This window comes from Anabaena sp. UHCC 0187 (assembly GCF_009712035.1).
Taxonomy (GTDB): Bacteria; Cyanobacteriota; Cyanobacteriia; order Cyanobacteriales; family Nostocaceae; genus Dolichospermum.
In genome coordinates this window covers 240,160-293,734 of sequence record NZ_VILB01000011.1, presented here as the reverse complement: position 1 = coordinate 293,734, position 53,575 = coordinate 240,160, and the positions used below count along the sequence as shown (strand labels likewise).

Here is a 53,575-nt window from a genome sequence, read left to right as displayed (position 1 = left end):
GAAGAAGGAAGAAAGGAGAAAGAATTTCTTCCCTGCCCCCTGCCCTCTACCTTCCTTCCTGGGGAATAATTTCCGTCACTACTCTGCGTCCAGAATTGCCACCTTTGACAACAATATTTTCTGTTTCTAGATTACCGACGGCTGTTTCCCCTTGAAAAGTTAATTTTGGTTCAATTTGGCGATAAACTACATTTCCCTGGGCTGCTAACAATTTTTTATCTAAATACCAAGTAAGTTGATTTGATTTTAAAGACTGACGACGTTGCCCAACTGCATTCACATTACCTGTGAGATACACCGTGTTTTCGGGTATTTTCATTTGTCCCTGATTAGCAGTGACCGTGACATTTTCAGCAGATTGGAATACCCGAATAGGAGAATTTGTTGTGATATTTTCTTTGTTAATATTCCAGGTTATTGAGTTACTAGTGATTTGCATCAGTGGATCTATTAACTCTAATTTTGCCTGGGGTTGGAGAATAGCAATTTGAGTTTTTAAGTTAATTTCCGCTCCATTACCGTAACCACGTCCAGTAATTTTATTATCTTTATATCTTTCTACTTGGATAGAGCGATCGCTAAATAATTTTTGCTCCTTAATATGCCAGATTAAATGTTCAGTTCGCATTTGCAACTGTGGATCTGTGGATTTTGCGACTACTCCTTGTGAGAATTCTACCCGTTGTTCACGAGTTTTCACCTTAGCTTCTTGGGCTACTGCAAGTAATTGCTTGTGGCTACCATTTAATTGATTGCGGATAATCAATAAATCTTCTTGAGGTCGCCATTCTAACTCATTACCTTTGAAAACAATCCCATTCCGGGGATCAGTAGCCACAATTTTACCTTGAAGAAATAGTTGCTTACCATCTTGCTTAATGTCAGCTTTTTCTGCTTTAATTTGGTAGACAACTTTGCCATCTTGGTAGAGTTCGCCTTCAGGACTGTCAGCCTCACCTATTTGTTTATCTGTAGTGTATTTTGCTTGTTTGGCTTTAACTTTCCAAATTGGCTTTCCTACCTCATCAAATTGTTCTAAAGCCACACCAAAAAAAGTTAACTTAGTATCATCTTCTTTTGGAGATGACGGCTCAGGTTTTGATTGGGTAGGTGATGGATTGCCGCAAGAAGACAAGGATAAACCCAAGCACAATATCAAAGGCAGGTAAAACAAATTAGTTGGTAATCGTAACCAAAACAATGAATAGAAGTGGGGAGAATGATTTTTAGTTCCCCTCTGATATTTTGCATCTTGTCTTCCATTCTCCCTACCTTGTGAATATTGCATTATTCTGGAACTTCTAGATGTCTATTATTATCTCGATGATCGTCTAAAAAGCCCATACTAGACAATGGCCGATATGGATAACTTTGACGGGGAGTTTTTTGGATATCTTCTTTGATAGCTTCTAAATCAATATAGCGATCGCTCACGTTAATTAAACTATCACTAGTCATAGAACGCAAACTCACCACCTCTACTCTAACACCACGATAACTAACAGAATTGACAGCATAAGCCAAATCGCCGTCACCGCTGACTAAAACTGCGGTATCATAGGAATCACACAATGCCATCATATCAACAGCTATTTCTACATCTAAGTTAGCTTTTTTAGAGCCATCTGGTAGTTGCACCAAATCCTTAGCAATCACTCGATAACCATTGCGACGCATCCACAACAAAAAGCCCTGTTGCTTCTCGTTTGTCCGATCTACCCCTGTGTAGAAAAAAGCCCGTAGCAGCCTTGATCCTCCAGTTAAACGGCACAATAACTTAGTGTAATCAATTTCGATTCCTAGTTGCAGTGCTGCATAAAATAAGTTCGAGCCATCAATAAAGATAGCCACCCGACCCCGATTTTCCAAAACTTGTTCTGGTGTAAATATTGAGTCGTTTTCAAAATTATTCAACATTGTTGTCATACCTTGTGTTGTTATCCCTGTGCTGATAGAAAACTCTAACTAGATAATTGTTAGAATTGCTTATGATAAGTCTTCGGGGACAATACATCAGAAGTTATAAAATCAGTAGTAAAACCACCTTAATTATTTACTCCCTTAACTAGCTATAAGCTGTAAGTAATAGCCCCGAATCGTTTTTGCAGGAATTCGCAGTTCCCAAAATTAATCTTTTATTTTGATGTTTCTATCCGTTTAAAAACTGGTTTAGGTGTTCCTAAATGTTGTTTATCGGATAATATTCCCCAGGTTGCGTGGGTACAAAAAGGGGCTAAAATTGCACTTTCTTTTTGTTTATTAAAGTTGATTCCCCAGCCTAATTGCTGATAAATATCACTACTGATATTAGGAATAATTGGAGATAGAAGATAAGCTGCTAGTCTGACAGATTCCAGAACCGCATATAGCACCACTTCCACTTCCTCCTGCTTACCTTGTTTATATAATGACCAAGGAGCTTGATCATCAATAAACTTATTACTGGCTTGCACCAGAGATAAAACATAGTGACAGGCTTCGTTAAAAGCTAGTGCTGTATATGCTTGTTTTACCTTTTCTCCCAACTCTAACCCTATCGCTTTCAAAGGATTTTCAGCCGGAATAGCTGATTGGTTAATGGAGGGTACTTGACTAGCGCAGTATTTCTTCACCATGTTTAAAGTGCGATTTAACAAATTACCTAAATCATTCGCTAAATCTGCATTCAAAACATTAATGAACCTTATTTCATTAAAATCGCCATCCTTCCCAAATTCGATTTCCTTAAGGAAGTAATAACGAACGGCATCACTACCATAATTTTCCACTAAAGCGATAGGATCTAAGGTATTACCTAAAGTCTTCCCCATTTTTTGACCATCTTTAGTTAAAAAGCCATGGCCAAATACCCTGTCTGGTAAAGGTAAACCCGCTGACATCAGCATTGCTGGCCAGTAAACAGCATGAAAGCGTAAAATATCTTTACCAATCAAGTGCAGATTAATCGGCCACCATGTTTGTAAGGCATTAGCTAAGGTTGGTTCTGCATCTGGTTCTAATAGTGCTGTAACATAACCTAATAAAGCATCAAACCATACATATAATGTATGTTGAGAATCCACAGGTACAGGAAAACCCCAATCAAGATTTACCCGCGAAATTGAAAAATCCTGTAAACCTTGAGCGACAAAATTAAAAACTTCATTTCGTCTGCTGATTGGTTGGATAAAATCTGGATGAGATTGGTAAAATTCCTCCAACTGAGTTTGATATTTAGACAAGCGGAAAAAATAGTTCTGCTCATCTCGCCATTCCACTTGTTTGTTAGTATGGATGGGACAGTGTTTGTCTGCGAGTAAATCCCGTTCTTCCTTAAACTCTTCACAGGAAACGCAGTACCAACCTTTTTGTTCTCCTTGGTAGATGTCACCATTTTCCCAAACACGCTGAAAGAACTCTTTGACTATGGCTTGATGACGGGGTGCAGTAGTCCGACTAAAGCGATCATATTGAATATCGAGTAAATCCCACAAGCGGATAAAACTGGGGACAATTTCATCACAAAAATCTTGTGGTAGTTTTCCTAAACTCTCCGCTGAACGCTGAATTTTTTGCCCGTGTTCATCTGTACCTGTAATTAGTAGCACTTGATGCCCCTGCAAGCGATTAAATCTGGCTACTACATCCGCTGCTATAGTTGTATAAGCACTGCCAATATGGGGGATATCATTGACATAATATAGTGGTGTTGTCAGTGCAAAAGTTTTTTCTGTTTTATTCACAAGATTCATGGACAATAAAAGCAAATTATTAATCAGTTTTCTCTATTGATAATCTAGATTATCTAGACAAAACTACGCAATTATATAACATTGCTACTTTTTTTTCAAACTCCTCCTGAATGATAACAAGTTTATGGGCTGAAGAATTGTTTAATTACTTCTATAAATCCACCTGGTTTCTTGGCAAATCAGAGAAAGTATTTACTAATAATCATGGTAAAACCTGTTTCTTTCATTGGTAGTTACAGAGAATACACTAACCCAAACTCTAGGGATATAACTAATTGTGTGGATATAGTTTTGCATATCAGATTCTCCAAGTAATAATTGACAAAACTGTGAAACATTCAGCCGTGAGCTAATGTCTAACAGCAAGCTACGCGTTAGGCATTAGCTACTCTAAAAAAGGCACAGCTTTCCATGAAATACAGGGAATTAAAACTCATTACCTGGCTGTAAGTTCAGGGAAATGAACCTTTCCTTTTCTGTGCTATTCCTGCTCTTAGCTGAATGCTGATAGCTGAATGCAATGCCAATGTGACACTATTGCCAGTTAGGAGAATTTAACGCTTTTGCATACTTATATATGATGAATACAAATCGCTATAAATTCTGTAATCATGGTTTCAGAGTTGGTTATTTTTTATCTGGAAAGGTTGATTTTAGACAAAGGAGAAAAGATAAAAATTTCGTCACAATCCCCATCTGGATAAGAGAAACGGTAAAGTTAAAGATAGAATAGACGAATAAAAATCAGCAAAATGCCAGCAGTTGCCCCTAAACCTTGTTTTTTAACGCCAAAACCAGTACAATCAGATTCTCCGTTATTTATCTATTTACCAGGAATGGATGGAACTGGTGAATTGTTGCAATCTCAAATCCCGGAATTAGCCTCTTGTTTGGATATTCGTTGCTTGGCTATACCCAAAGACTATCTTGCTAGTTGGGATGTTTTAGCGAAGAATGTTTTAGACTTGATTCATGCTGAATTGGAAAAAAGCTGTCAACGGACAATATACCTATGTGGTGAATCCTTTGGTGGTTGTTTAGCAATGCAAGTAGCAACCCAATCTCCTCAGTTATTTAAACGTATTATCTTAATTAATCCCGCTTCGGCTTTGCAGCAGCACCCTTGGTTTAATTGGATATCCCAGGTTACTCAGTTTGTGCCATCATCCCTATTTAATATTGGTGCATTGGGCTTGTTACCTTTTCTGGCATCATTAGAACGGATTTCTCAAAGCGATCGCTATACACTGCTTACAGCCATGCGTTCTCTGCCGTCAGAAACTGTAAACTGGCGCTTATCATTACTGCGAGATTTCCAAGTTGATAAAAAAGATTTACAACAGCTAACACAACCAGTTTTATTGATTGGGAGTGGCAGCGATCTTTTATTACCTTCTGTCAGGGAAATCGCCAGATTGACGGATATTTTACCAAATACCCAGACATTTATCCTACCAAATAGCGGTCATGCTTGTTTGTTAGAGCAAGATGTGAATCTCTATCAAATTCTCAAAGATAATGATTTTTTAGATGTTAATATCAATACACCAAAAATTACCACATCAACAGTAAGCCCTAATGGTACCAATTTTATGTAGGTAAGGCTGCGCTATATTTACCTAGGAGCAATACCCCTATGGGAAGCAAGCTAAATCAATGCTACTACAATATGTAATTTTACAAAGATATTATAGGCGCATCTTCATCTTATGACAGGTAGTAGCAAGCAGCCTGAAATTTAGGTGGAGTCTCAGGTTGCTATCGGTGGGTTTTCACATTTCCCCCACTATTCTGTAAAGTTCGTTTACCTTTTGGAGATGAATACTCAGTATTTTTAGAGGTTTGCATTGCTTCTTTGACAAGAGTAGCTAGTTCTTCTAGCTGGTTAATCGCTTCTGCACCTTCTAATTTCATTAATTCCCGATCATCACGCATTTCTGTCCAAGTGATCCCATAATCAGATACTAAAAAGCGAATTAAATGATTGTCTCCTAAGCTCACCATAAAAGATGCACTGTTCATCTGATCGCCGCAAGTATAGCAGGAAGCAGGATAACCATGCCGTTCTAGTACAACCGCTAAGGCTTGCAAATTCATTACCAAATCTTGAACAAATTGTCTATGCTCGTTTGCTAGTCTTAAAAACACTTGTCCCTCCAGACACCACAGTCATTTGAGTTTATTTTATATTTTCTTTAGATTTTCTCATGAACTGGCATTGTAAGATATTATTTACAATTTTTAGTGTTTCATGAGTTCGTTAATTAGTTAACTTGTTTAGGTTAGTGGATAACGATTGTTTAAGAAGTATCAAACTATTCAATTTTTCAGGTACTTATAGCAAACACAGGTATTAAAATTTACATTTTCCTTTCCCGATCTGTCAGAATTGTACTTGATGAAATTGAGACGTTTTTAGCCTAACTTAAATCCACTCATAGTCAAGTTCGTTAAATCTATGTATTGAACTATCACAGACGATATAAAGCTGAATTAAGATGATTCATTCACTCTAGCGCTTATTTTCGTTGCTTGTATTTTATCTCCATTTCAAATAAACCTCACATCATATAACATAGATCGAGATTAACGCAAGTGGTGAATATACTTAATTAATACATTATTTTTAACATATATATTTTTAATCCCCTCTATAACACTGATCTTAATATGAGAGAAGCGGGTTTTCACAAAGTATAATATTTTGTCTGATAGCGTAGCGTGGCGTAAGCCATATCAGGATTTTCAGGATTAGAGGATTGACAGGATTGTAATTTGATGAATTTGTCAGAATCAGGATAACCAGGATTAAAGGATTTACAGGATTGTAATTTGATGAATTTGTCAGAATCAGGATAACCAGGATTAGAGGATTAACAGGATTTTTATTTGATGAATTTGTCTGAATCAGGATATCCAGGATTATAGGATTTACAGGATTGTTATTTGATGATTTATAGATGAGACTCATATATTTGTTCTTACATCTCACTTCATAAATATTTACTTTTATCTATACTAATCATCAACAACCAACCAATAATCAAACAATTACATCCTGTACATCCTTAAATCCTGGACATCCTGATTCTGACAATAATATGCTATTTTATATACAGCATACATGAAACCAACCATTAATCAATCATGAATAATCCACAACAACCGCGAGAATACGATGCTGTGCTTGGTGGTAATAGTCCATCACTTGAAGGTGCAGCCGTTTTAGGTGGTATTGAAGGGGTAAAATTGCGGTTACAAAATCCAGATGCAAAAGTGAGAATTTCTGCACTTAAGCAAGCATTGAATTATGGAGAACAGGGTTTAGATTTAGTAATTGCAGGTTTAAAGGATGAATCTTGGGACATTCAAAATGCGGCTTATTCGTTGTTAAATTCTCGGATAGAAGCGAGTGCAAAAGAAGCTTTAATAATATTCGACCAAGTAACGTTAAAATCATCCGTAGGAATGGACTACAGAGAACTAAGGAACTTGCTTGGTGCTGGTAGCTGGAAAGAAGCTAATGACGAAACCAGACGGGTAATGTTAACTATTACGAAGCAAGAAAAATATATCGATTCAGAAGATATTTACAACTTTCCCTGTGAAGACCTCCGCACCATTGACCAGTTGTGGGTAAAATATAGTGATGGCCGTTTTGGGTTTTCAGTCCAGAAGCAGATTTATCAAAGTTTGGCTGGAATGATGATTGGAGACTTCCACTACTGGCTTAAGTTTGCTGATCAGATAGGATGGATGAAAGGAAACTCTAGCCACCCTGGAAATAAGGACTTTAAAAAAGAGAATGATATTACTTTTGATTTGACAGCATTAAGAGGACATCTACCGTATTCTGTAGAATACCTCCGTTATTTTCTGTTATTTCATGGTGAATCGACTGAAGCTTGGGAGAAAAAAGGGAAGGGTCTCGCGATCTTCTATCGTGTCAAGACTTGTGGACTGTAGTTATGTCTGTTATTTAGGCTTATAGATTGATAACTAATCATCTGCCATTTTACCTAACTAAATTTTCTAGTTTATCTTCTAAGAAAATGGCTAGATTAAAATTACCTAAACAAAGCTGTTTTTACGTAATATCTGAGGATGCATTTAAAATGAACCAAGATGAAATAGATGCTAAAATAGCTCAAGTAGTAGCTAATATAGATCGCAGGTTGGCAAGTGAAAATAAATCTGTTTTTGACAGAGTTGATATTGTAAAGAGGGAAATATGCCATGCTTTAAATATGAATATCAATATTGATCCTTTTAATTTCAATCAAAATACTATTTTATTGTTGTTAAACATTGATATTTGGTATGAAAGAAATTATAAAATTAGAACAAATGTCAGCAATTTTTTCCAAGAAAAACCATTTTTTATTCAAGGAGACATTTATTGGATTTGTGTGCAGAAAATAACAGGATATGAATATTATAATATTCGTAATGGTACAAATTTACCAGAGATTGTAATAAAAGATTTAACAGAACAAGAATATAAATTTTTACAAGAGGAATTTAAAAGAGCAAAAATACAATGGACAGCTATAGAAAATCTACAATCTGTTATTCGTTGGCGAGATAAAATAAGAAAAAGTGAAAATGATTTTATCGGTCTTCAAGAAAATATTTTTTACTTAGCGGCTGAAACAATAAAATTTCTTTCTCTTGCTATTGAGGATTTGAATCTTGCTATTCTTACTTTAAAAAATACCAGCACCAGTAATTATCAATTCATAATTTTTCCCCTTTCACAAGCAATTGAAAAGCTATTAAAAGCTTGTATTATTTCAGAAAATTTAATGCTGGATCAAGAAATTAAAGACTTACTAGAAATTTTAAGACGTAACAAATATGGACACAATTTATTAAAAATAGTTCAAGATTACAGGCAAATTATTCCTTTTCCTGAAAACATAGAATCAGAGATACAAAAATATTCTTTCTTCCATAACAATGCTAAGTCTAGATATGATATTATGCCCGTCTCCTCAGAGCAAGCAGTAGGTATGATAGACGCTGCATTAAATATCTTTCAATTAATAAGCGAAAAACTTTATATGCCTTTAGAGGAAGCTATGTATGGTCATGAATATTCCTCAGAAATATCAGAATATTATGATCAATTAGAGGATGATAATTGTGATTTTGATTAATACAGTTAAAATAATTATGTGCCATTTTCTGTCATGAATTACTTAACAAAGTACAATTATGATTTATCAATTAAAAACCCAATAAACTAACAACTAATCCCCCTATTTATACATAATGAATAACCCCCATCAACAACTACTCCAACAAATAGACCTCATGCTTCGCGCCCGCTATCCCCTACTATATATAGTCGGAGTCGAAGAAGAACCAATAGAACAAGTCCTCCAACAACTCACCCAAATATCCCAGACACCACGACAACTATTATTATGGGATATCGTCACCGGTTGGGATGACAACGGAACTGATAAAGGTTCAGTCATGGGTGCATTATCAAGAATTACCAAAACCCCAGAAAATACAACCACAATATTTGTATTGCGAGACATACATTTTATCCTCAAAAACCCCGAAACAGAAAAAAATGCTCCCGTAATTCGGGCTATCAAAAACCTCACCCGTCAACTCAAATGCACACGCCAAACCCTCATCCTCACCAGTCATACTTTAACCATTCCCCCAGAACTACAAGAAGAAATTACAGTTATTGATTTTCCCTTACCCAACATCCAAGAAATAGATTATTTAATTCAGCAATTAATAGTCCCCGAAAAACTTAACTTAAATGGACTAGGAAAAGAACAATTAATCAAAGCCTGTCAAGGATTAAGTCGCGCCAGAATTAGAAGAGTTTTAGCCGCAGCTTTAGCAGCAAAAGGACAAGTAAATGAAACAGATATTGATAGAGTATTAGAAGAGAAAAAACAAGCAGTTCGCCAAACCGGAATCTTAGAATTTTACACCGCCAATGAATCATTAAAAAACGTCGGTGGTTTGGAAAATCTCAAACAGTGGGTAAGAATGCGTCAAGATGCTTTTACCGAAGAAGCACGACGTTATGGAATACCCAACCCCAAAGGCGTTTTATTAGTAGGAATCCAAGGAACAGGAAAATCATTATCAGCCAAAACTATCGCCCATGAATGGCGTTTACCATTGTTACGTTTAGACGTGGGGAGATTATTTGGGGGAATAGTCGGAGAAAGTGAAAATCGCATTCGCCAAATGATTCAATTAGCAGAAGCAATATCACCCTGTGTATTATGGATGGATGAAATAGATAAAGCATTTGGTAATATTAATAGTGGTGTAGATGGTGACTCTGGAACATCGCGCCGGGTATTTGGTACACTCATTACCTGGATGCAAGAAAAAACCAGTCCGGTGTTTATGGTGGCTACTGCTAATAATGTGCAAATATTACCAGCCGAGTTATTAAGAAAAGGGCGATTTGATGAAATATTCTTTTTAAATTTACCCACAGAAAAAGAACGCCATGATATTTTTAAAGTTCACATTCAAAAAGTTCGCCCTTCCCGACTGCGAGATTTTGATTTACAAAGACTTGCCAAAAATAGCGAAAACTTTAGCGGTGCAGAAATTCAACAAGTAATTATTGATGGAATGCACCGCGCTTTTGGTAGTTTAATAGATGGTAATAGGCGGGATTTTAACACAGAAGATATTTTAGCTGCGGTATCGGAAACAGTTCCTTTAGCGGCTATTGCTAAGGAACAAATTACCAGTTTAAAACGCTGGGCTGCGGAAGCTGGCGCAAGAACGGCTTCTATTGATACACTGTTAATTGAGGAGTTAAAAGTTTATTCTCAGCAGCAAGGTTTAAGTCCTTTGGAGGTGGATTAATTTAAAACGAACCGCAGAGACGCAGAGGACGCAGAGGGAAGAGGTTTTGGAGTTTAGCTGAGTAAGATAACGTGAATTTCATAAGCCTCTCTCCTCTTAGGGGAGAGGTTTGGAGAGGGGTCAAAAATACATAAGGAGTTGATTTTTTATGTCTCATTTTACAACTATTAAGGTGCAAATTAAGCAGGGTGAAGTGCTGCTTCAAGTATTAAAGGAGTTGGGTTATCAGGTTGAACAAAATACTCAGGTTCGGGGTTATATGGGTGATAAAACTAATGCTGAATATGTGATTAAGCAATCTAATGGTTATGATTTAGGTTTTCGTAAAAATGGAGAAAGTTATGAGTTAGTGGCTGATTTTTGGGGTGCGAAAATTAATCAGCAGGAGTTTATTAATAATATTAGTCAAAAATACGCCCATAAAACTTTGATGGAAACTATTCAAACTGAGGGTTTTAATGTGGAGGAAGAGAAAGTTTTAGCAGATGGTACGGTGCGGGTTGTGGTTGGTAGATGGGTTTAATTTCTGATTTATTAACATTATTAAAAAGGAACAATCATTATGGCTGAATATCAAAAGGTTGAATATCGATCAAAATCAACAGGTTTGTGTAGCAAAACTTAACCCACTAGGTGAAGCGGGAATGGATAGAATATCGGTGTTGTTCGAGGTTGATTCTCGACGGATTTTATTAGCAACTGCGAAGGATTTATTAACAGGAAAAGTTTTAATTAATAGGGGAGAAATTTATAAGTTGACATAAATAAAAATAAAAAATTAAAGGCTTCTGTAATTTTAATCATATCTATCTTTTTTAGATTTAATTACTTCAATAACATTATCATGGTCTTGACCACCAATAATATCTTTTAAATGGATTCTACCTTCAATATACTGTAAATGAATCCGCCAACCAGATATTTTATCAATGTCAGCCCGATAAATAGCTTGTTTGATTCCTGTAACTTTATGCAATCTAGTTTTCGGGAAATTTCTGGTTCGGTGACATTCATTGTCTTCTAATTCTGCTAAAGCTTGGAGAAAATCAATTTTCAAATCTTCTGGAAGAATTTTCATGGCTTCATAAATCACACCATACTCATCTAATAGAGGTTTAATTTGTGCCATTTCCCAGAAGAACAGCTTCTAATTCTTGATTTTCTTCCACTGTAAAATCTTGATAAATTAACTCAGCTACTGCGTTATATGCTTTTTCGGCATCTGCTAATTTAACTAATCTAAATAATGTAATCACGGTACAATCAAAGATTGGATCATCGTCAATGGTTAAGATAACTCTTTGATTATCATTAATTTTTAAAGCATATATAGTAGAATCATAGGAATGATTGAGTTTGATATTTCTGAGTTGTTCGCTACTTTGATAAAACAACATCTTATCCTGAGATAAAGTTGCAAAATACCGATTCATCTCTTTAATAAGTTTAAACTTTTCTGTATCATTAAATTGTTCTAAATCTTTTTCAAAATCCTTGGTAGATTCAATGAGTATATCCACGGTTTTAACTCCTGAGTCTAAATTGTCAAGTTACTGCAAATTTAACTTTAGATATATAAACAATATGGCAGCTATGATACTATAATAATTTAATTATATTGCCACTTAACTTTTTTGACAAGATCAATTACTATTGATGGTTGCGTAGTCCAAAACAAATCAATTTTATAAGACTTGCATTTGTGAGACAATTTCTGTGTTGAATTAAAAATAATTGTTAAATCTATGAGCAATCAAGCTTCTATTCCGGTTATTGTCAACGGTGCTGCTGGTAAAATGGGACGTGAGGTAATTAAAGCAGTAGCCGCAGCATCTGATTTGACTTTAATGGGTGCAATTGACACAACTCCCGAACATCAAGGTAAAGACGCTGGGGAACTAGCGGGTTTAAGTGAACCCTTAGAAGTACCGATTACCAATCAACTAGAACCCATGTTGGGGTATGTGGCTGGGGAAAGACAGATGCAACCGGGGGTATTAGTTGATTTTACCCATCCTGATGCAGTGTATAACAATATTCGCAGTGCGATCGCCTATGGAATTCGTCCAGTTGTGGGAACTACAGGTTTAAGCCCCGCACAACTCGAAGAATTAGCTGATTTTGCCGAAAAAGCCAGTACCGGTTGTTTGGTTATTCCTAACTTTTCCATTGGTATGGTACTACTGCAAGAAGCCGCTGTCAGAGCTTCCCAGTATTTTGATCATGTAGAAATTATCGAACTTCATCATAACCAAAAAGCTGATGCTCCTAGCGGTACAGCCATTCAAACTGCTCAATTATTAGGTGAACTGGGTAAAACCTTTAACACTGCTATTGTGGAAGAAACGGAGAAAATAGCTGGAGCTAGAGGCAGTTTAGCAGATGAAGGGATTAGAATTCATAGTATCCGCTTACCAGGACTGATTGCCCACCAAGAAGTGATTTTTGGTGCAGCCGGGCAAATTTACACCTTACGTCATGATACCAGCGATCGCGCCTGTTATATGCCAGGAGTATTATTAGCCATCCGCAAAGTTAATCAGCTAAAGTCATTAGTATATGGATTAGAAAAAATACTTTAAAAGCAAGGAGTCAGGAGTCAGGAGTCAGGAGTCAGGAGTCAGAAGAATGCTGATGGAATTAGGAATAGAGAGAAGTGAGATTTTCTCAAAATCATTCTCAACCTCATCAAAGTTGACTCGAAAAGCGATTATTATCTTGACTTCCATATTCTCTATCCTGAATCCTTACCTTGAAAATTGCCATTTTTCCATCTCAAAGCCAAAAGCCAAAAATATGCTCGTTCCTCTAACTCGCCAAAAATTTGAACAAATCATCCCCCTGATTGCCTCTGGGCCACAATATAAATATTATTGGGGGAAGTTAAGCAGTTTTTTGCAGCGGATACTAATTTCCGTAGTTACCTTAGCTATACTACTGCTAATCCAATTCTTGTTTAGATTGGAATTTGGGTTCATCTTCTTTTTTGGAGTATTTGGTGCGTTTTTTTGGCTTTGGTATCCCATATTCCAAGCAAGTATCCGCAATGGAAAATGCCGCCGTTACAAATACAGTGGCTTTTTCCGGGGACGAGTGCTAGATTGGTGGATCACAGATAAGTTAATGGGCAAACAGGAAACCGTCAACAGTAAAGGTGAGTTAGTCATCATCGAAAACCGCGAAAAGCGGATTAACTTAGAAATAGGGGACGACACAGGATTTAGTGTGGAGTTTGAAGCCCCACTACGGACTGCCCACAAAGTCATTACTCGCGGTCAAATAGCCGAAATGGTAGTAATGTCAAACCGCCCTGATTTAAGCACCATTGAAGAATTCAGCGATATATACATTCCCAGTCGTGACTTGTGGGTAAGTGATTATCCCTATGTTCGCAAAGACTTCTTTAATGAAGTTAGTATGCGTTTACGTCCAGACCAGGAAAGAAGACCCCGTCGCCGTTCAGGAAGAGAGAGGGATAGGTAATTGGTGATTGGTGATTGGTGATTGGTAATTGGTAAAAATCTGCCCCTGCTCCCTGCCCCCTCCTGCACCCTGCCTCATCCCCCGCCATTTCTATCTTGTCCATAGGCTTGCCAAGCCAAGTCTACTAAGCCATCAACAATAGCGGCAGCTACGACTGCGTTACCCTTGCGACCTTCAATAGTGATATGAGGAACAAGGGATTCTTGTAATCGTTCTTTTGCAGTTTCTAAATTGATAAAACCTGCGGGGGTAGCAATTATTAAAGCGGGTCTAATTTCTTCAGCTTCAATTAAGTCAACCAGTGCAGTTAATGCTGTTTGTGCTTGACCAACTACAAATATTCCCTCTGGATAACGCCTAGCAAGGGTTTCAATACCCCAAGCAGCGCGAGTTTTTTCTTTTTGGGGTCGTGTTAGTGCTTCCATACTGCAATACACTGGATTGGCAAATGTATTTTGAATATCATAGGCTATACCTACTTGCACCATTGGCACATCTACGACAATGGTGGTGCGTGAGGCTAGGGCGGCGGCTCCAGCTTGTAAAGCCTGTTCTGAAAACCGGATTAAGGATTGATACTCAAAATCAGAGGTGGCATAAACTACACGCCGAACGATTTCATACTCTGCTGGTGAAAAAACATGATCACCAATTTCACTATCAATAATTGCCAAACTTTGAGCATCAGTCACGTGCCATTCCATTGCTATTTAACTTCTTAATATATTAGTTTTCAGCTTATCATCAGTTTCAGCCAGTGTTAAGAATGTCAGTATAGTTAAAGAGGTTGGAAGTCAAAAAGTCTTGTTAAAGGGAACGGGGAAAAGGTAATTATTTCTCAAATAACCAAACAATGTGGCTTTTTTGGGAAAGTTTGTCTGGCTTATGTCCTGGACAGAACCCTGCACCTATGACCCCTAAACCCTTTTTCTTGACTTAGCACCTAAGGCTCGGTACTGGAAGGACGACTAAAAGCGGGGGATAAATAAGCAACTAAAGCACCAATTGCAAAGGCGGAAATATTGCGAACTAGAGGCAACCAATCGCTTGTGCGGGTAATAACTGGAGCAATACCAAAAGCAATAAATAAGATTCCCCATAAAGGTGAGAAAATTAATGCCCATTGCCAAGCAACTATTTGTTTGTCGTTGCGGGGTTGAGCGGCAAAACCACAAATAATCCCACCGACAGCGGAGGTAACAAGGGTGAGTATCCATTGTTCTCTAGGGAGTCCAGGAACTACGTTACAACCACCTTTAAGTAAGCAACCTTTGACTGAATCTAGAGCCTGGAGAATGGCTTGATCTTCTCCTTCTTCGCGGACAAAGTATAAGTTACCAAAGCGGGTTTGTAGTTCAATCCAGAAGGTGCGAGGTAAGAATTCATAAACCGCATCACCGACGCTGAAGCTGAGGATGTTACCACCACGAGCATCTGCTACTAAGAGAATACTTTTATCGTCTAAACCCCAATATTTAATTACTGCTCTCCCTGGGGTGCGGTCGTACTGAGTTAGAACGCGCAATTTCCAACCAGTATCAGTTTCAAATTGTTCTAGTTCTTTAACTAGTTTTTCTTCCTGGGGGTCAGGGAGAGTTTTTGCTAAATCTACTACTGGTGTTATAAAGCTGGGTAGTAAATCGGGATTTTCATAAGCTAGGGCAGATGGGGAATTAATTGCCCAAATTGAGCCAATAAAGCAAAATACGGCAATTGATACTAAAATTCGTCGCCAAAAACACAGGTGCATGAACGTTTTTATACTATTATCAACGGGAGAATGTAACAAGTGCTTTGCAAAGCGTAACGTAAAAGTGATACTTCTTTACACTTCTTTACTTTATCAGAAAATCAGCTATCGTTTCCATTAGTCATGTCATTTCTTTGTAATTCTTGGGGATATTTTGCATATTCCTTTTTCAAGAATTTCCCAGAATTTTTATTTAGCTTGTACTTAGAGGTTGATCTATGTATATTTGAAGATCCCCGACCTGTTGGAAAAATCGGGGATCTAAGTATTAAATTTAAGAATATTTAATGCTGGTGTTCTTGTCCGTGATTTTTACAACTACCTTTACCATGATGGTGGTCGTGATTGTGTCCATGAGAGCAGCCTTGAAGGTCTTGCTGCATGAGACTTTCGCTCATTTGTTTTAAAGAGTCATCTACGGCTTTTAAGCCTATCCATGCGTCAATTTTCTCGACATCAAAGCCTACTTCTCTTTTATCCCCTACTTGGATTAAGGGACGACGGATTAATAAAGGATCTCTAAGCATCATTACCAAAGCATTTTCAGCGTTGATATTTTCAGGATTCACCTCTCCTGATTTTACTCTAGGTGCGGCTTTATTGAACCATTCAATGACCGGGCGATCGCCAAAAAATGACCGCAGTTTTTCCGCTGTCCAAGGTTCTGTTAATAGGTTATATACCACTACTTCATGACCTGCGGCTGTCAGCAAAACTTTTTGCTTTGTACCACCTTTACAACCTGGTTTTTCATAGAAAATTACTCTGGCCATTGCTGTTTCTCCTATAAGATTATGGTTGAATTTGTGGATAGGAAATAATTAACCGCAGATTGGCTTTTAATAATAGGTAAATATTCTCTATTTATTCTCTCAATCCCCTATTACTCAGATTAAACTGTTATTTCTTTTTTTGCCACTACATTTAAAACTTCTTAGCAATATGATTAATTACATCAAATTCAAATCTCTGTTTGGGGTTTGTTTCCCCATAAATGTTAAATGTTACTGTTGGTTCTTCACCAATGGCTTGAACTTGATGTATTGTTTCAGGTGTAAAACTCACAATATCACCGGGAGATAAATTTATTTCGCCTGTTTTTTCAATTCGATCAGGAAAATCTGGATGAAAACTGCGCCGCCAAAATGTGTTTTTTTCTTGACCTTTTAAAATTGCAACTATTCCCCATGTTCCATGATTATGAATATTAGAAGTTGTTCCTGGTGCAAATGTCACTGTTTGTACAGTTAAGGGAAATCCTAATTCATTATATAAAAGTAAAACTGAGATTCCTGTTTTTGAATCAGGTTGTGAAAATTGACTTTGTATCCAATAGGAATTAATAATTAACCGTCTTACCAACATTCTTAGTTCTGGAAGTCGAGTTGATTCATCTTCAACATTATGGAGGACATCTTCGACTTCAGTTAAAAAGCGATACAGACGATAATTATCACGCAACAAATCCCATGATCTTGCTGATTTACAAACTTCATGCTGTCCATTTTCAGTAACAAACCAATCCTTACCTTGCATAATTTATAGACTATGTAATTACTAATATTTTGGTAAGGGAACTATAGGAACATATACTTTAGGAAATAAATTTCCAGGATTCACGGGAGATACAGGAAGCTGAAGAGGATTATTAACAGTATTAGATGCAGCAAGTGCATTATGAGCAGTTAAGTTGAGAGATAACCAATTATTCATAATTTTTCAGTTGTTTGTTGTCAGTTTTTTCTGTATCCCCAGTCCACATTTAATCATCATCTTCTGGTGGACGGGTTAAAATATCAAGAAGAATACCAGCACCAAAATCATTTTTTTCATCAATACCTTTAATTCTGGTACTGATTTCCTTAGCTTGTTCTATTTTTCCTAGTTTAGCTAATACCAAACCTGAAGCAGCATAAGCAGTTAAGTACAATCTGATTTGGGGTTCTTCGTGACGGTTAACTAGGATAGGTTTAAGTTCTTCCCATTTATCAGGTAGATTTTCCGCTTTTTTTATTTTAGCGGTTATTTTCTCTGCTGTTGTCAGTGCGAGAACATAATTATTTTTGTAGTAAAAATATCTATAAGCTGCAACTAAAACATCTGTGTTATCTCCTGTTTTAGCTAAAGCTTGCTGCATATATTTTGTAGATTCTTCCGTATTTTCCCAAGTCTGTGCTGCTAATATTAATAATTCTTTGACATCATCTGCTACATCAAACCATGAAAATCTATTTGTATCAATTTGCATAATAGGCAATTAATCCCATTTGTTCTGGAATATTTGGGATTTTCCATATTTACTATTTAACAGTTAAAATTGTAGTTAGTTAGATAAATTTAATTATTTTATCACTTTGGTAAACTGAGAGAAAATGAAGTCTGTCAATATCAAAAATTTATCCTTTTCTTCCCCCCGTTGCGGGGGGAGTGAGGGGGTTAAGATGCACCTCATATCATTGGAAACTGCTGTATATTCAACATGAGTAAATTATAAATAATTAATCCTGTGAATCCTTTAATCTTCACAATCCTGATTAAGACAGTTAAGGATTATAGTCATAAGGTCTATGGGTAACAACAGGTAAAACTTCCCAGTTTTCAATAATAGGTGGAGAACTGGTTTTCCATTCTAAAGTTAAACTTTGCCAAGGATTATCACCTGCAAATTCGCCTTTTCTCCAACTGAAAATGGCGTTGAAGGTGAAGGGAATGACCGAAAGACCCAAGATGAATACACCAATGGTGGAAAGCTGATTTAAGCCGATAAATTGGGGCGACATTCCTTGTAAATCCAGTTCGTGCATGGATAAAAATGTTAAGTTAGTACCGATAAACGTCAGCAGAAAATGAATTCGTCCCCAGGGTTCGTTGATCATTCTACCGATCATTTTGGGAAACCAGTGATATATACCTGCGTAAATACCAAAGATTGAACTACTAAATAAAACGTAGTAAAAATGGGTGAATAAATAATATGTGTTGTGAACATTAAAGGGGGCTATTCCCATTATTATGCTGCTTAAACAGCCTATGGCGAATAAAATAGCACTGGTAAAGCGGATTTTTAGACTCCATAGGGTTGCTACCCAACTGAAAATTTTCATTCCTGTAAAAACGGCGATAATCAGGGTAGAAATAGTGAATAAAATTCGCATCCAATTGGGTGTTTCACTGGTGAATAAATGGTGTACCCAAACCCATAAACAGACAACACAAATAGCTACACTGACATAAGCGATAGCTTGATAACTAAAAATTGGTCTCTGTGTATGGGTAGAAATAACTTCGGACATAATCCCGAAAATTGGCAGAATCATTAAATAAACTGCGAGACGGGAATAAAGCCAGAATAAATGTTGGTAAATAATGACATTATCACCTCCATCTAAGTTAAAGAAAGATGTGCCAAAGTTAATATTAAATAACAGTATGGCTGAACCTGTTACTAATACTACTATGGATAAAATTGCCAGCATAGAAGTTACTAAAATTGCCCAACAAAATAGAGGTAGTTGATGCCATTTCATGTTAGTAACTTTCATTGTCAAAATGGTGATGACAAGGTTGATATAACTTAAAATTAAGGAAGTTCCTAATAACACAATTGCCAAAATCCAGAAGATTTGGGCGTTGTTTGCGGTAATTAGGTTTAATGGTAGGTAAGCCGTCCAACCAGATTGAGAACCATCAAAGATAAAACTTAATAATAGTAATAATCCTGCGGGTGGATTTAACCAAAAGGCAATTGTATTTAATTTGGGAAACGCCATATCTCTAGCACCTATCATCAAGGGAACTAGATAGTTACCAAATCCACCAATTGTACTGAGAACAATCCATATAAAAATCATGATTGTCCCATGATTGATCATGAAAGCATTGTAGAAATTAGGATTAAGGAAATTAGAATCTGGTGTTACTAATTTGGTGGGGAATGTTATCGCTATCAAGCCACCGATGAAATAGAATACAAAAGCTGTCACTAAGTATTGAATCCCAATGACTTTGTGATCAGTATTAAATGTAAAATAATCTTGAAATTTCCAACTCTGAGGATGTAAATTGTTAGTAACCAGCCGTGTTGGTGCTTGACTTTCATCTGGTGGTGGATTAACGGGAAAATCTACTTGTGCCATATTTTTGTTAGTTTTCAGTTATTAGCGCATAATTAGCAATGACTCAAGAGTTGCTGGAGTTACATTTGAATTTTAATGTGGATAAATGTTCAGAATTCACAGCAACTACATGATCCATGTCTTGTTTTTAGGAATCTAGTTTTCCCTGATCTAAGTATCAAAAGTCCGTGAAGATAGACTTTGTTTTTGTAACCCCGGATTCTCTTCTGAAGATAGGGCTACTTTTTTGATTTTTACTATTACTGTTCTAACTTGTAACTAATAAAAAATCGGTAAATTTCCATATTTTTTCATATTGATAACCACAAAATCCCCGACTTATTTGAAAAATCGAGGATCTGAGAGTTGGGATTTTCATGAATTAAATAGAAGTAGAAAAAATAGTAGCAAGTATGATTCTGTTAGTTGATCACAAGTAAAGATTTACGTTTCTGTTTACTGTGAACTTTTTAACAAGTTGCGGTAAATATTGAGATTCCCCTCTAGTTACCTTGCTTAGAAATTTGACAAAAATAACCAGTGTTTTGCAGTACATCACACCGTTGAAAATTACCAAGAATGTTATTTATCTAATGTGTTATGACTGTAACAATTCTTGGGACAAATCCGAGAACAAGCTTCACAGCCAATACAGTTTTCTGGTTGAGTCACAACCATTACTTTCCGTTCAACTTCTTCCTCATCTTCATCTACTACAAATTCACCTTCTTCGTTCAAAGCCATTAAGCCTAAAACTTTATGACCACAAACTTTCATACATCTGCCACAACCGATACATTTGTCTTTATCTATTTCTTGGGCAAATTTAGGAGTCCAAGCATTACCTCCAAACGTCAATCCTGTTAATGTAGACATGAATCAAACCTCAGCAATTTTAGCTAGATGTTAGTTAATCCTTTAATCTTCATCCTAGCCTGATATTTTATTTTTTTAAGAACCAAAATTAACTTTTTTATCAAATTTTGATGACTTGCTAAATAATACTATTTATTTTTGGTTACTCTCAAATACTAAATGATATTGCTTGTTAATAACTTTAGCTAGTATTTTTATTTCTAAGGCTTAATGATAAAGGCTTTTACAGCTTTTTTTAAAATTTATTTTCTCAATAAGTCTTAGTTAATAAATCTAAGCATACCTGATTAAATAAGAATAATAATCAATTGTCAAGGCTGATCATGAGCTTTATTGACCCCCTATTTGCAAATATTTTTGAATTAGCTAAAAATATTCTGGTGACAGTATTTATAAATACACAATTAAAAAATCATTTCCTCTATTTTTGAACCATTTTGCTGGCTATTCTCTATTTCTTGTTCTCTGCAATAATATGTTACTCAGAAACATCTGGCATAATTTATATAGCCAAAAATAAACATTATGACAGTAAATTATCTAGGTAAATATTAAGAAATCCTGCCAAGCTCATACTGAACAATCTTATTGAAATCTTTATGAAATGTATAGTTAATGAAGAAGTAATGAAGCCTAATTTTGCAAAATATCAATAGCTACAAAATCTGGCTTCATTAACCCTATGAGTAATTAATCAGGCGAGAAACATATCTTCTCGTTATAGAGGTAATTTGGTAGCGAGTTATGAATCAAAAGGACAAATTAAGGGGAGACTTGAGCCAAACATCTCAACGATTAAAGTAGGAATACTTCCTATGCCGCATATAATTCCTAACAACAGTTGCGTGGGATGTGACAACTGCCGACCCCTATGTCCTACGGGTGCAATTAAAATCGAAGATGATGAATATTGGGTTGATCCTGCCCTTTGTAATAATTGTGAGGGTTATTATTCACAACCACAATGTGTGATTGCTTGTCCAACAAATGCGCCTATACCTATACACGCAAAAAAGGGAAGATGCAAAGTTGAACCACGGGATGCTACCAGTCCTGATCTATTTTCTAATGGCAAGAATAACCCCTTCGCGTCAGCAATAGTTATCTGGGAAGCTTGCAATTTACTAGCACAACGGACATCTTTACAATGGGAAAAAGATCAGGATGGTAATTTACATTACAGTCGCTCAGTTAATCAAGGAAAAGGGACAATTTCTTTTCATATCCAAGACCTATTTCCAGTTAATAACCGGGCTGATAATTTACAAGCAATTGATTATTTAGACATCCGTGCTGCTTGTATTCATCTCATTTTTGCTGCTCAAATTACAGCCCTAGATCAACCTTGGGAGGAAGAATTTACCATTGATGAACGACAAATTGAACAGTATTTGGGCTTAGAAAAACGTAAAGACCTCAGCAAAAGTACCAAACTCGGTTTAATTAAAAACATCGTTTATCAAACTTGTTCGCTGATGGTTTCTATTGACTGGCCGCAACAAGGTAGAGTTCCCAGTTTTTCTATTAAAGATAGTTATCTATGGAATTTGACAGATACTCAACATCATTTTCAAGAAGATGATCAAGGTTGTAAATATTTAGTTGGACTGACATTTACAATCAAAGCGGGAATGTGGACTCAACATTTCTTCAACAGACAAGGATGTAAAGAACGCACCACATTTTATCAATATGGCAGTCTTCCCAAAACGCTATTAACCACAGTTATGAGTCTGTGGCAACAACATGAAGGTGCTGTTAGACTTATGCTTTGGTTATTATTTAAAACTAAAATGGGTAGGGAACAACGCATCACTGTTCCTACCTTGCTGCGCGTTGCTTATGGTGAGGAAAAAGTGACTCAAGCTTCTAGGCATAGGGAAGAACGCAAACGCCTACTTAAAGCCTATGAAAATGATTTAGAAGTTCTCAATCATTATGGAGTTAAGCCATTCTTTGATCCTGTTACCTATCCCCCAGAAATTCAACCTTTGTGGGCAAAATTAGTTGATATTCCTGAAGATCCAGAGGAAGCTTTGGAATTTTGGATTAATGATGGTAGTGGTGAAACTCGTCTCACAGACAGCGGACCCCGTGGTAAATGGAATTTGCTGATGAATGCCCGAATTTCATCTTTTGAACTTCCCCCAGACTGGGATAAACGTTCAGAATCAGATAAAAAACAACGTCGCACCACTAAAGCTAAAAGTAATCATCAACAAACGGGTAATTTGCTAGGGGAACAGGTTACAGAAGGACGCAAAAAAATGAACCTTTCCCAAAGGGAATTAGCAAAGCTGATGGAAAAAAGCCAAAGCTGGATTCGTGATGTGGAAAAGGGTCGTTTAAAGGCTAAACTAGATGACCAAATGCTTCTAAAACAATTGCTAGATATTAGTTAAAACTCATAAAAGATATCCCCGACCTCTTAAATAAGTCGGGGATTTTGGTATAGCTACAACAGCTATAAATTACGAATTAGATTAACTATAAGTTGCCACTTTCTTCGCTACAAGCCAAAGATTAGATACAGCATATTTTATAGATACTATTTCTTGGGAAGCCTGACAAGAACCTTTCAGGGTTTGTGTTTTCACATCATCTTTTATAAGTTTGGCTTGATAAGTGTAGAGAGTTCCTGAAGGTTGTTCAAAACTTAACTCACCTAGAATTGTATTATTATCTAGGCTTTTCTCTAAAATCTTACCTGTTACCTGATAATTAAACCAATCCCAACCTAAACGCAGCATGAGTTCTCTTTCCAAAATTTGCAACGCATTTGGTAAGATTCCCCAACCGCGATAAACTTTATTTAAACATTGTATATCCCCAGTGTGGGTAAGAATTGATTTAAAGGTATCTGAATCAAGAACTCCGTAATATCTTCCTTGGGGAAAATCTATGGCTGTGGGTGCAAATCTATGTCCCCCAAAGTGGCTTGATCTCCAAATTCTCACATGATTTAATTGTAAATCAGAGATAGTATTTTCAGCATGAAAGTAAAAAGGATTGCCATATTTCGCGCAACATTGATCATGGCTACCATGGGTACAGACTAATATATCTCTAGTGGGGCTGGATTCTATTTCATAATCAGCACTAACTCCAGCTAACCATTTACTGACAACTCCCGCTACTTGTTCAATATTTGGGAGTTTAAATTCTTGTTTGCGGTATCCGTTACTTAATCCCTCTTGCTGCTGATAAATTAATAAGGTTGTTTCTTCTCCCCTATGTGATTGATCATTAGCAATTAATAGAAAGTTAATTGGTAGTTTAGCACGTTTTACATCTTCAACTAAAATCCGTAAGTTATCTGGAACCCATTTGGAATTCAAGGCTTCAGAAACCCAAGGGGTAGGACATTCTACTAATATATAGGTTTGGTAGTTGGTAGCACTACCAATAACATCTTCTTGTATTTCTCGTGAATGATCTGCACAAAAAAAATTATTCATTGACACTTACTCAAATATATATTTTATGAACAATGGTTAAGAAAAATCTAGGTAGATACTTTATCAAATTCTGATTTTTTAAAGTCTTTCCGGTTAAATAAATACTCTTTCAAAAAATGTAAGAATTCAAAATAACAATTTTTTTACATTTAATAGGGAGAATTTCTAGAATATCTGGCTCTAATTTATCGTTTTTTTGATAAATATTCTCCATCCTTCGTCTTAACTGCTGAATTCTGAGATTTAAATTAATTTTTGATGTTTTCCCTAAATTATCTAAATAGAAAATCCCATCTTTTGTCTGTATACCCAATGGCATACATTCTCTAGTTCTTAAATTATAGCTGAATTTATCCATATTGCGAAAAATTCTCAATTGATTGTGAAAAAAATATAAGGGCTGAAAAATTTCTTTTGATCTGAACAGGTATTTTGACTCTAACCCAACTCAATTTATAAAGCAACTATTTTTAGTATTTAGCTAAATTCTACAAAAATATATCTTTATATTAATTTATTCTTCATAAAACTTAACAAGAAGCATAATTTAGCAAAAACTGATCATAAGTATCATTGGATTTATAAATGTAATAAATTAGATTGTATATATGTTACAAGAATAATTAATACAGAAATATTTTATATCTAGATAGTGAAGATGGTTTCATAATGAACTACAACAAAAGTGTGATTAAGTAATAATTGTGAATAGTTGATAGTTCGTTCCTAAATTACCTATTTTTAATTATATGACATTAATTTTAGCCCTGGATTTTGGTGGCACAAAATTGGCAGCAGCGACAGTTAAGGCTGGTGCAAAGGAGTGGTTAGATCATGAATCACGTTTTTCTCCTCCAAATGGCGATGCTTTGACTGATTTAGAAATTATGCGATCGCTCATTGATTCTGTGTTAAAAGGAAAAAGACCGGATGCCATTGGTGTCAGCTTTGGTGGTCCAGTAGATGCCACCACAGGTTTAGTCCGATTATCTCATCACGTTCCTGGCTGGGAAAATGTTCCCCTCAAACAAATACTCGAAGAAGATTATCACGCACCTGCTGGTATAGACAATGATGCTAATGTTGCTGCTGTTGGTGAACATCGCTTTGGGGCTGGACAGGGATACGATAGCTTATTTTATATTACCATTAGCACAGGCGTAGGTGGAGGGTGGATACTTGACGGCAAACCCTGGCGGGGTGCATTGGGAATGGCAGGAGAAATTGGTCACATGGTGGTAGACCCCAGAGGTCCGTTATGCTTATGTGGCAAACGAGGATGTGTAGAACGTTTGGCTTCTGGTCCCTACATGGCGCAAAATGCGCGAGAAATGCTGGAGAAAGAATCACCCAGTGCTGACGGTAAGTCTAGGGGAGATATACTCAGGTATTTGATAGGTAATGATCTCAATTTACTTACAGGCAAAGTCATCAGCGCCGCAGCCGCCAACGGAGATGAAATAGCACAAGAGGTATTATATCGGGGTGCTTGGGCTTTGGGAGTCGGTATTGGTAATGTAGCCAATTTGATGAATCCCCAACGGTTTGTTTTAGGTGGTGGTGTCACCAAAGCAGGGGATAATTTCTGGACTGTAGTGCGGAAAGTAGCTAGGGAAACCGCACTCCCAGAGGTGAATTTTGAGGTTGTGCGGGCATTATTAGGGGATGATGCACCTTTATGGGGGGCTGTGGCTTTGGGTTTGAATGTGTTGGATTAAGGAATTTGCCGGCAGACAAACAAATTTAAATAAAAGATTGGAATTTGATGTAGGGGTAGCGCCCCCGTGCCTACCCCGTTTTGAGGGCAACCACAGGGGGTTTGCCCCTACTATTAAATATTCGCTTGTTGTCTTTGATAAAGGGACCAGTACAAACCTTTTTGTTTTAAGAGTTCTAAATGCGTTCCTCTTTCGGCTATTACTCCTTTTTCCATGACTAATATTAAATCGGCTCGTTTGAGGGGGGCAAAACGGTGGGCAATTAAGAATACTGTGCGGTTAGAGGAAACATTTTTCAGGTTTTGTAATACTTGTTGTTCGGTTTCACTATCTAAGGCACTGGTGGCTTCATCTAATATGAGAATTGGTGCAGATGATAGAAATAATCTGGCTAAGGCAATGCGTTGTCTCTGTCCTCCAGATAATGCTGTTCCTCTTTCTCCTACGTTGTTTTCATAACCGTAAGGTAGTTGACTAATGAAGTCATGGGCTACTGCTAATCTGGCTGCTTCAACAACTTGTTCGGCACTAATATCTGGATTTCCTAAGGTGATGTTTTCTAAGATTGAACCATTAAATAAAAAGTCTTCTTGGAGAACTACACTGATTTGTTGTCGTAAAGATGCTAAGTCAGCACTTTTGATATCAAATCCATCAATCAAGATTCGTCCTGATTCAATTTGATAAAGCCGTTGGATAATTTTGGAAAGGGTACTTTTTCCTGAACCACTTCTGCCGACAATGCCTACAAATTGTCCAGGTTCAACATTAAAGGAAATTCCTTTTAATACTGGTTCGGTGTTGGCATTATAGCGAAAGAAAACTTGCTCAAAATTAACTTCACCTTTGAGGGGTGGTAATACTAATCCTGTTCCTGCTTCTGTTTCTGGTGCAGCGTTGAGAATATCACCAATTCTATCTACTGACAATAAAACTTGTTGGAGATTTTGCCATAACTGCACTAGCCGTAATAATGGGCTGGTAACTCTTCCTGATAACATTTGGAAGGCAATTAATTGACCAATGGTCAGTTGATGATCAATTACTAATTTTGCCCCAACCCAAAGGATGATTAATGTAGAAAAGTTAGTCAGAAAGTCACCAATATTACTACTAATATTGGATGTGGTGGAAGCTTTAAAACTGGTACGAATAAACCTGGCAAATAAACCTTCCCAGCGTTCTCTAGCTACTGGTTCGGCTGCATGGGCTTTAACTGAATGAATGCCGGTGATTGTCTCTACTAAAAATGATTGACTGTCCGCACTGCGGTTAAAGGTTTCATTTAGCCAATTTCGCAAAATTGGTGTAGTGACGATGGTTAAAGTCGCAAATAATGGTAATACCGCTAAGGCTACAAATGTTAGGGGAATGTTGTAATAAAACATCAATCCCAGATACACTACAGCAAAGATACTGTCAAGAATAACCGTTAAAGCTGTACCTGTGAGAAATTGGCGAATTTGTTCTAATTCTTGGACTCTAGCGACTGTATCACCCACTCTCCGCGACTCAAAATAAGCCAAGGGTAAACGCATTAAATGGCGAAAAAGTTGGGCGGATAAACTCAAATCTAAACGCCGGGCTGTGTGGGTAAATATGAATAGCCGCAGCATACCCAGGATAGATTCAAATGTCGCCACTAGCAAGAGAGCGATCGCCATCACATCTAAGGTGGCTAAACTCTCCTGTACCATCACTTTATCAATGATGACTTGGGTAATTAATGGTGACGCTAATCCCAATAATTGCAAGGTAAAGGAAGCTAATAAAACCTCACCTAATAATCCCCGATATTTCCAAACTGCGGGAGTAAACCAAGCTAAGTTAAATTTCTCTTGTTGGGAAATTAATTCAGCTTGCCATAATGTACCATTCCAACAATTTTCTACTACAGATTGAGGTAATTGTTCACAAATATAATCAGGATTTTGGGGATTAGCAATAATTAAAAAATTGCCTTTCATTCCATAGGCTACTACCCAATTAAATTGGGGATTTTTACTTTCCTGATTCCCTTGATTCCACAACAACAAAGCCGGAAAAGTTAATTGGCGTAATTCACTCCAACTAACCTGCAATTTCCGCAACACTAACCCTACTTTTTCCGCTGCTTCTATTAGGTTTTTGGGTTTTTGTCCCCGCAGTTGGCGTTGTACCCATTCCAATTGGACAGGATTTTGTAAATGTTGTGCCACCATTGTTAAACAAGCTGCACCTGTATTCCCACTTCCCACAAAAGGATAATTAGAACTTATCGGTTGCGGAGGTGCGGAAGGAGGTAGAGAAATGGGAGAATTAGGAACTGGTAAAACGGCTTCTATCTCCTTTACCTCTACCTCTACCTCTATTGAATTTGTCCAAAATTCATCAATTTGAGAATTGACAAACTTTTTCCATAAAGCCGAATTCCAACACACTACAACTACTTCCTTACTGGTAGCAACGGCTTTACAATCAGCAAATATTTGTTGACAGTTACCAAACCAATCTCCTGTTTGTAAGGTGGCTACAGTTTTATTTTCTTCTTCCTCTCGTAAGCGGACTTTACCAGTGACAATAAAAAATTGATCTCCACCTAATTTTTGTGACCAAATTTTTTCACCAAGTTTGTAATTACGAATTTCCGCTTGCTGTTTTAATTCGCTTTGTTCTTCAGCATTTAGCCAGGATAGTGGCGGTTCATTCCAGGGTAAATTATTTAACACATTTATTCGTTAAAATTGATTGTTTAGAAGTTTTAATTCACTTGGATTTTGACTGTCAGATTTTGAATTTTCTCCCCTAGCCATTTCTCAAATAACTCATTTTTTAGTGATTGTTGTAATTGAGGATCTTCTAAAGATGCGGGGAGAATTTGTTCTAATCTAAATAAGGCAAAACGTCCTTCTATTTCTATGGGATTGATCAATTTTCCAGGTGTGGTTGCGTCTACAGCCGCACGTAATACATCTGGTATAGTCCCCCGACTAATTGGTCCCATCATGCCATTAAATAATCGTTCATCTGCCAATGAATACTCTTTTGCTAGTTGTTCAAAACTACTTCCTTCTTCAATTTGAGTTTGTAGTTCTTCAGCTAGTTCTCGACTACCAACTAAAATACGCGAAAGTACGACTCTATCTAAATAAATTTTTCTGTCAATAAAGTATTCTGGCAATGTTGATTCTGTGATTAATACTTTAAGTTTTTCTAATTGAAAGCTAAAGGTAATAGATGTATGAAAAGTTGTATAATCTGTACCATTGCTTGTTAGCCATTCTTGAAACTTTTGGGCATCAGTTAGTTGATTTTTGAGGCGAAAATCAATAATTGTCTGTTCAATTAATGCCGAACTAATCTCAATATCTGTTCTGTTTTTAATTTCTTGTTCAATTACGTGCTGACGCAGGACATCACTAATAAAGTTTCCCAGTTTACCCGATATTTGTAGATATTTCACTACTTCAGTTAGGGCAATTTCTTGGTCATTTACAGTTAAAAAAGATGAAGATTCCATGAAGTGATTCTGAGCATAAAACTAAACATCTATAAGACTTTCCATCAAATAATATGTAAAACAGTAGGAAATGATATCTGGCAATAATAAAGATTCGATGAATTAAATATGTAATTAATACCGGGTAATCAAATATTTTTTTATTAAACGTAAACTAAATGATTTTAAATGACAACTATTTTTAAATCTGTAAGCAGGATGACAAAAATGATTATGTTGGGTTTCCTTGCGTCAACCCAACCTACGGAGATTTTGATTTTAGTCAAGAATTAAACAAAGATACTTTGGTAAGCTAAGGCTAATATTATCGCCGCGACTGCACCAATTAGGGTATTAAAAATATTAACAACTTCATTGGTAAGCCAAGTATATTTAGATTGCAAAGTTGCCCCAATAACACTTTCTAAATTGGTAGCGATAAATGCGGCTATTACACTCCAAATAATACCAAGGGGATTAATTAAATTTACTCCCCAACCAATGAGTGCGATCGCTATTGATGCTACCATACCAGCTAAAGTTCCTTCTAAACTGACTGCCCCTTCTGTACCTCTCGGAACTGGTTGCAGTGTCGTAATTAAAAAGGTGCTTTTACCATAAGCTTTACCAACTTCACTGGCAGTAGTATCAGAAAGTTTTGTGCTAAAACTGGCAACATAACCCAAACACAGTAAATATTTAAACTCAGGTAAAAACAATACTCCTAAAGCACACAAAGCCGCTATTAATGCTGAACCCCAAACATTTTCTGGTCCTCTGGCACCGGCACGTTTTTCCGCAATTCCTGCGGCTTCTTTTTCTGCCATACCAATGCGCGTTACCCCAGAACCGACAAGAAAATAAAATACTACCACTAGATATCCCTGCCAACCTAGTGTTCCCCAAATGACAATTCCTAATAATCCAGCATTAAGTATACCTGCGGGGGTGAGCAATTTTTTGGGAATAATTGCCACTATTCCTAGTAAAATCGCATTTAATCCTACTCCCATTAACCAAGGATTAACAGAATCTATTAAAGATAACATGAGCGATAAATCCTGAGTATTTTTGCCATAATATTATCAGATTGAATCACTCTATTTTCACTTTACCTATGAACCAAGCTATATTTCATCTCGCTTTTCCCGTGGCTGATATCTCCCAAACTAAAGCCTTTTATGTTGACGGCTTAGGCTGTATACCCGGAAGAGAAAGCCCCCATGCCTTAATTCTCAACCTCTATGGACATCAATTAGTAGCCCATATTACCAAGGATGATTTAACACCTCAAAAGGCGATTTATCCACGACATTTTGGAATAATTTTGACTAAAGAAGAAGATTGGCAAGAATTACTAGCCAGGGCAAAAAACAAAGATTTAAAGTTTCGAGAAGAACCAAAAAACCGCTTCACTGATTCCATCCTAGAACACTGCACTTTCTTTTTAGAAGACCCTTTTTATAACTTAATTGAATTTAAGTATTATCATCATCCAGAGGCAATTTTTGGCAATACTGAATATACTGGAGTTGGTGATAGAATTTAATATAACTGAGATGTCCGTAAATTAATTACACATATTAATAGTGAAAATATTGTGAATTAGGTATTCTAATTCACTTTTTTATGCAGGTTATGAAAAATTAAAACAAATTTATAGCTAACAAGTATCATGAGTATGATTTTTTTGATTATTAAAATAGATATCTTAATCTCAATTCCATTTATAGGTATTCATGATTTTGAAATTAATCTCAATCGCTGTAATAGGAATTAATGTCCAATAACATAAGCATAAGAATTTGTGGATAAAGTTTTGCTAAAAATTCGGAAAAAAATATTAAAGAAAATTTATCAATATCCATTCATAAAGTATCAAGCTGATTGCTTTTATCAAAAAGCTATAGAAAAAAATATTCACAATCTGCCTATTCTTGCACCAGAGGATATTGATTTAGTTAATCTTGTTAAAAAAGAAGGAGTTGTCATTACTACATTAGATAAATTGGGCATTATATCTACTCCTAATTTGCTTGAATCTGCCCAAATTTTGATGCCAAAAATATCACAAAATAAATTAGCTCACCCAACTCAAATTGTTGTTTATGCTAGTCCACAACAAATAATGGAGTATCCCCAAATCTTTTTGTGGGGACTTGAACAACGGTTACTGAATATCATTGAAAATTTCATTGGTTTACCAGTAGCTTATCAAGGTGTATATTTTCGTCGAGATATTGCCAATCAATTGGAAGTAGGTTCGAGATTATGGCACATAGATCAAGAAGATAGGAAGATTTTAAAAGTTATCATTTATTTAAATAATATTAGCCAAGATCATGGACCATTTCAATATATTCCTAAATCTTTAACACCAAAAATAGCTCAGTCTTTAAAATATACTTCTGGCTATATTCAAGATAAAATCATGCAAAATGTGATATCTTCAGAAATTTATAAATCATGTGCAGGAATCACTGGTACAGTAATCCTTGCTGATACTTCTAGTATTTTTCATAGAGGTAAGCCACCAATCATTTCAGATAGATTTACACTATTTTATGATTATACTTCTAGACGACATAAACAAGCATTTCATGGTACATCTATTCTGTCACGAAAGGATTTACTTCTATTGAGTAAAAATCTTTCAGGAACACAAAAAAACTGTATTTTTTGGTAAGTAGAAATTTATGGTATTACTGGTTCTGTTAATGCCTTTGCTACTATTGCTAAACTCCTAGAATCTGTTAACATTAAAGGATGTAATACCACTGGTAAAGTTATTTCTTTTCCTATGCCAATTTGCGAACTTTCCGCTGGGATAATCATTAAATCATAGGGTGTCCAAATAGATGTAAAATTCAATTGTTTTAGCATCTGCACATCTGAATTTAAATCTTCTATAAAAGGACTATGCGGACGCATTTGCATACATCCAGGCAACCACGAACCATAAGCAATAACTGTTCCTTTATGGGGTGAAGAAATGGTAATAAATCGCTGTACTCTTTCTATCCCCCCCAAACGCTGAATATAATAACGACTGATAAGACCACCCATGCTAAAACCAACTAAATCCAGTGGTTGTTCTGGTTCAAAGGTAGCAGCTATATAATTAGCTACCTGCTGCGCTAATTTATCCAAAACCTCAGCACCATTATTAGGGACTAAATCCACGGTATACACAGACAAACCTCGTTGTCTGAGATAAAGCGCCATTTTATTGAAAACTGCCCCAGTATCGTTAATACCATGCACTAATAAAACGGGGTTTTGCTGTTTTGTGGTCATGATCTTAATTTTGGATTATTGTCAATAATTTAACTCAGTATTATAATCGGAAATACAGAAAATGTGCCAGTTTGGGAATTGAATGGAGAGTATTAAGATTTATTAAATAAGTTCTCATAATCTTATAGTTATAATAAAATTTAATAATTAATTTGCGTTATCTACCAATTACCGTTGTTGACATAAAATACCTGAAAATACTTACCCATAGTAGTTATAGGTTTGTAAGTGGCAAATAATAGGTCTAATAATTGACAATAGGTAACGCAATCAAATGTAATATTACACCGTGATTTTTAACAATTTCGGTAAGATTCCAGATTATTTAAACCAGGAGAATTTTTCATGGGCTTTATCAAAAATCTAATTGCGGGTATTGTGAGTTTTATTACTGGATTGTTTAGTAAAAAAGGCAATGGCTACTACTTAGAACTCAAGGAAGAAGCTAATGCTACTCCAGCACCAGTAGCTACACCAAAAGCCGCACCAGTAGCGGTACAAACTGCACCAAAAGCCGCACCAGTTGCAGCAAAAGTCACTAAGACTGAACCTGTGAAAATAGCAGTTCCCACTGAAACCAATTTTGCCACCAAGTACCTCCTTCCTACAAATAATCCTCGTCGTCGTCCTGGGGTAAATATGAATGGCTTTTTAGATATGGCCCGGCAAGTTAAAACTCCTGGCTAAGTTTTTTTTAATTGGGATTATTTTTTGCAGATGTTTGCACAGCAGCATTTTTTGTAAAGATAATCCCACTGTATAAATGAAAAGCTGCATCCCAATGACTTTTTTCTCTCCGAAATATATTTATATGAGATGGGATTTGATTTAGGGTTTCTGTTTGGTCTATAACTGTTTGTGCAAAGGGCTTAAAATCTGACCAAATCTTAACTTCAGGCAACTGTTTATCAATCCAGTTCATCAAATTATTCCAATTAATTCTCATTGTATTTTGACTAGCTTGGGGTTTAATTTCTAAACCTTGCTGAAATTCATAGCCTTGATCATAAATTCGCAAAATACTCCGTCTTGTTGGTAGGTGTAAATCGCAAAATTGAGCATAATCTTGAGTTTTAGTTTTGCGTTCTAGTTTACCTCTAGCATTAATATCTACAACTTGTTCAAAAATTGGTAAAAGTCCCACTACTCTAGCAGTAACTTCTGATAAATCAAATGTCATAGAACCAGTTTGATTGGCTTCATTTTGACAAACTACTTTGATTTGAGATTTGTCTGCTGATAAATATTTAACTTGAAATACTTGAATTTGTTGAATTTGGGGAATTTTTACCCAAAAACAGGGAATACCTGCCTGTTGTAATTGTGCGCCATAAAATGCTAATTCTCCTATTTTACCAATGCGGTAAACTCGCCAATTTTGGCTGGGTAATGTGACTCTGGCTGTGTAAACATCTACCTGCATAATTTGGGCAAAATTGCTGGTTGCTTTGGTTTTGAGTTCGTTATTAATGGGTTCTAAAACTAATATTCCTAGTTCATTATTATCAGGTGCAGATATAGATTTAGCTATAGCTCTTTGTTTTTCTTCTTGCTTAATTTCTTCTAATCTTTGTAAACCTTGACGGGCTTGGGAGATAATTTTACTATGAGTTGTGAAGCGGAGTAATTGACGATATACTTTTTCGGCTTCCTGTGGTTGATGAGAAACTTCTTTTAACCTACCGTAATAGAGTTGTACCCAAGGATTTTCCGGTGATTCTATTAGCAGTTTTTGGAGTAATTTGGCTGCTGTCTGATAATCTTTGCATTCAAAAGCGGTAATAACTTGATCAAGCATATAGTGGTTTTAATAAGTAAAATCTAAATATTCAAATTAAAGCGGTTTCCGCTTTTATGAGGTACAAAGTTGAATCATGAAACTCTTGTGGTGTGGGCATCTTGCCCGCTAGATATGTACCTCATAACACCGGGAAGTGCTGTAAGTTAAGTTGCTGGTGGGTAATTAATAGCAATATTTACCATCATCAGGTTTAGGCTTTTCCTTAGCGGTTCGCATTGCACCTAAGATAGTGGAAATAAAAACGCAACGCTTTGCTTTACCACCAAATTTACTAGATAGGGTAATTCGTCCAAATGGAGGTTTCACACTACCAATATAATCAAATGGCACTCGTCTCACCCCATTAGACAATTGTAATGTTGATTCTTCATCTAGTTGCACAGTGGTATCTAATTGATTCCAATTAGCATTAGATGGGTGAATTGTCGCGGGATGAACTGCCCATTGGACAATATTATTTTGTTCCCGGAAACTAGCGTGGTAAGTCACTTTTTCTTTTTTAGCTTGACTTTGGGCTTCGCGCATAGCTTGATAAACTTGGTTTTGGGCAACATTTAAGCGGCGAGTATTGACAAAAGCTAACCAACTTGGTGCGGCTATTGCTGATAATATGCCGATCATAAATACGACTACTAACATTTCTAATATGGTAAAACCACCGCTAGAAATATCTAAGTTTTTTGTTAATTTAACTAAAGACAATAAATCAGTTTTGCTGTTCATTTTTATCTCTCAAGTTCTTATTCAATATTAAAGATGCAGCTATCTTAAGTATTTAAATTCAACGACTTATCTATTAATTTTTTTGATGATTCCGGTTTAGGAAAGGAGGATAAATAATTATTATCAAGGTTTTTAATGCCAATTTGGCAATGAAAATAGCCCGGTTTATAGTTAAAGATTCGTATAATGTATAATAATATAAGAATCTAACAGTTGCTAGTCCTTTTTTGCGGGTTAACGGCTTTTGCAATGCTTTACAAGTTAGATATTTATACAAGTTTGCAAGACTTAAATTGAAATTAAAATTTGGCTGTGGTGGTCTTGCCTTATATGCTTTATTCATAACCTGTAAGCAAGCTGTTTCCTGCCGATTAAGATTAGCAGAAACAGAATTACCACTAACTCTATATAGTATTTGTACAGACGGAATACAAACAAATTCAAACTTTGCAGCTAATCTTAGCCACATATCCCAATCCTGAGCCGCAGGTAGTGATTCATCAAAGCCAGATAAGGAGATTAAGGATTCTCTCTTAATTAGAGGATTAGAGCCATTTTCTAAAAAGTTAGTCACTAACAACTTTTCATAAACATCACCTTTAGCAACAACCCGTCCACCTGAAACTACAAATTCACCGGTTTCATCAATATAATCAGTCCAACTATAAGCAACTGCGGCTTGGGGATTTTCCTCTAAAGCTTTTAACTGACTTGCAAGTTTATCAGATGTCCAAATATCATCCGCATCTAAAAAGCTGACAAATTCTCCAACTGCATATTTTAAACCTCGATTACGACTAACATTACCTCCAGCATTGTCAAAAGAAAATACTTTAATGCGTGAGTCATGAATTTGGGAAATAATTTCTAAAGTTGAGTCTTTTGAGCCGTCGTTAATGATGATTAATTCCCAATTAGTGAAAGTTTGATTTAAAACAGATTCAATTGTTTTGGTAATAGTTTTTTCACAGTTATAAGCTGGGATAACTACAGAAATCCTAGGTTCGCTATTTTGACTATATTCAAGCATTATCTGAGCCTTTATTATCTATTAATCTTCGCATATAAAGCCGGCAAGAGTAAAAAGGACTGAGCATACTTGCCCAGTAAAATTCCATTTCAAACATAACAATCAAATCGCTATATATTTTCCCTCGATACTTGATGATATGCCCTAATAATCGGCGAAACCCACCTAAAATTGTGCGAGCAAATACTATAGGTATCTGCACTTTTTGGGTATTAATCAGGAGTAACTGGAAAGTAGGTAAACCGCAGCCACGAGCTATACTTAGTAAGTAATCTTTTTCTAATCTCCACTTGGGAATTTGATGATAGGAGTGCATAGCAGGGTTATACCAAATTTGCCAACCCGCTTTATGTATGTAAATTAGTGGTTCATAATCATCACCTTGGACTAAGATACCAGGTAATTTGCCACTGAGAATAGGTTTTTCGGGAACGTTTTCACGCCATACTTGTTTACGGACAACTAAAGCAGCACCGGGAGGAAGTTTTAATTTATCCCCGTCAAATTTATATGGTTTATCACCATGCTCTCTAATTGCCAAAAAAGCCTGAATTCTAGAAAAATTTTCTGGTGGACTAACTTCAAAAGCTCCATGAATTTGCCCACTCCAAACACCTGCTTGGGGATAATCAATGCCAAATTTATAAGCAGCGGCTAACCAATCAGTATCAGGTAAGTTATCATCATCTAAAAAAGCAATGATATTACCTTTTGCTTCCTTTACAGCTCGCAACCGAGCAAAGGCTGCTCCCTGTTGATTTTCTAAAAAGTAACGCAAATCAATATTATTATTTTTGGCAATCTTTTGATATTTCTCCACTAGTTCAAATGTCTGATCAGCACTATTATTATCAATGATAATAATTTCCCAATTAATGTTTTCTAAACCTGTCTGATTTAAAAGCAAATCTAACACTAAAGGTAAACGTTTTTCACCATTATAGGCAGGAATTGCAACTGTAATATCTACAGCATGAATGTTTTTTTCAATCATTGCTTTAATTGATTTAATCCTTGATTATTTACTTTTAAGGTAGCCATTTTGCCACAGATAAAATGGGCTAAATAAACTGCTGATATACAATTGCATTTCACAAGCAGCCACTAAATCAGTTTTTATTTTATTTCGATACTTGAGTAGATGTAATAAAATCTTTCGCAAATCGTTAGCTAAATAAGCTAGTAACCAAAATGGTTTATGAATAGGTTTAATATTTACCATTCTAGTAACATAACGGCTAATTCCAATACCTTGGAAAAAAGGAATTAAATATTCTCTGGTTAAACGAACTTTCGGGATTTGATGATAAAGTTCCATATCGGGGTTATACCAAATTTCCCACCCAGCTTTTTGAATATAAGACACCATTTCTATATCTTCACCAGTAATCATGTTCCCAGACACTCTACCAGTTAAAATCGTTTGACTAGGAACACTTTCTAAATAAGCTGGACGACGAATAACCAAACCAGCCGAAGGAGGAAGTATTTTTTTCTGGGCTTGATAAAGTAGAGGTAAATTTCCCCGTTCTGTAATTGCTAAAAATGGCGCTATTCTGTAAAAGTTCTCTGTGGGTTCTACTTCCCAATTGGGATGGATTTGGCTACCATAAGCCCCTGCTTGGGGATGCTGTTGACTGAAATTATAAGCGGCTGAAACCCAAGTAGAATTGGGGTAATTATCATCATCAAGAAAACCGATAAGTTCACTTTTCGCTTCTACTATGGCTTTTTTTCTAGCATAGGCTGCTCCCTGTTGGGGTTCAAAGCAGTAGTATAGCGGATAAGGACATTGCCAATTGTCTTGATAGCTTTTTACAACTTTAGCTGTATTATCTGTACTATTATTATCAACAACTACAATTGCCCAAGAAAAATGTTCTGTGTTAATTTGGTTTCGTAGCCGTTCCAGTAGTTCTGGTAAACGATGTTCACCGTTATAGGTTGGTATAGCTATTGTTAAATCAAGGCAACTATTCATTGTCTTATTTTCATATAAATTTTGGCTGGTGCGTTCTTAGAAAATGCAGATAATATCTAGTAGGAGTCAGAAAGCAAGAAGCAACAATGAGTAAAATTCTCTTGATACTTGATTTACCTGAAATCCACTTTATAGCTAATTATTTGCAACCAACATCTATATATTGCTATGTACAAGGATTTTTATATACCGTTTATTTACGGATATTTGATTTTTTATAGATACTGATTAATTTAACTACAGTCTGTGTCCTTCGCTGTTCGTATTCCCCCAATTAAACCGTCAATAATCACGCAGCGTTTTAAACTACCCGCAACACTTCCTGTGGATTGGGGTGTGGCTACCATGACTTTTAATGGTGTATCAGCGACTGTACTACCAGTTTTGTTTGCTACAGCACCTATGTAATCAAATGTAATTGTACCCGTCCCTGTTGTAGTTGCAACTATATTCTTACTAGCGTTTGTTGTATTAAAGGCTGTCAGAGAGGTGAGATTGGTATATAAAAAAACTTGTCTAGCTTGTAGTCCTAGAGTATCACCTAACGTTGTCCAACCGGAACTAGGTGGAGTAGTTCCTTGATAAATTATGTACTCAGGAATATTAGTGGTACTGTTAACTTGAAAACTGACGCTGTAATTACGTTTTTTGCTTTTAGCTTCTGTTTGTGTTTGTTTAATGACAGATAAAACTGCATCACTAGCTTTATTCAAGCGTTGTCTGCTCACAAATGTCATCCAATTAGGAGCAGCGATCGCTGATAAAATACCGATCATCAATATCACTACTAGCATTTCTATCAAGGTAAAACCAGCATCTTGACGAATGTATCGTTGACGATGAATTTGTAATGATTTGACGATTAAATTTTTAATTTTATGATTATTAGCCATGATTGATTTCTCCCGTTTATTAATGTTTACTTATACAAAAATCCCCGTCCTTGAACTCTCACGTTAGTTGCGGGAAAATAACTTTTTTTGCTATCACTATATTTGATTCTTTCTGCATCATTATCGAGCCGAGCCATTGCATTACCTCGAATGAATACCTGTGCTGTTGTATTGGCTTTATCTACACAGACATAAAACCCAGTCATACTGGTTGGTTTTATTGTTGACCAAGTTATGGCAGGTGTTGTAGTTGTAGCCGCAATGTCAGCGGGACAAGTGGCTGCTGGTACAGAAGTTGTACTTTGATCAACATAGTCAATCAGCACCGTAGCATCAGTCGTATAAGTTCCAGATTTTTTCCATTTGTTCATTCCTGCTTCTAAACCATCAGCACCATCAAAATAATCATCAAAGGGTGCAAAACCCGGAGTTGGACAGTTATCAGCATTTACATATTTTTTAGTTCCTCCACAAGTTACACCACTAGAACTTTCCACACCATCTTTAATTTGCCATCTACTAATACGAGCAGCTTTTGACCAAGTAGTGCTGGTAGAATTATCTAAATAATAGGCAACTAATGAATATACAAAAGTATCATCGTTTCCTGATGCTGTAGGAACTACATTAGTCACTAAATCTCGTTTCCAAAAAACCAGTAAAGGAGTTTTAGTAGCATCACTTGGGTAACGCAATTGAGAACTTATAGCTGTAATACCAGCCTGATCATAGATATAGATAGCCTGTTGTAAATCACGGGAAATATAATTAAGTGCAGTTTGAATTTCTTCCTCGGAATTTGCCTTAACTTGCTCATCTCTGTCAGTCGTCATCACACTAATCATGAAGCCTAACAATGGTGTGAGAATTAAAAATGAAATCACTAAGGCTACCAGCAATTCAATCAGAGTAAAACCACCAGATTTTGGAATGACTTTGGAGCTTTTTATCTGACTCCTGAGTATAAATTTAAGTGTCTTCATCATCATATAATTTTCCCTTTTTCAATAGATACACCACCATTGATTATCAAGTTTGTAGTTAGGACTTTATTCCTAAATTATGTTGGGTTTTCTTCCGTCAACCCAACCTACAAACTGTTTCTATTATTGTGGACAGTTTTGGTCTTTTTCTTCTTTCTGTGCTATCCCCAAACGAGAGCATAAACTTTGAAATGTGGTAGCACTACCGGCAATATCCACAGATCTCTCTATCATTGGTTTTTGTTTATTACCTAGTCCACTAGTTACAGATGAATCTATAGCTTGTTTACTAGTATCAGTTGCACTGGCTTCGACGGTTTTACTCAAATCAATATCTGCTCTATAAACTCGCATTCCTAACCGATAACCAGTTGTTGTTAAAGTCCCTACTACCCTAATTTGAGCAGCTTGAATATAAAACTCATCTAAGGGATTACTTGTATCTCTTGTACAGCCTGTTGTTCCTAATAAACAGATAGTTCCATCTCTTTTAGCCAGATAAAAATCCTTTTTTGCATTACTTGTAGAACTAGCACTAGGTACTGGCATTGTTGTCACAGTAAATAAATTATCTGCTTGGTTTCTAGCAGCGGTGCTAGTTACTGCTGTTAGGGAAATAATGTTTTCTGGTGCTGGAATAGACCCACCTCTTACCCCATCAATAAAAGAGTTTGCCACTTGAGCAGACTTTTCTATGCGTTTAGCTTGGACTCGAATAGCGGTGGACATAACTAAAACGGGTGCTGTAGATGCTAACAGAATTGCTACAACTACCATGCTAATGAGAGATTCAATAATGGTAAAACCAGAATCATCGGTAGATGGATTTTGTTGCTGTCGTTGAATTTTTAGCATTGTTTATCACCCGGTTTTAAGTTTTAGGATTTGCACTAGGATTTGCACGTATCAGGACGCTGTTCTGTATCTATGGCGTAATTAGTGGGACTAGGAGTAGGATCAGCAGTAGTAGGGAGAGGAACTTCTTTAGCACATAGTAACTGCTGTACCCATCTGTCATCTCTACCAACTTCCCGGAAATACTCATCTGGTAAATCAGGTGGTGTAAATACCAGTTTACTGGCAAATAAGTCAGGAGATTGTGATAAGAGTGCTACATCATAACCCCACTGTCTGTTAGGAGGAAGATAACCTGTACCTTGACCGCTATTGATCAGAATTGCATATAAGAGATTATTATCACTAGTAGACAAAGCTGTAGCAAATGGACCTGTAGCATAGGCACTCTTTTTCACCTGCATGAAAGCACCACTAATTTTAGCTGTGGCAGTACCTCCGGATTGTTGCCAGTTTTGCATAAACCGGACAAAGTTATGCAACCCACCATTATCTTCTGTGTTATTAGTGCTAAAACGAGCCGGACTATCTCCTGCGGCTACAATTAGGTTGAAAGTGGCAACTCGGTTAGCAGCAGGCGTACTATCAAGAAAAGCACTTTGTAGCCAATTTTTATTGTCTATTCCTCCTGTGAGATTCTTGGGATTGGGATTTAGGTTAGTTTCAGTCGCAAAGGGGTATCGAATTTGTAATACTGGTTCTAAACGTCCAGATACTTCTCTGAGCCAAGGAATACTCTCTATGGTTGTGGATACGGTGACTATTGCTGGTGTGCTTGTTCCATTTACTGGATATTCTTTTAATTTTCTTGATCCATTTCCACCAGGATCTCCGTAATAAGTCAGGGGAGTGACGGGTAAAGTATAATTAGGCGAAGCAGGATTTCTCTCACGTTTAAGAGCAAGTCTTCTAAATGGTAATGCTTCCCAACCGTTTGAACCTCCATTGGGTCCGGCGAATCCTGTTTTGATAGCAACAATACTTGAATTTATATCGCCATCTAGCCAAATATTTTGTCCATTAGTACCGTTGTATCCTGAGAGAGCAACATTAGTCAATGCCCATCTTCTGTTCTTAACAGCACATTGAGCAGCAGTGTCTGTTGAACTACAATCGCAGTCAGTTGCTACTGATGACGTGCAAACTTCATAAGCATAAGCAAAACCAGGAATATTCCATGGCGTTTGATTTCCCGTTCGTTTTGGTAGCCACCTTATCAGTGGTGTAACAAAGTTATTAACGTAGGAACTACCTTGGTAGCCTGTTGTTGTAGTATCAAAGTCTCTAGGAAAACTTACATTACCAGAAGTAGTATCATCCCACGTACCTAATGGAGCATAGGAATTGAATTTTGAAAGGGAATAACCTGGTGGTAAAGTTAAATCATCTAAGGTATTATTCCAGTCATATTCTCCTTCCTCACGGAAACCCTCTCTAAAGTTACTCGTCAGTAAGGTGACAGCATCAGCTAATACTGTAGCAGGTCGCCATTCATCACCCGTGGGACAACTGAATCGAGGATCACCAGAACGACAAGCAAAGTTAGGATTGAGGTTGCTACTAGTACGAGTGTAGAAGTTGCCGTAATCAGATGCTAATGCAGTTGTATATTCTTCTTGAGTGTGTAGATTAAAGTCACCTTTAATATACACAGGTAAATTAGTCGCTAAAATTAATCCTTTTTCCTCTTCTCGGTAGGCTTGTGTCCGCCAAATTTTACTACCACTGACCAACATAATACCGTTAGGACGACGAGTGGGGTCAAGTTCATAGTCAACAGGATTAACTAGCTTATTTGCTTCAGTTACTTGACTTGTTGCCGGGGAAACAGGTAGAGGTAGAGGAAATGGGGAAGAAGTCGGTATATCTGCACTCATGTCTGGTAAAGCATCATCACGAGTTGCATAGATAATACCGCTATTGGGTAATAAATATTCTTTTGGAGATGCTCCACTAATCTCTTTTGTCCGTAGCAGGTTGAGGTCTAGAACAGTAGCCCGAATTTCTAGAGGTTGTCTGTCTTGGACAGGAAGATTATAAGTTGTAGAGGGAACAAGAACCTTATCATCAGTTAGCGGTGTTCCCGACCCAGAATTTTGTTTTACCTCTCTAGAGTCCAAAAAGGCTACTTCTCGAATAGCGCCATGAGGAATAACTGAATCACTAGGACTAAGACTACCATCTAAAATTTGGAGGGCGCAAATCTGAGCATCAATAGCAGACCGTTCGGAAATGGTACGACTTGCTGCTGTTTTACCTAATGCTTTAGCTAGTAGTCCATCATCTATTAACCGTCCATTGGGATAGGTTAACGTAGCTTGATATGCCAGAAGTTGAGAATAATTAGTTTCAGTTCTGGTAGGTGCAGGGTAAACTATACCATTGTTGGACAAACCATTCGCATCCTTGAGAATAGCAGGAGTATTAGCAGCATTAGGTGTAGGAGTATTATTAGTATTAGCTAAAGTATTAGCAGCAGCAGGTAGGTCAGATCGATTTCTGAGAGTAGTGCTATTAGTGGGAACATAAAAACTACTCACACAAGCTATGGGCTGCGGTGTTTGCTGGTTGTAACCAGTACCTTTGTAGTGATAAACTGCTGTAGCCCGCATTTGCAGAAACGGTGTTCTGGATTCATCTATTGTTGTAGTGCTGGGATTATCAGCAATTTCCCGCCATTTGTATGTGATGCTAGGGTTATACACCGAATATGGTGTAATAGTTTTGTTAGTTGGTCCTAGTGATTGCGGTACTGGGTTACTATCTGGCCAAATTATTTTGATCGGATTGTTGGTAGTAGTGAAAGCCGCAGGAGTCTCAGTATCCCTCAAATAAATTCCTGCACCAGTCACAACCCGCAAACCACCCACTGCTTCAGTCGGGTCAGCAGGTACTTTGGCTGCGGCTAATTCCCATTCTCCATCTCTACTGGTATCGCCCACATCAGCTAATGTTTGCACTAAAGACTTTCGAGTCCGGGTTTTAGTTGTATCTCCAGCATCCCATTTAACACCACTAATATCTTGGGTATCAGCCACCCCTGAACTAACAAATGCTGATTTGGTTTTATCCCACCAGATTTGCGGTAAGTTATTACCAACTATAACTCTGTCACCTACTTGTCCTTCTACGCCACTGGCATTTTTCAGTGCTATTGGTTCTGTGGCTTTTGGTTCTAAAGATGCACCACTAATATTTAGTCCTACTTTTGTAAAGCTAGTAGCAATTTTGCCATCGGTTGGACTTACGGGATATATCCACGTATCATTGGGACGCAGACTATCAAGACCACCTTGCACTAATGGGCTAGGAGATGTATCTGTCGCGTTAAAAGCAACTTCTGTATAAGGTACACGACGAGTCCGTTTTCTGAAATAATACTCTATTTGTTGACGGCGATATTTAGTTCTATCTGCTCCCGTCAAAGTTTGTCCTAAAGCTTTCTCTTTCGCTGCCAAACCTGTGGTTACTTCTGAGGGATCAGTAGTTTCAGCTTTAGCTATTTGATCATTAATTAATATATTAATCCGATTCACATAGGCTAGGTTATTATAGGCTGTTTTAGCAGGACTACTAGTGGCTGATTTTACCCAAGGAGTATTACCAATGGTAATATTTTTACCTTTGTATAAATCAACAGTGGGAACTTTAGAAGATGAATCACCTGTAGAACCAAAACCACCAACTGCTGTATTACCACCGACAATTATTTTGGCGTTTTTAGCCTCATAGTAACAAGATGATGTACTACTAACTTGATAAAATTTGATAGTTCCACCATTCATACCAGATGTCAAGAAGTTACTATTAGTAAATACTGCACCATTCAAATTAAAGTCAGCACCGGGAGTTAGTGCTATGTCATCTTCATAAACAACGGCGTTATTGTTTGGGGGTATTTGCACTCTGTCTTGTTGATATTCTACTGCGGCAAACCCTTTGTTACCTTTGTATATTTCATAATTTGTATCACTACCATAAGTGCTATTAGTAGTAATAGGTATGGTGGCTGTGTACACAAATAAGGATTTCTTTAACTCGTTATTTTGTTTAACCCAACCGGTACTACCTACTAATGTCGCGCTGGTATTTGCACCACAATTGTCATCTAAACTTACTTCGGCCATTGGTGGTGTTCTCCCTTCCAAGGGATTTCTTTTCCGGCTATATTTACCACCGGTCTCGACTGAGGGGGTTCTAAAGTAAATCCCATAAATGTTATAGCTATCAAATTTCCCGTTGTTGTCTGTATCTACAGGAAATTTCCAAGCTGTTCTGGAAGTTTCATTGTCGGATAGTTTTGTAGTGGGAGTTGGGGCATCAATTTTGCTATTACCATCAACATCAAAACTTATTTGCAGCGTTGTTTCATCACCAAATGTGTATTTGTCTATATTGCTAACAATAACATTGTACAAAGCATCATCTGTCGGTGTCGCTCTTGGTAGGGTTTTATCAGCAAATAATTGATTAATTTTCGCTCTACCTCGATCAATTGCTGGGGTAACAGCACTCAAAACAGCTTGATTTACCCTAACATTACTGGCATTTTTCGCCCGATCAAAAGAGCGAAACATAATAGCAGTGGTTAATAAAACTACTACTACCGATACCATTACCACCGTTGGTAATACGAAACCTGCGTTAGCTGCATTTTGTTGTTTCTGAGTACCAAAAACAGTTCGCAGCAACCAAATAAGTTGTTTTTTTGTCTTTACTAAAAACCGCCGGATAAATCTTGTCGAGAGTCTTGTGATTGTTGTTAATGGGTGACGTTTTCGAGACATAACTGCTTCCCCGTCAAGTAATTGAAGTGAGTATATTTTGTTAATGATTACGAATAATCCTGACTGCCGAATATAGGGCAGTACATTATATTGAACGGAGCAACTACTGGGTTTTAATAGTCATAGTTGCCAATAAAAAGTAGTTAATAAGCTCAAATACACTGAGCCTGATTCTATTTCGGTTATAACATTGTTGATACCAAAGCTCTAAACTGGAAAATACTGAACTTTTTGATTTCTTCAAAAACCAATACTATCCACTTATAGATACTGGTAGTGTATTTACATAGATGGATACTGAGTTGAGTTAAGCATTTTATTTCCTGATAAACATAGCATTTTTATACTACCCAGTTTTTTAAGAAAAAATATCACTCGTAAATATAAAGTTGTAAAGATGGGAATTTAGACCAAGGGAAATGGGCGGGCTAGAAGCCCACCCCACAAGAGTTATATATTATATTTATTGTGGGGTAGGCATCCTGCCTGCCCATGTTTATATTTTCTGCAATTGCGCTACCCTAGGATCAACAATTTTTTGTCCTAGACTAGCGAATTTAATCGCTACAGAAACTTTATTTCCTTCTCCGAATACGTGGGTAATTTCCCCAAGCCCAAAGGACTTATGCAAGACCCTATCACCTACCTGCCAAATTGCGTTGGGGGTTTGTTTGCTAGGGGTTGCAGATGGGGTTTTAGTCAGGCTACGGGTAACTTTATTTTGGGTAGTTAGTAATTCTGCTGGTAATTCATCCAGAAATTGCGATCGCATTGCAGGTTCTCGTGAACCATATAAACGGCGTTCCCTCGCATGGGAGAGAAACAAACGTTCTTGAGCGCGGGTAATACCTACATAACATAAACGGCGTTCTTCTTCTAAGAGTGAAGGATCTTGTAAAGAACGATAACCAGGAAAAAGTCCCTGTTCTAATCCCACTAAAAAGACTACAGGAAATTCTAACCCTTTAGAAGCGTGTAACGTCATTAAGGAAACTGCTGTTTGTCCTTCTTTTAAATTATCTAAATCAGAACTCAAAGCCGCACTTTGCAAAAATGCCTGTAAAGAAATATCTTCTCCTTCATTTTCTTCCTGGAATTGCAACATAGCATTATACAATTCATTGACGTTACTGATTCTATTATCAGCTTCATCTGTGCCTTGATCTTGCAATTCTTTGATATAATTAGAATCTTCTAAAATCCCTTGCAATATTTCTGAACCGGGAACTATTTTAATTTGTTCTTGACGGTTTTGAATCATATTTGCAAAATTATTTACAGCTTTGGATGAACGTCCTGCTAAGGTATTTACAGAAGTTTCATCGCTCAATATTTCCCATAATGTTGTTCCTAATTGCTGGGAAGCATTCACCAAAGCATCAACAGTAGATTTACCAATTCCCCGACGGGGTGTGTTGATAACTCGCAATAAACTCACAGTATCGGCTGGGTTATTGATAGCTCTTAAATATGCAACAGCATCTTTAATTTCTTTGCGATCATAAAACTTCATTCCTCCCACAACTGTATAAGGAATTTGATATTTAACTAATAATTCTTCAAAGGGTCGAGATTGGGCATTAGTTCGATATAAAATCGCAAAGTTACCCCAATTTAACTCTGGGTTTTGATTTTCTAAGGTGCGAATTTGGTTAATGACAAAAGCCGCTTCTGCCATTTCTTCATCAGCTTTATGACAATAAATTGCTTCCCCCGGTTCTCTTGTGGCTTTGAGAATTTTATCAATGCGTTGGGTATTATTTTCAATTAATTCATTAGCAGCTTGCAGAATATTTTCACAAGAGCGATAATTTTCTTCTAACTTCACCATAGAACGGGTATCATCATCTGCTAAACCATCGCCAAAATTCTCCTGAAATTCTAGCAAAATGGTAAAATCTGCCATTCTAAAACTGTAAATTGATTGATCTGCATCACCAACAACAAACACAGACCGATTTTGCCATTCCCATTCGCTTTTACGCTTTTCGCCGTTTGTCACCAAAAGCTGAATTAAATCGTATTGAGTGCGGTTGGTATCTTGATATTCATCAACAAGAATATGACAGAATTTGCGATGCCAATAAGCTAAAACTTGCTCATTTTGTTGAAATAATCTGGTAGGAATTAAAATTAAATCATCAAAATCTAAGGCGTTATTTTGAGCTAGTTTATCTTGATAGCGATTATAGACATCTGTAATGACTCTACCTCGATAATCTTGGTGTTCACTTTCAAATTGCTGGGGTGATAAGCCTTGGTTTTTAGCATTACTAATAGCGTAACGAATAGATTTAGGTTCAAATTTCTTACTATCTAAATTTAAATCTTTAGTAACTATTTCTTTAATCACACTTTGCACATCAGATTCATCAAAGATAGAAAAGTTTTTATTCCATTTTCTGCCTTTTTCATCTTGAAATTTTTCGATATCCCAGCGCAGAATCCGCGAGAATAAACTGTGAAATGTGCCACACCACATATCTTTAATAGTCGTGCGGTAAACCTGGGATTTTAGTAAGCTTTGTTCATATTCTGTCAGCAAATCAAACTTTTTACCATGTTGAGTCATGGCTAATTGTTCCGCAAATATTCTTTGAATTCTTTCCTTCATTTCCCTAGCGGCTTTGTTCGTAAATGTCACCGCGAGGATATTTTCAGGATTAACACGATGTTGAAGAATCAAGTTAGCAATGCGATAAGTAAGCGCACGGGTTTTCCCTGAACCAGCACCAGCAACCACTAGCAATGGTCCGCAGTGGTGTTCAACGGCTTGACGTTGACTAGGGTTAAGGTGACTGAGAAAATTAATACTTGTTGTCATGAACTATAAAAACTATAAAAACGATGAAAATTAAAATTTACAGCAGATTGTCAATAACTGCGGTAGAAAGTCTAAAAATCAAAACTCAAAAGACTTTCATTTCTTCTCCCTTCTCCCTTCTCCCTTTTTTCTTCTTTCTTCTCCTGACTCCTGACTCCTGACTCCTTCTCCTGCTATTCCTGCACTGTTAAAGGCAGAACCACCGTAAAACTAGAACCAACACCAGGTTGACTATTGACAATGATGTCACCACTCATCATTTGACAAAAATGGCGACTAATTGCTAATCCTAACCCAGTCCCGCCATATTTCTTGGTTGTAGAATTATCTCCCTGAGTAAAAGGTTGAAATAATTTTTCTTGTTGGCTGGGAGTCATGCCAATCCCTGTATCTGTCACCATAAAACTAATCACACCTAAAGGTGCTGCTTTCAGGTTGCTTGTTTTATCAGTTTTTACAGTTAGGGTAATTTTACCGTTACTAGTAAATTTAGCGGCGTTGCTGAGTAAGTTTAATAATACCTGTCTTACCCGTGTCTGATCTGCATACAGCGTTCCCAGTTCTTGATCACAAATGACTACTAATGTATTCCCATTTTTATCAATGGATGAGTTAATCGTGAGAATGACATTATTAATTAAATTATTAATAGCAAATGTTTCTGGGTAAAGATTCATTTTCCCAGCTTCAATTTTTGATAAATCCAGGATATCGTTAATTAGTTCTAATAAATGTCTACCTGCGGAGTTAATAGTTTCTAAATCAGTGATGAAATCTGCGGATAAATCTATATCTATCGCATCATCTTTGAGTAATTGACTTAAACCAATTACCGCATTTAGTGGCGTGCGTAACTCATGACTAACATTCGCTAAAAATTGGCTTTTGGCTTTACTAGCAGCTTCCGCTAATTCTTTGGCTTGTTGTAGTTCTTTGGTTCTTTTGGAAACCCTTTCAATCAAGAAATTGAGAGATTTAGCTAATAAGCCAATTTCATCGTCGGTAGTGACAGGTGCGCGTAAGTCAAAATTAGATTTTCGGGCGACTTGTTCAGCGATTTGGGTGACAGTAACTACTGGTTCAGCGATCGCTCGACTGGTCCGCCAAGCTATAATAGCAGCAATGGCGGCTGATGCCACCATACTCATAATAATAATCGCTCTTTCCACAAATCTAGCCTGTTCTACCTCTACCTGTCGAGCTTGTTCTTGGGCTTGAGCAGTGTGTAATATCTTAGTTAGCTGATTTGATAAATTCTCTAATTTTATCGCTATGTCACCACGCATAATTCTCAGTAAGTCTTCTCGCGCTGAAGCAATTTGCTGTGACTGCAAATTTTGGGAATCTAACTTTTGTAAAACATCTTCAATTTGATGGATATACAATTTTAAATTAGTGGCATAATCTTGCAATAAATTCCCTAAAGTAGCACTAGTAGCTGCCAATTTTTTGGGCTTACTATCTATAAATTCCCCAATGCGTTTTTCTAATTTCTGGGCTTTAGCTACAGAATTGAGAAATTCAGTTTTTTTATAATTCAGCTTTTGTGCATCTTCCAATACAGCAACTAAATTAGAACTATATAACTTCGCTTCCAGAATCTCCCTTTGATACTGACTTAACAATTCTTTTTGTTCATTAGCTTGATTAAATTGTCTAACTTCTCTACCCCGGTAGTAGTTAGCCAATACCAATCCAGTTAAAGAGCCAAAAAAGCCAATAGCAATAGCCACAAGGTATCCATAGCCGATTTTCTGGTGGATACGCCAAGATCCGGCTTTGAGTTTCCCACGGGAGGGAAATTCTATAGTGGGAAGTTCGTCTGATGTTGGTTCTTCAGGTGACACTTTTTTGCTTTACGAACTGCTCTCAATAATGTTTGGTGTAAATTATACCTACCCAAGTTTTTCTCCCCAACTTTGCCAAAACCACCACACTAGTTTAACTTGTATAGGGTTATTGACTACACAATCTTGCTTATTCCCTATTCTCTTTTCACCAACTAGCAACTTATGTTACTAGATTTTGAGTAAAGTTTTGTCATACTTGTTAACAAGTCTAGATAAGATAAACCAATAATCTCTAATTCTCTGACTTTTATCAGTGAAAGAAGTGTAAATTAACAGCCATTTGGTTGTAAATTTCTAGGTAAGGAACTCAACTTTCAAAATTATGGAAACAAAAATGCAAGAATCAGAATACCAAGAAACCCAGCCCAAAGAAACAACCATCCCCGAACTTAATAACCAAACTGGAAATCTTACCAAACTTCAGCCTCCCATGCAGTCTCAAGAACAATGGCTGAAATACGGACAACAAATTTCTGGTTTCCTCGGTACATTACCCGATTACGTAGGTAAATTCTTTGGTCAATACCAGCAGCCTATTGTTAGCATTGGTTTAGTTGTCACAGCAGTAGTCACAGTTAAGGTGCTATTAGCTGTATTAGATGCTCTTAATGATGTTCCTTTAGTCGCACCTACCTTTGAATTAATTGGCATTGGTTACTCTGTGTGGTTTGTTTATCGCTATTTACTCAAAGCTGCCAGCAGACAGGAGTTATCTAGCGAAATTACTACCCTTAAATCTCAAGTTGTCGGTAAGAAAACGTCTGAATCTTAATTAACAACCTTAGACAAACTTAGATCCTCGACTTCTTAAGGAAGTCGGGGATCTTTTTTAGAGAACTCGTAATACGCTAGGAATACTGTCTATGGATTCCATAGCTTGAATTTCTGTCAAAGCTTGTCTAAAATCACCTTCCCGGACATCGTGGGTAACAACTACAATTTCTGCCAGTTCTCCCTGAAAGCCAGTTTGTACCACTGACTCTAAATTTACGCCATAATTGCCAAAGCAAGTCCCCAATTTACCAATGACTCCTGCTTGATCTTTACTGAGAAAACGAGTATAAAACCGCGTCACTAACTCAGAAATCGGCGTAATTTGCGAGTAATGTTGATGTCTACAAGCCAGGAGAGGATTTGGTTTAGCTGTATTAGTTTTTAAAGTGGCGACAAGATTTAAGATATCCGATGATACAGCACTAGCCGTAGCTCCAGCCCCAGCCCCTGGACCGAATAGCATCACCTGGCCTATGGGTTCTCCTTCCACCAGAATGGCATTGTAAACACCGTTGATACTGGCTAAAGGATGGGTTTGCGGGACTAATGTAGGATGAACTCTCACGGAAAGTTGGGAGTTATCTATATCTAAATGTTGAGCAATGCCTAGTAATTTAATGACAAATCCTAATTTAGCAGCATAGGCAATATCTGTTTTTGTAACTTGGCGAATTCCTTCACAATAGACATCTTCCCGGTTAATTCGCCCATCAAATCCTAAAGATGCCAAAATAGCAATCTTATCTCCGGCATCTAAACCATCAACATCTGCTGTGGGGTCAGCCTCAGCATAACCCAATTTTTGAGCATCTGCTAAAACATCATTAAAGTCACTACCTTCTGTTTGCATCCTGGTGAGGATGTAGTTAGTTGTGCCATTGACAATACCCATGATAGCACTAATGCGGTTAACGCTTAAAGACTGCTTGAGGGGTTGAATCACAGGGATACCCCCACCAACAGCGGCTTCTAGCATCACATAGACACCTGCTTGATTAGCAGCGGTGAATATTTCTGCACCAAACCGAGAAATTACAGCTTTATTAGCAGTAACTACGTGCTTACCATTTTTAATAGCTGTCAGCATGAGTGTGCGGGCGGGTTCTAATCCCCCCATCAACTCTACAACTATATCTACCGCTGGATCATTAACAATAGCTTCTAAATCCGTAGTTATCACCTCTGATGATAATTCTACAGCACGGGGTTTAGTGAGCGATCGCACACCCACCCGATAGATTTCAACTTCCTGTAACAGTGGATGACGGCCTACCTTATCCTGTAACAGTTGTACTGTCCCCGTTCCTACCGTCCCTAATCCAAGTATTCCTAATTTGACAGCCACAGATTTCGCACCCACATTAAATTTACATAAAACAATTGTAGGCAGAGCCTAAGCCCTACCTACTAATTATCTTCTTTTAATTTTCCAATGACCAATGACCAAATTAGTATGTTTCTACGTGCCAGCGGTGAGCTTTCTTGAGGTCTTTTTGGTAATCACTCCAGACGACACCTTCTTTAGCTGCCGCAGTGGTTAAAGCTGCATCAATACCATCTTCCATACCGCGCAAACCGCAGATGTAAGTGTGGGTTTTGGCGTTTTTAATCAACTGCCACAATTCATCAGCGTGTTCAGCAACCCGGTCTTGGATGTACATTCTGCCACCTGCCGAGTTATTTTGTTCCCGGCTGATAGCATAGGTGAGACGGAAGTTTTGAGGATATTTTTCTTGCATTGCCTCCAATTCTTCTTTGTAGAGAATATTGGGAGATGTTGGCACACCAAACAACAACCAGGAAAATCCTTTAAATTGATATTCTGGATTAGCTTTTCTTTCTGCATCCTTAAACATCCGCCACAGGTAAGTCCGCATCGGCGCAATCCCTGTCCCTGTTGCTAACATAATCACATTAGCTTCAGGATCTTCAGGCAACAACATTTCTTTACCAACAGGTCCAGTGATTTTGACATCATCACCTGGTTTGATTTTGGTCAAATAGCTAGAACAAACACCGTAAACTGTTTCACCAGTTTCTGGATGCTTGTACTCTAACTGACGAACACACAAAGATATTGTTTTATCATCTAGATTGTCGCCGTGACGAGTAGAAGCAATGGAGTACAGTCTGAGTTTTTCAGGCTTACCATTCTTATCTACACCGGGGGGAATAATCCCGATACTTTGACCTTCTAAATACCGCAAGTTGCCCGCAGACAGGTCAAACTTGAGATGTTGAACAATACCAATTCCGCCCTCTTTAACTAATGTTTCATTAGAAATACACTTACCAATAAACGGA

At 37.0% G+C, this 53,575-nt stretch carries 46 protein-coding genes (1 of these 46 cut by a window edge); 14 read left to right on the top strand and 32 right to left on the bottom strand.

Annotated elements, in window-relative coordinates:
* Positions 1-46: 46 nt before the first annotated feature.
* From lptC to metG, 3 genes are all read right to left on the bottom strand, one after another.
* Positions 47-1,288 carry an LPS export ABC transporter periplasmic protein LptC gene (gene lptC / locus FJR11_RS10405; protein ID WP_174762997.1) on the bottom strand — a complete coding sequence of 414 codons (1,242 nt, stop codon included), beginning with the start codon at positions 1,286-1,288 and terminating at the stop codon, positions 47-49.
* Positions 1,288-1,917, bottom strand: a complete 630-nt coding sequence (locus FJR11_RS10400; RefSeq protein WP_168503611.1) for an NYN domain-containing protein — start codon at positions 1,915-1,917, stop codon at positions 1,288-1,290. The genes lptC and FJR11_RS10400 overlap by 1 nt, the downstream gene beginning before the upstream one ends.
* Before the next feature lie 218 nt (positions 1,918-2,135).
* A complete protein-coding gene (metG, locus tag FJR11_RS10395; RefSeq protein ID WP_168503610.1) occupies positions 2,136-3,731 on the bottom strand; it encodes a methionine--tRNA ligase in 1,596 nt (531 codons plus the stop codon).
* Positions 3,732-4,483: 752 nt separating this feature from the next.
* On the opposite strand from metG, the gene FJR11_RS10390 reads away from it, so the two are divergent.
* Positions 4,484-5,329: an alpha/beta fold hydrolase gene (locus FJR11_RS10390; protein WP_168503609.1), complete on the top strand. Its 846-nt coding sequence runs from the start codon at positions 4,484-4,486 to the stop codon at positions 5,327-5,329.
* A 160-nt stretch (positions 5,330-5,489) separates the two neighbouring features.
* On the opposite strand, the gene FJR11_RS10385 is transcribed toward FJR11_RS10390, so the two are convergent.
* Positions 5,490-5,879: a DUF1815 family protein gene (locus FJR11_RS10385; protein ID WP_168503608.1), complete on the bottom strand. Its 390-nt coding sequence runs from the start codon at positions 5,877-5,879 to the stop codon at positions 5,490-5,492.
* A gap of 999 nt (positions 5,880-6,878) precedes the next feature.
* Here FJR11_RS10385 and FJR11_RS23550 point away from each other — a divergent pair.
* The 5 genes from FJR11_RS23550 to FJR11_RS10355 all read left to right on the top strand — a co-directional run bounded on the left by FJR11_RS23550 (position 6,879) and on the right by FJR11_RS10355 (position 11,359).
* Positions 6,879-7,697: a GUN4 domain-containing protein gene (locus tag FJR11_RS23550; protein WP_254444733.1), complete on the top strand. Its 819-nt coding sequence runs from the start codon at positions 6,879-6,881 to the stop codon at positions 7,695-7,697.
* Between the two features lie 149 nt (positions 7,698-7,846).
* Positions 7,847-8,890: a HEPN domain-containing protein gene (locus FJR11_RS10370; protein WP_217358223.1), complete on the top strand. Its 1,044-nt coding sequence runs from the start codon at positions 7,847-7,849 to the stop codon at positions 8,888-8,890.
* Positions 8,891-9,005: 115 nt separating this feature from the next.
* The gene (locus tag FJR11_RS10365) at positions 9,006-10,595 is read left to right on the top strand and encodes an AAA family ATPase (RefSeq protein ID WP_168503606.1); all 1,590 of its coding nucleotides are present in this window, start codon (positions 9,006-9,008) and stop codon (positions 10,593-10,595) included.
* 148 nt (positions 10,596-10,743) lie between these two features.
* Positions 10,744-11,118, top strand: coding sequence for a DUF1257 domain-containing protein (locus FJR11_RS10360; protein WP_168503605.1), 375 nt, complete (start codon positions 10,744-10,746; stop codon positions 11,116-11,118).
* A 58-nt stretch (positions 11,119-11,176) separates the two neighbouring features.
* Positions 11,177-11,359 (top strand): hypothetical protein, encoded by a 183-nt coding sequence (locus FJR11_RS10355; protein WP_174762996.1) that lies wholly within the window; start codon positions 11,177-11,179, stop codon positions 11,357-11,359.
* 32 nt (positions 11,360-11,391) lie between these two features.
* On the opposite strand, the gene FJR11_RS10350 is transcribed toward FJR11_RS10355, so the two are convergent.
* Positions 11,392-11,724: a hypothetical protein gene (locus tag FJR11_RS10350; RefSeq protein WP_168503604.1), complete on the bottom strand. Its 333-nt coding sequence runs from the start codon at positions 11,722-11,724 to the stop codon at positions 11,392-11,394.
* The gene (locus FJR11_RS10345) at positions 11,711-12,115 is read right to left on the bottom strand and encodes a hypothetical protein (RefSeq protein ID WP_168503603.1); all 405 of its coding nucleotides are present in this window, start codon (positions 12,113-12,115) and stop codon (positions 11,711-11,713) included. The genes FJR11_RS10350 and FJR11_RS10345 overlap by 14 nt, the downstream gene beginning before the upstream one ends.
* Before the next feature lie 225 nt (positions 12,116-12,340).
* Between FJR11_RS10345 and dapB the strand changes: the two genes are divergently transcribed.
* Positions 12,341-13,177 (top strand): 4-hydroxy-tetrahydrodipicolinate reductase, encoded by an 837-nt coding sequence (gene dapB / locus FJR11_RS10340; RefSeq protein ID WP_168503602.1) that lies wholly within the window; start codon positions 12,341-12,343, stop codon positions 13,175-13,177.
* Between the two features lie 214 nt (positions 13,178-13,391).
* A complete protein-coding gene (locus FJR11_RS10335; protein ID WP_168503601.1) occupies positions 13,392-14,078 on the top strand; it encodes a phosphate ABC transporter permease in 687 nt (228 codons plus the stop codon).
* A 74-nt stretch (positions 14,079-14,152) separates the two neighbouring features.
* Here the strand turns inward: FJR11_RS10335 and FJR11_RS10330 are convergent, their stop codons facing one another.
* From FJR11_RS10330 to fdxB, 8 genes are all read right to left on the bottom strand, one after another.
* A complete protein-coding gene (locus tag FJR11_RS10330) occupies positions 14,153-14,782 on the bottom strand; it encodes a precorrin-8X methylmutase (RefSeq protein WP_168503600.1) in 630 nt (209 codons plus the stop codon).
* Between the two features lie 239 nt (positions 14,783-15,021).
* Positions 15,022-15,828 carry a TPM domain-containing protein gene (locus FJR11_RS10325; protein WP_168503599.1) on the bottom strand — a complete coding sequence of 269 codons (807 nt, stop codon included), beginning with the start codon at positions 15,826-15,828 and terminating at the stop codon, positions 15,022-15,024.
* 284 nt (positions 15,829-16,112) lie between these two features.
* Positions 16,113-16,601, bottom strand: coding sequence for an ArsC/Spx/MgsR family protein (locus FJR11_RS10320; protein WP_168503598.1), 489 nt, complete (start codon positions 16,599-16,601; stop codon positions 16,113-16,115).
* Between the two features lie 151 nt (positions 16,602-16,752).
* Complete coding sequence (locus tag FJR11_RS10315; RefSeq protein WP_168503597.1) at positions 16,753-17,364, bottom strand: cupin; 612 nt, start codon at positions 17,362-17,364, stop codon at positions 16,753-16,755.
* A gap of 21 nt (positions 17,365-17,385) precedes the next feature.
* Complete coding sequence (locus FJR11_RS10310; protein WP_168503596.1) at positions 17,386-17,541, bottom strand: hypothetical protein; 156 nt, start codon at positions 17,539-17,541, stop codon at positions 17,386-17,388.
* A gap of 49 nt (positions 17,542-17,590) precedes the next feature.
* Positions 17,591-18,076 (bottom strand): hypothetical protein, encoded by a 486-nt coding sequence (locus FJR11_RS10305; RefSeq protein ID WP_168503595.1) that lies wholly within the window; start codon positions 18,074-18,076, stop codon positions 17,591-17,593.
* A 295-nt stretch (positions 18,077-18,371) separates the two neighbouring features.
* Positions 18,372-19,964, bottom strand: a complete 1,593-nt coding sequence (locus tag FJR11_RS10300; protein ID WP_168503594.1) for a cbb3-type cytochrome c oxidase subunit I — start codon at positions 19,962-19,964, stop codon at positions 18,372-18,374.
* A gap of 561 nt (positions 19,965-20,525) precedes the next feature.
* Positions 20,526-20,819, bottom strand: coding sequence for a ferredoxin III, nif-specific (gene fdxB / locus FJR11_RS10295; RefSeq protein WP_168503593.1), 294 nt, complete (start codon positions 20,817-20,819; stop codon positions 20,526-20,528).
* A gap of 815 nt (positions 20,820-21,634) precedes the next feature.
* Between fdxB and FJR11_RS10290 the strand changes: the two genes are divergently transcribed.
* Positions 21,635-23,221 (top strand): helix-turn-helix domain-containing protein, encoded by a 1,587-nt coding sequence (locus FJR11_RS10290; RefSeq protein ID WP_168503592.1) that lies wholly within the window; start codon positions 21,635-21,637, stop codon positions 23,219-23,221.
* 81 nt (positions 23,222-23,302) lie between these two features.
* Here the strand turns inward: FJR11_RS10290 and FJR11_RS10285 are convergent, their stop codons facing one another.
* Entirely contained in the window at positions 23,303-24,277 is a 975-nt protein-coding gene (locus tag FJR11_RS10285; protein ID WP_168503591.1) for a sucrase ferredoxin, read from the bottom strand.
* Between the two features lie 749 nt (positions 24,278-25,026).
* On the opposite strand from FJR11_RS10285, the gene FJR11_RS10280 reads away from it, so the two are divergent.
* The gene (locus tag FJR11_RS10280) at positions 25,027-25,995 is read left to right on the top strand and encodes an ROK family protein (RefSeq protein ID WP_168503590.1); all 969 of its coding nucleotides are present in this window, start codon (positions 25,027-25,029) and stop codon (positions 25,993-25,995) included.
* A gap of 113 nt (positions 25,996-26,108) precedes the next feature.
* On the opposite strand, the gene FJR11_RS10275 is transcribed toward FJR11_RS10280, so the two are convergent.
* The 3 genes from FJR11_RS10275 to FJR11_RS10265 all read right to left on the bottom strand — a co-directional run bounded on the left by FJR11_RS10275 (position 26,109) and on the right by FJR11_RS10265 (position 30,522).
* Complete coding sequence (locus tag FJR11_RS10275; RefSeq protein WP_168503589.1) at positions 26,109-28,703, bottom strand: peptidase domain-containing ABC transporter; 2,595 nt, start codon at positions 28,701-28,703, stop codon at positions 26,109-26,111.
* A 32-nt stretch (positions 28,704-28,735) separates the two neighbouring features.
* Entirely contained in the window at positions 28,736-29,494 is a 759-nt protein-coding gene (locus tag FJR11_RS10270) for a peptidylprolyl isomerase (protein ID WP_168503588.1), read from the bottom strand.
* Positions 29,495-29,763: 269 nt separating this feature from the next.
* Complete coding sequence (locus tag FJR11_RS10265; RefSeq protein WP_168503587.1) at positions 29,764-30,522, bottom strand: TIGR00297 family protein; 759 nt, start codon at positions 30,520-30,522, stop codon at positions 29,764-29,766.
* Positions 30,523-30,590: 68 nt separating this feature from the next.
* Here FJR11_RS10265 and FJR11_RS10260 point away from each other — a divergent pair, with 68 nt between their 5' ends.
* Together FJR11_RS10260 and FJR11_RS10255 are read left to right on the top strand one after the other, a co-directional pair.
* Positions 30,591-31,022, top strand: a complete 432-nt coding sequence (locus FJR11_RS10260; protein ID WP_168503586.1) for a VOC family protein — start codon at positions 30,591-30,593, stop codon at positions 31,020-31,022.
* 258 nt (positions 31,023-31,280) lie between these two features.
* A complete protein-coding gene (locus FJR11_RS10255) occupies positions 31,281-32,159 on the top strand; it encodes a 2OG-Fe(II) oxygenase (protein WP_168503585.1) in 879 nt (292 codons plus the stop codon).
* A gap of 8 nt (positions 32,160-32,167) precedes the next feature.
* Here the strand turns inward: FJR11_RS10255 and FJR11_RS10250 are convergent, their stop codons facing one another.
* Positions 32,168-32,770 carry a triacylglycerol lipase gene (locus FJR11_RS10250; protein WP_168503584.1) on the bottom strand — a complete coding sequence of 201 codons (603 nt, stop codon included), beginning with the start codon at positions 32,768-32,770 and terminating at the stop codon, positions 32,168-32,170.
* A 345-nt stretch (positions 32,771-33,115) separates the two neighbouring features.
* Between FJR11_RS10250 and FJR11_RS10245 the strand changes: the two genes are divergently transcribed.
* Complete coding sequence (locus tag FJR11_RS10245; protein ID WP_168503583.1) at positions 33,116-33,457, top strand: hypothetical protein; 342 nt, start codon at positions 33,116-33,118, stop codon at positions 33,455-33,457.
* A gap of 7 nt (positions 33,458-33,464) precedes the next feature.
* On the opposite strand, the gene FJR11_RS10240 is transcribed toward FJR11_RS10245, so the two are convergent.
* From FJR11_RS10240 to FJR11_RS10190, 11 genes are all read right to left on the bottom strand, one after another.
* Positions 33,465-34,568 (bottom strand): tetratricopeptide repeat protein, encoded by a 1,104-nt coding sequence (locus FJR11_RS10240; RefSeq protein ID WP_168503582.1) that lies wholly within the window; start codon positions 34,566-34,568, stop codon positions 33,465-33,467.
* A gap of 165 nt (positions 34,569-34,733) precedes the next feature.
* The gene (locus FJR11_RS10235) at positions 34,734-35,294 is read right to left on the bottom strand and encodes a type II secretion system protein (RefSeq protein WP_168503581.1); all 561 of its coding nucleotides are present in this window, start codon (positions 35,292-35,294) and stop codon (positions 34,734-34,736) included.
* Positions 35,295-35,367: 73 nt separating this feature from the next.
* Complete coding sequence (locus FJR11_RS10230) at positions 35,368-36,324, bottom strand: glycosyltransferase (protein ID WP_168503580.1); 957 nt, start codon at positions 36,322-36,324, stop codon at positions 35,368-35,370.
* Complete coding sequence (gene hpsE, locus FJR11_RS10225; RefSeq protein ID WP_168503579.1) at positions 36,317-37,318, bottom strand: hormogonium polysaccharide biosynthesis glycosyltransferase HpsE; 1,002 nt, start codon at positions 37,316-37,318, stop codon at positions 36,317-36,319. Before hpsE (FJR11_RS10225) ends, FJR11_RS10230 begins: the two co-directional genes overlap by 8 nt.
* Before the next feature lie 24 nt (positions 37,319-37,342).
* Positions 37,343-38,305 carry a hormogonium polysaccharide biosynthesis glycosyltransferase HpsE gene (gene hpsE / locus FJR11_RS10220; protein WP_168503578.1) on the bottom strand — a complete coding sequence of 321 codons (963 nt, stop codon included), beginning with the start codon at positions 38,303-38,305 and terminating at the stop codon, positions 37,343-37,345.
* Between the two features lie 233 nt (positions 38,306-38,538).
* Positions 38,539-39,198: a Tfp pilus assembly protein FimT/FimU gene (locus tag FJR11_RS10215; RefSeq protein WP_168503577.1), complete on the bottom strand. Its 660-nt coding sequence runs from the start codon at positions 39,196-39,198 to the stop codon at positions 38,539-38,541.
* Between the two features lie 26 nt (positions 39,199-39,224).
* Positions 39,225-40,187: a hormogonium polysaccharide secretion pseudopilin HpsC gene (gene hpsC / locus FJR11_RS10210; protein WP_371417498.1), complete on the bottom strand. Its 963-nt coding sequence runs from the start codon at positions 40,185-40,187 to the stop codon at positions 39,225-39,227.
* A 117-nt stretch (positions 40,188-40,304) separates the two neighbouring features.
* Positions 40,305-41,036 carry a hormogonium polysaccharide secretion pseudopilin HpsB gene (hpsB, locus tag FJR11_RS10205; RefSeq protein WP_168503576.1) on the bottom strand — a complete coding sequence of 244 codons (732 nt, stop codon included), beginning with the start codon at positions 41,034-41,036 and terminating at the stop codon, positions 40,305-40,307.
* 35 nt (positions 41,037-41,071) lie between these two features.
* Positions 41,072-45,823, bottom strand: coding sequence for a hormogonium polysaccharide biosynthesis protein HpsA (hpsA, locus tag FJR11_RS10200; RefSeq protein ID WP_168503575.1), 4,752 nt, complete (start codon positions 45,821-45,823; stop codon positions 41,072-41,074).
* Between the two features lie 496 nt (positions 45,824-46,319).
* On the bottom strand, positions 46,320-48,647 hold the full coding sequence (gene pcrA, locus FJR11_RS10195) for a DNA helicase PcrA (protein ID WP_168503574.1): 2,328 nt from the start codon (positions 48,645-48,647) through the stop codon (positions 46,320-46,322).
* Between the two features lie 173 nt (positions 48,648-48,820).
* Positions 48,821-50,494, bottom strand: a complete 1,674-nt coding sequence (locus tag FJR11_RS10190) for an ATP-binding protein (protein WP_168503573.1) — start codon at positions 50,492-50,494, stop codon at positions 48,821-48,823.
* A gap of 337 nt (positions 50,495-50,831) precedes the next feature.
* Between FJR11_RS10190 and FJR11_RS10185 the strand changes: the two genes are divergently transcribed.
* Complete coding sequence (locus tag FJR11_RS10185) at positions 50,832-51,269, top strand: CAAD domain-containing protein (protein WP_168504174.1); 438 nt, start codon at positions 50,832-50,834, stop codon at positions 51,267-51,269.
* Positions 51,270-51,326: 57 nt separating this feature from the next.
* On the opposite strand, the gene FJR11_RS10180 is transcribed toward FJR11_RS10185, so the two are convergent.
* Together FJR11_RS10180 and petH are read right to left on the bottom strand one after the other, a co-directional pair.
* Entirely contained in the window at positions 51,327-52,616 is a 1,290-nt protein-coding gene (locus FJR11_RS10180) for a homoserine dehydrogenase (RefSeq protein ID WP_168504173.1), read from the bottom strand.
* Between the two features lie 103 nt (positions 52,617-52,719).
* Positions 52,720-53,575, bottom strand: the 3' portion of a protein-coding gene (petH, locus tag FJR11_RS10175) for a ferredoxin--NADP reductase (RefSeq protein ID WP_168503572.1). It continues 476 nt past the right edge of the window; 856 of the gene's 1,332 nt are visible here — the last part of the coding sequence; its start codon lies beyond the right edge, outside the window; its stop codon occupies positions 52,720-52,722.

Excerpts from the sequence above, each read along its gene's own strand:
- lptC (WP_174762997.1), bottom strand. The coding sequence starts at position 1,288 with ATGCAATATTCACAAGGTAGGGAGAATGGAAGACAAGATGCAAAATAT.
- FJR11_RS10400 (WP_168503611.1), bottom strand. The coding sequence starts at position 1,917 with ATGTTGAATAATTTTGAAAACGACTCAATATTTACACCAGAACAAGTT.
- metG (WP_168503610.1), bottom strand. The coding sequence starts at position 3,731 with ATGAATCTTGTGAATAAAACAGAAAAAACTTTTGCACTGACAACACCA.
- FJR11_RS10390 (WP_168503609.1), top strand. The coding sequence starts at position 4,484 with ATGCCAGCAGTTGCCCCTAAACCTTGTTTTTTAACGCCAAAACCAGTA.
- FJR11_RS23550 (WP_254444733.1), top strand. The coding sequence starts at position 6,879 with ATGAATAATCCACAACAACCGCGAGAATACGATGCTGTGCTTGGTGGT.
- FJR11_RS10370 (WP_217358223.1), top strand. The coding sequence starts at position 7,847 with ATGAACCAAGATGAAATAGATGCTAAAATAGCTCAAGTAGTAGCTAAT.
- FJR11_RS10365 (WP_168503606.1), top strand. The coding sequence starts at position 9,006 with ATGAATAACCCCCATCAACAACTACTCCAACAAATAGACCTCATGCTT.
- FJR11_RS10360 (WP_168503605.1), top strand. The coding sequence starts at position 10,744 with ATGTCTCATTTTACAACTATTAAGGTGCAAATTAAGCAGGGTGAAGTG.
- FJR11_RS10350 (WP_168503604.1), bottom strand. The coding sequence starts at position 11,724 with ATGGCACAAATTAAACCTCTATTAGATGAGTATGGTGTGATTTATGAA.
- dapB (WP_168503602.1), top strand. The coding sequence starts at position 12,341 with ATGAGCAATCAAGCTTCTATTCCGGTTATTGTCAACGGTGCTGCTGGT.
- FJR11_RS10335 (WP_168503601.1), top strand. The coding sequence starts at position 13,392 with ATGCTCGTTCCTCTAACTCGCCAAAAATTTGAACAAATCATCCCCCTG.
- FJR11_RS10330 (WP_168503600.1), bottom strand. The coding sequence starts at position 14,782 with ATGGAATGGCACGTGACTGATGCTCAAAGTTTGGCAATTATTGATAGT.
- FJR11_RS10325 (WP_168503599.1), bottom strand. The coding sequence starts at position 15,828 with ATGCACCTGTGTTTTTGGCGACGAATTTTAGTATCAATTGCCGTATTT.
- FJR11_RS10320 (WP_168503598.1), bottom strand. The coding sequence starts at position 16,601 with ATGGCCAGAGTAATTTTCTATGAAAAACCAGGTTGTAAAGGTGGTACA.
- FJR11_RS10315 (WP_168503597.1), bottom strand. The coding sequence starts at position 17,364 with ATGCAAGGTAAGGATTGGTTTGTTACTGAAAATGGACAGCATGAAGTT.
- FJR11_RS10310 (WP_168503596.1), bottom strand. The coding sequence starts at position 17,541 with ATGAATAATTGGTTATCTCTCAACTTAACTGCTCATAATGCACTTGCT.
- FJR11_RS10305 (WP_168503595.1), bottom strand. The coding sequence starts at position 18,076 with ATGCAAATTGATACAAATAGATTTTCATGGTTTGATGTAGCAGATGAT.
- FJR11_RS10300 (WP_168503594.1), bottom strand. The coding sequence starts at position 19,964 with ATGGCACAAGTAGATTTTCCCGTTAATCCACCACCAGATGAAAGTCAA.
- fdxB (WP_168503593.1), bottom strand. The coding sequence starts at position 20,819 with ATGTCTACATTAACAGGATTGACGTTTGGAGGTAATGCTTGGACTCCT.
- FJR11_RS10290 (WP_168503592.1), top strand. The coding sequence starts at position 21,635 with ATGCCGCATATAATTCCTAACAACAGTTGCGTGGGATGTGACAACTGC.
- FJR11_RS10285 (WP_168503591.1), bottom strand. The coding sequence starts at position 24,277 with ATGAATAATTTTTTTTGTGCAGATCATTCACGAGAAATACAAGAAGAT.
- FJR11_RS10280 (WP_168503590.1), top strand. The coding sequence starts at position 25,027 with ATGACATTAATTTTAGCCCTGGATTTTGGTGGCACAAAATTGGCAGCA.
- FJR11_RS10270 (WP_168503588.1), bottom strand. The coding sequence starts at position 29,494 with ATGGAATCTTCATCTTTTTTAACTGTAAATGACCAAGAAATTGCCCTA.
- FJR11_RS10265 (WP_168503587.1), bottom strand. The coding sequence starts at position 30,522 with ATGTTATCTTTAATAGATTCTGTTAATCCTTGGTTAATGGGAGTAGGA.
- FJR11_RS10260 (WP_168503586.1), top strand. The coding sequence starts at position 30,591 with ATGAACCAAGCTATATTTCATCTCGCTTTTCCCGTGGCTGATATCTCC.
- FJR11_RS10250 (WP_168503584.1), bottom strand. The coding sequence starts at position 32,770 with ATGACCACAAAACAGCAAAACCCCGTTTTATTAGTGCATGGTATTAAC.
- FJR11_RS10245 (WP_168503583.1), top strand. The coding sequence starts at position 33,116 with ATGGGCTTTATCAAAAATCTAATTGCGGGTATTGTGAGTTTTATTACT.
- FJR11_RS10240 (WP_168503582.1), bottom strand. The coding sequence starts at position 34,568 with ATGCTTGATCAAGTTATTACCGCTTTTGAATGCAAAGATTATCAGACA.
- FJR11_RS10235 (WP_168503581.1), bottom strand. The coding sequence starts at position 35,294 with ATGAACAGCAAAACTGATTTATTGTCTTTAGTTAAATTAACAAAAAAC.
- FJR11_RS10230 (WP_168503580.1), bottom strand. The coding sequence starts at position 36,324 with ATGCTTGAATATAGTCAAAATAGCGAACCTAGGATTTCTGTAGTTATC.
- hpsE (WP_168503579.1), bottom strand. The coding sequence starts at position 37,318 with ATGATTGAAAAAAACATTCATGCTGTAGATATTACAGTTGCAATTCCT.
- hpsE (WP_168503578.1), bottom strand. The coding sequence starts at position 38,305 with ATGAATAGTTGCCTTGATTTAACAATAGCTATACCAACCTATAACGGT.
- FJR11_RS10215 (WP_168503577.1), bottom strand. The coding sequence starts at position 39,198 with ATGGCTAATAATCATAAAATTAAAAATTTAATCGTCAAATCATTACAA.
- hpsC (WP_371417498.1), bottom strand. The coding sequence starts at position 40,187 with ATGATGATGAAGACACTTAAATTTATACTCAGGAGTCAGATAAAAAGC.
- hpsB (WP_168503576.1), bottom strand. The coding sequence starts at position 41,036 with ATGCTAAAAATTCAACGACAGCAACAAAATCCATCTACCGATGATTCT.
- hpsA (WP_168503575.1), bottom strand. The coding sequence starts at position 45,823 with ATGTCTCGAAAACGTCACCCATTAACAACAATCACAAGACTCTCGACA.
- pcrA (WP_168503574.1), bottom strand. The coding sequence starts at position 48,647 with ATGACAACAAGTATTAATTTTCTCAGTCACCTTAACCCTAGTCAACGT.
- FJR11_RS10185 (WP_168504174.1), top strand. The coding sequence starts at position 50,832 with ATGCAAGAATCAGAATACCAAGAAACCCAGCCCAAAGAAACAACCATC.